At 69.0% G+C, this 53,827-nt stretch carries 56 protein-coding genes, 1 tRNA gene and 2 pseudogenes (1 of these 59 cut by a window edge); 28 read left to right on the top strand and 31 right to left on the bottom strand.

The window, feature by feature from the left end; translation table 11 throughout:
- The 9 genes from QOZ99_RS10920 to QOZ99_RS10880 form a co-directional block, all read right to left on the bottom strand.
- Window positions 1-79 carry the start of an electron transfer flavoprotein subunit alpha/FixB family protein gene (locus QOZ99_RS10920; RefSeq protein WP_306889997.1) on the bottom strand. 866 nt of this gene lie to the left of the window's left edge, so the window shows 79 of its 945 coding nt (coding positions 1-79); it begins with the start codon at window positions 77-79; its stop codon lies off the left edge, out of view.
- Between the two features lie 2 nt (window positions 80-81).
- Window positions 82-831: an electron transfer flavoprotein subunit beta/FixA family protein gene (locus QOZ99_RS10915; protein ID WP_306889996.1), complete on the bottom strand. Its 750-nt coding sequence runs from the start codon at window positions 829-831 to the stop codon at window positions 82-84.
- 233 nt (window positions 832-1,064) lie between these two features.
- Window positions 1,065-1,784, bottom strand: coding sequence for a rhomboid family intramembrane serine protease (locus QOZ99_RS10910; RefSeq protein WP_306889995.1), 720 nt, complete (start codon window positions 1,782-1,784; stop codon window positions 1,065-1,067).
- An 8-nt stretch (window positions 1,785-1,792) separates the two neighbouring features.
- Window positions 1,793-2,380: a cob(I)yrinic acid a,c-diamide adenosyltransferase gene (locus QOZ99_RS10905; RefSeq protein WP_306889994.1), complete on the bottom strand. Its 588-nt coding sequence runs from the start codon at window positions 2,378-2,380 to the stop codon at window positions 1,793-1,795.
- 24 nt (window positions 2,381-2,404) lie between these two features.
- Entirely contained in the window at window positions 2,405-2,608 is a 204-nt protein-coding gene (locus QOZ99_RS10900) for a twin transmembrane helix small protein (protein WP_183188997.1), read from the bottom strand.
- A gap of 36 nt (window positions 2,609-2,644) precedes the next feature.
- The gene (locus tag QOZ99_RS10895; RefSeq protein ID WP_306889993.1) at window positions 2,645-3,121 is read right to left on the bottom strand and encodes a TspO/MBR family protein; all 477 of its coding nucleotides are present in this window, start codon (window positions 3,119-3,121) and stop codon (window positions 2,645-2,647) included.
- Window positions 3,122-3,238: 117 nt separating this feature from the next.
- A complete protein-coding gene (locus QOZ99_RS10890) occupies window positions 3,239-4,195 on the bottom strand; it encodes a hypothetical protein (protein WP_306889992.1) in 957 nt (318 codons plus the stop codon).
- A 113-nt stretch (window positions 4,196-4,308) separates the two neighbouring features.
- A complete protein-coding gene (locus QOZ99_RS10885) occupies window positions 4,309-4,779 on the bottom strand; it encodes a baeRF12 domain-containing protein (protein WP_306889991.1) in 471 nt (156 codons plus the stop codon).
- Window positions 4,780-4,933: 154 nt separating this feature from the next.
- Entirely contained in the window at window positions 4,934-5,767 is an 834-nt protein-coding gene (locus tag QOZ99_RS10880; protein WP_306889990.1) for a YihY/virulence factor BrkB family protein, read from the bottom strand.
- A gap of 382 nt (window positions 5,768-6,149) precedes the next feature.
- Between QOZ99_RS10880 and QOZ99_RS10875 the strand changes: the two genes are divergently transcribed.
- The 4 genes from QOZ99_RS10875 (at window position 6,150) to QOZ99_RS10860 (ending at window position 9,995) form a co-directional block, all read left to right on the top strand.
- Window positions 6,150-7,391 (top strand): glutamate-5-semialdehyde dehydrogenase, encoded by a 1,242-nt coding sequence (locus QOZ99_RS10875; RefSeq protein ID WP_306890190.1) that lies wholly within the window; start codon window positions 6,150-6,152, stop codon window positions 7,389-7,391.
- A 156-nt stretch (window positions 7,392-7,547) separates the two neighbouring features.
- Window positions 7,548-7,883: a ferredoxin FdxA gene (gene fdxA / locus QOZ99_RS10870; RefSeq protein WP_306889989.1), complete on the top strand. Its 336-nt coding sequence runs from the start codon at window positions 7,548-7,550 to the stop codon at window positions 7,881-7,883.
- 395 nt (window positions 7,884-8,278) lie between these two features.
- Window positions 8,279-8,881 carry a CarD family transcriptional regulator gene (locus QOZ99_RS10865; RefSeq protein WP_183188991.1) on the top strand — a complete coding sequence of 201 codons (603 nt, stop codon included), beginning with the start codon at window positions 8,279-8,281 and terminating at the stop codon, window positions 8,879-8,881.
- A gap of 232 nt (window positions 8,882-9,113) precedes the next feature.
- Window positions 9,114-9,995 (top strand): RNA polymerase factor sigma-32, encoded by an 882-nt coding sequence (locus QOZ99_RS10860; protein ID WP_306889988.1) that lies wholly within the window; start codon window positions 9,114-9,116, stop codon window positions 9,993-9,995.
- Between the two features lie 215 nt (window positions 9,996-10,210).
- Here the strand turns inward: QOZ99_RS10860 and QOZ99_RS10855 are convergent, their stop codons facing one another.
- Together QOZ99_RS10855 and QOZ99_RS10850 are read right to left on the bottom strand one after the other, a co-directional pair.
- The gene (locus tag QOZ99_RS10855) at window positions 10,211-11,716 is read right to left on the bottom strand and encodes a M48 family metalloprotease (protein WP_370876837.1); all 1,506 of its coding nucleotides are present in this window, start codon (window positions 11,714-11,716) and stop codon (window positions 10,211-10,213) included.
- Between the two features lie 8 nt (window positions 11,717-11,724).
- The gene (locus QOZ99_RS10850) at window positions 11,725-12,666 is read right to left on the bottom strand and encodes a thermonuclease family protein (RefSeq protein ID WP_306889987.1); all 942 of its coding nucleotides are present in this window, start codon (window positions 12,664-12,666) and stop codon (window positions 11,725-11,727) included.
- Between the two features lie 155 nt (window positions 12,667-12,821).
- Here QOZ99_RS10850 and QOZ99_RS10845 point away from each other — a divergent pair.
- Together QOZ99_RS10845 and QOZ99_RS10840 are read left to right on the top strand one after the other, a co-directional pair.
- Window positions 12,822-12,898, top strand: a tRNA-Arg gene (locus QOZ99_RS10845).
- Window positions 12,899-13,104: 206 nt separating this feature from the next.
- Window positions 13,105-13,776: a DedA family protein gene (locus tag QOZ99_RS10840; protein ID WP_306889986.1), complete on the top strand. Its 672-nt coding sequence runs from the start codon at window positions 13,105-13,107 to the stop codon at window positions 13,774-13,776.
- A gap of 39 nt (window positions 13,777-13,815) precedes the next feature.
- On the opposite strand, the gene QOZ99_RS10835 is transcribed toward QOZ99_RS10840, so the two are convergent.
- The gene (locus QOZ99_RS10835) at window positions 13,816-15,060 is read right to left on the bottom strand and encodes an MFS transporter (RefSeq protein ID WP_306889985.1); all 1,245 of its coding nucleotides are present in this window, start codon (window positions 15,058-15,060) and stop codon (window positions 13,816-13,818) included.
- 81 nt (window positions 15,061-15,141) lie between these two features.
- Here QOZ99_RS10835 and QOZ99_RS10830 point away from each other — a divergent pair, with 81 nt between their 5' ends.
- Window positions 15,142-16,137: an AraC family transcriptional regulator gene (locus QOZ99_RS10830; RefSeq protein ID WP_306889984.1), complete on the top strand. Its 996-nt coding sequence runs from the start codon at window positions 15,142-15,144 to the stop codon at window positions 16,135-16,137.
- Between the two features lie 18 nt (window positions 16,138-16,155).
- Here QOZ99_RS10830 and QOZ99_RS10825 read toward each other — a convergent pair whose 3' ends face one another.
- From QOZ99_RS10825 to QOZ99_RS10805, 5 genes are all read right to left on the bottom strand, one after another.
- The gene (locus QOZ99_RS10825; RefSeq protein WP_306890188.1) at window positions 16,156-18,939 is read right to left on the bottom strand and encodes an HAD-IC family P-type ATPase; all 2,784 of its coding nucleotides are present in this window, start codon (window positions 18,937-18,939) and stop codon (window positions 16,156-16,158) included.
- Window positions 18,940-19,192: 253 nt separating this feature from the next.
- Complete coding sequence (locus QOZ99_RS10820; protein WP_306889983.1) at window positions 19,193-20,029, bottom strand: DUF2076 domain-containing protein; 837 nt, start codon at window positions 20,027-20,029, stop codon at window positions 19,193-19,195.
- Window positions 20,030-20,080: 51 nt separating this feature from the next.
- A complete protein-coding gene (locus QOZ99_RS10815; RefSeq protein WP_183188983.1) occupies window positions 20,081-20,803 on the bottom strand; it encodes a Bax inhibitor-1/YccA family protein in 723 nt (240 codons plus the stop codon).
- Window positions 20,804-20,887: 84 nt separating this feature from the next.
- Window positions 20,888-21,676, bottom strand: a complete 789-nt coding sequence (locus QOZ99_RS10810; protein ID WP_306889982.1) for an anti-sigma factor family protein — start codon at window positions 21,674-21,676, stop codon at window positions 20,888-20,890.
- Entirely contained in the window at window positions 21,660-22,271 is a 612-nt protein-coding gene (locus QOZ99_RS10805) for a sigma-70 family RNA polymerase sigma factor (protein ID WP_306889981.1), read from the bottom strand. The genes QOZ99_RS10810 and QOZ99_RS10805 overlap by 17 nt, the downstream gene beginning before the upstream one ends.
- A gap of 172 nt (window positions 22,272-22,443) precedes the next feature.
- On the opposite strand from QOZ99_RS10805, the gene QOZ99_RS10800 reads away from it, so the two are divergent.
- Window positions 22,444-23,649, top strand: coding sequence for an ROK family protein (locus tag QOZ99_RS10800; RefSeq protein ID WP_306889980.1), 1,206 nt, complete (start codon window positions 22,444-22,446; stop codon window positions 23,647-23,649).
- Here the strand turns inward: QOZ99_RS10800 and QOZ99_RS10795 are convergent.
- From QOZ99_RS10795 to QOZ99_RS10785, 3 genes are all read right to left on the bottom strand, one after another.
- On the bottom strand, window positions 23,646-24,131 hold the full coding sequence (locus QOZ99_RS10795) for a low affinity iron permease family protein (protein ID WP_306889979.1): 486 nt from the start codon (window positions 24,129-24,131) through the stop codon (window positions 23,646-23,648). The genes QOZ99_RS10800 and QOZ99_RS10795 overlap by 4 nt on opposite strands.
- 52 nt (window positions 24,132-24,183) lie before the next feature.
- A complete protein-coding gene (locus tag QOZ99_RS10790; protein WP_306889978.1) occupies window positions 24,184-24,390 on the bottom strand; it encodes a DUF3008 family protein in 207 nt (68 codons plus the stop codon).
- A 174-nt stretch (window positions 24,391-24,564) separates the two neighbouring features.
- Window positions 24,565-25,071 (bottom strand): YciE/YciF ferroxidase family protein, encoded by a 507-nt coding sequence (locus QOZ99_RS10785; RefSeq protein WP_306889977.1) that lies wholly within the window; start codon window positions 25,069-25,071, stop codon window positions 24,565-24,567.
- Window positions 25,072-25,338: 267 nt separating this feature from the next.
- Here QOZ99_RS10785 and QOZ99_RS10780 point away from each other — a divergent pair, with 267 nt between their 5' ends.
- Both QOZ99_RS10780 and QOZ99_RS10775 read left to right on the top strand, forming a co-directional pair.
- Window positions 25,339-26,541 (top strand): M20 aminoacylase family protein, encoded by a 1,203-nt coding sequence (locus tag QOZ99_RS10780; protein ID WP_306889976.1) that lies wholly within the window; start codon window positions 25,339-25,341, stop codon window positions 26,539-26,541.
- Window positions 26,542-26,555: 14 nt separating this feature from the next.
- Window positions 26,556-27,797 carry an MFS transporter gene (locus tag QOZ99_RS10775; protein WP_306889975.1) on the top strand — a complete coding sequence of 414 codons (1,242 nt, stop codon included), beginning with the start codon at window positions 26,556-26,558 and terminating at the stop codon, window positions 27,795-27,797.
- Here QOZ99_RS10775 and QOZ99_RS10770 read toward each other — a convergent pair whose 3' ends face one another.
- Both QOZ99_RS10770 and tal read right to left on the bottom strand, forming a co-directional pair.
- A complete protein-coding gene (locus QOZ99_RS10770) occupies window positions 27,798-28,556 on the bottom strand; it encodes a sulfite exporter TauE/SafE family protein (RefSeq protein WP_306889974.1) in 759 nt (252 codons plus the stop codon). It abuts the gene before it with no gap.
- Between the two features lie 39 nt (window positions 28,557-28,595).
- Entirely contained in the window at window positions 28,596-29,558 is a 963-nt protein-coding gene (gene tal / locus QOZ99_RS10765; RefSeq protein WP_306889973.1) for a transaldolase, read from the bottom strand.
- Between the two features lie 191 nt (window positions 29,559-29,749).
- On the opposite strand from tal, the gene QOZ99_RS10760 reads away from it, so the two are divergent.
- The 3 genes from QOZ99_RS10760 to QOZ99_RS10750 are packed head-to-tail and all read left to right on the top strand — an operon-like array spanning window position 29,750 to window position 31,795.
- Complete coding sequence (locus tag QOZ99_RS10760) at window positions 29,750-30,589, top strand: hypothetical protein (protein ID WP_306889972.1); 840 nt, start codon at window positions 29,750-29,752, stop codon at window positions 30,587-30,589.
- A gap of 10 nt (window positions 30,590-30,599) precedes the next feature.
- Entirely contained in the window at window positions 30,600-31,253 is a 654-nt protein-coding gene (locus tag QOZ99_RS10755; protein ID WP_306889971.1) for a chromate transporter, read from the top strand.
- The gene (locus tag QOZ99_RS10750; protein ID WP_306889970.1) at window positions 31,250-31,795 is read left to right on the top strand and encodes a chromate transporter; all 546 of its coding nucleotides are present in this window, start codon (window positions 31,250-31,252) and stop codon (window positions 31,793-31,795) included. The genes QOZ99_RS10755 and QOZ99_RS10750 overlap by 4 nt, the downstream gene beginning before the upstream one ends.
- A 19-nt stretch (window positions 31,796-31,814) precedes the next feature.
- Here QOZ99_RS10750 and QOZ99_RS10745 read toward each other — a convergent pair.
- A pseudogene (locus tag QOZ99_RS10745) lies at window positions 31,815-32,480 on the bottom strand (glutathione S-transferase family protein); the annotation flags it as partial.
- 14 nt (window positions 32,481-32,494) lie between these two features.
- A complete protein-coding gene (locus QOZ99_RS10740; protein WP_306889969.1) occupies window positions 32,495-33,190 on the bottom strand; it encodes a TIGR00266 family protein in 696 nt (231 codons plus the stop codon).
- A gap of 188 nt (window positions 33,191-33,378) precedes the next feature.
- Here QOZ99_RS10740 and QOZ99_RS10735 point away from each other — a divergent pair, with 188 nt between their 5' ends.
- Both QOZ99_RS10735 and QOZ99_RS10730 read left to right on the top strand, forming a co-directional pair.
- On the top strand, window positions 33,379-33,768 hold the full coding sequence (locus QOZ99_RS10735) for a hypothetical protein (RefSeq protein ID WP_306889968.1): 390 nt from the start codon (window positions 33,379-33,381) through the stop codon (window positions 33,766-33,768).
- Window positions 33,769-33,881: 113 nt separating this feature from the next.
- The gene (locus QOZ99_RS10730) at window positions 33,882-34,562 is read left to right on the top strand and encodes a YoaK family protein (protein ID WP_306889967.1); all 681 of its coding nucleotides are present in this window, start codon (window positions 33,882-33,884) and stop codon (window positions 34,560-34,562) included.
- A gap of 135 nt (window positions 34,563-34,697) precedes the next feature.
- Here the strand turns inward: QOZ99_RS10730 and QOZ99_RS10725 are convergent, their stop codons facing one another.
- Together QOZ99_RS10725 and QOZ99_RS10720 are read right to left on the bottom strand one after the other, a co-directional pair.
- Window positions 34,698-35,048, bottom strand: a complete 351-nt coding sequence (locus QOZ99_RS10725) for a hypothetical protein (protein WP_306889966.1) — start codon at window positions 35,046-35,048, stop codon at window positions 34,698-34,700.
- Between the two features lie 212 nt (window positions 35,049-35,260).
- Complete coding sequence (locus QOZ99_RS10720; protein WP_306889965.1) at window positions 35,261-35,860, bottom strand: DUF6101 family protein; 600 nt, start codon at window positions 35,858-35,860, stop codon at window positions 35,261-35,263.
- Between the two features lie 348 nt (window positions 35,861-36,208).
- On the opposite strand from QOZ99_RS10720, the gene QOZ99_RS10715 reads away from it, so the two are divergent.
- From QOZ99_RS10715 to lpxK, 5 genes are read left to right on the top strand one after another with little or no spacing between them, the layout of a single operon-like run.
- Window positions 36,209-36,976, top strand: a complete 768-nt coding sequence (locus QOZ99_RS10715) for a 3'(2'),5'-bisphosphate nucleotidase CysQ (protein ID WP_306890186.1) — start codon at window positions 36,209-36,211, stop codon at window positions 36,974-36,976.
- Between the two features lie 56 nt (window positions 36,977-37,032).
- Window positions 37,033-37,269, top strand: a complete 237-nt coding sequence (locus tag QOZ99_RS10710) for a DUF4170 domain-containing protein (RefSeq protein WP_306889964.1) — start codon at window positions 37,033-37,035, stop codon at window positions 37,267-37,269.
- Window positions 37,270-37,287: 18 nt separating this feature from the next.
- Window positions 37,288-38,001: a lysophospholipid acyltransferase family protein gene (locus tag QOZ99_RS10705; protein ID WP_306889963.1), complete on the top strand. Its 714-nt coding sequence runs from the start codon at window positions 37,288-37,290 to the stop codon at window positions 37,999-38,001.
- Window positions 37,994-39,289 carry a 3-deoxy-D-manno-octulosonic acid transferase gene (locus tag QOZ99_RS10700; protein WP_306889962.1) on the top strand — a complete coding sequence of 432 codons (1,296 nt, stop codon included), beginning with the start codon at window positions 37,994-37,996 and terminating at the stop codon, window positions 39,287-39,289. The genes QOZ99_RS10705 and QOZ99_RS10700 overlap by 8 nt, the downstream gene beginning before the upstream one ends.
- Window positions 39,290-39,294: 5 nt before the next feature.
- Window positions 39,295-40,299 carry a tetraacyldisaccharide 4'-kinase gene (gene lpxK, locus QOZ99_RS10695; protein WP_306889961.1) on the top strand — a complete coding sequence of 335 codons (1,005 nt, stop codon included), beginning with the start codon at window positions 39,295-39,297 and terminating at the stop codon, window positions 40,297-40,299.
- Window positions 40,300-40,332: 33 nt separating this feature from the next.
- Here lpxK and QOZ99_RS10690 read toward each other — a convergent pair whose 3' ends face one another.
- The 3 genes from QOZ99_RS10690 to QOZ99_RS10680 form a co-directional block, all read right to left on the bottom strand.
- On the bottom strand, window positions 40,333-40,557 hold the full coding sequence (locus QOZ99_RS10690; RefSeq protein ID WP_306889960.1) for a DUF2093 domain-containing protein: 225 nt from the start codon (window positions 40,555-40,557) through the stop codon (window positions 40,333-40,335).
- Between the two features lie 299 nt (window positions 40,558-40,856).
- Window positions 40,857-42,452 (bottom strand): exodeoxyribonuclease VII large subunit, encoded by a 1,596-nt coding sequence (gene xseA / locus QOZ99_RS10685; protein ID WP_306889959.1) that lies wholly within the window; start codon window positions 42,450-42,452, stop codon window positions 40,857-40,859.
- 77 nt (window positions 42,453-42,529) lie between these two features.
- The gene (locus QOZ99_RS10680; protein ID WP_306889958.1) at window positions 42,530-42,961 is read right to left on the bottom strand and encodes a GNAT family N-acetyltransferase; all 432 of its coding nucleotides are present in this window, start codon (window positions 42,959-42,961) and stop codon (window positions 42,530-42,532) included.
- A 126-nt stretch (window positions 42,962-43,087) separates the two neighbouring features.
- On the opposite strand from QOZ99_RS10680, the gene QOZ99_RS10675 reads away from it, so the two are divergent.
- From QOZ99_RS10675 to QOZ99_RS10660, 4 genes are all read left to right on the top strand, one after another.
- Complete coding sequence (locus QOZ99_RS10675) at window positions 43,088-44,032, top strand: glycine--tRNA ligase subunit alpha (protein WP_306889957.1); 945 nt, start codon at window positions 43,088-43,090, stop codon at window positions 44,030-44,032.
- A gap of 40 nt (window positions 44,033-44,072) precedes the next feature.
- Window positions 44,073-45,386, top strand: coding sequence for an MFS transporter (locus QOZ99_RS10670; protein ID WP_306889956.1), 1,314 nt, complete (start codon window positions 44,073-44,075; stop codon window positions 45,384-45,386).
- 135 nt (window positions 45,387-45,521) lie between these two features.
- Window positions 45,522-47,768, top strand: coding sequence for a glycine--tRNA ligase subunit beta (gene glyS / locus QOZ99_RS10665; RefSeq protein ID WP_306889955.1), 2,247 nt, complete (start codon window positions 45,522-45,524; stop codon window positions 47,766-47,768).
- 123 nt (window positions 47,769-47,891) lie between these two features.
- Window positions 47,892-48,050 (top strand): DUF3096 domain-containing protein, encoded by a 159-nt coding sequence (locus tag QOZ99_RS10660; RefSeq protein ID WP_183188948.1) that lies wholly within the window; start codon window positions 47,892-47,894, stop codon window positions 48,048-48,050.
- A 71-nt stretch (window positions 48,051-48,121) separates the two neighbouring features.
- On the opposite strand, the gene QOZ99_RS10655 is transcribed toward QOZ99_RS10660, so the two are convergent.
- A complete protein-coding gene (locus QOZ99_RS10655) occupies window positions 48,122-48,520 on the bottom strand; it encodes a DoxX family protein (protein WP_306889954.1) in 399 nt (132 codons plus the stop codon).
- Between the two features lie 294 nt (window positions 48,521-48,814).
- Between QOZ99_RS10655 and ppdK the strand changes: the two genes are divergently transcribed.
- The 4 genes from ppdK to QOZ99_RS10635 all read left to right on the top strand — a co-directional run bounded on the left by ppdK (window position 48,815) and on the right by QOZ99_RS10635 (window position 53,030).
- Window positions 48,815-51,493 (top strand): pyruvate, phosphate dikinase, encoded by a 2,679-nt coding sequence (gene ppdK / locus QOZ99_RS10650; RefSeq protein ID WP_306889953.1) that lies wholly within the window; start codon window positions 48,815-48,817, stop codon window positions 51,491-51,493.
- A gap of 94 nt (window positions 51,494-51,587) precedes the next feature.
- Window positions 51,588-52,142 (top strand): cysteine hydrolase family protein, encoded by a 555-nt coding sequence (locus QOZ99_RS10645; protein ID WP_306889952.1) that lies wholly within the window; start codon window positions 51,588-51,590, stop codon window positions 52,140-52,142.
- Between the two features lie 238 nt (window positions 52,143-52,380).
- Complete coding sequence (locus QOZ99_RS10640; protein WP_183188944.1) at window positions 52,381-52,590, top strand: cold-shock protein; 210 nt, start codon at window positions 52,381-52,383, stop codon at window positions 52,588-52,590.
- Between the two features lie 215 nt (window positions 52,591-52,805).
- Window positions 52,806-53,030 (top strand): hypothetical protein, encoded by a 225-nt coding sequence (locus tag QOZ99_RS10635; protein ID WP_306889951.1) that lies wholly within the window; start codon window positions 52,806-52,808, stop codon window positions 53,028-53,030.
- Window positions 53,031-53,710: 680 nt separating this feature from the next.
- On the opposite strand, the pseudogene QOZ99_RS10630 reads toward QOZ99_RS10635, so the two are convergent.
- Window positions 53,711-53,827 (bottom strand): annotated as a pseudogene (locus QOZ99_RS10630) (IS630 family transposase); the annotation flags it as partial.

Genomic DNA, 53,827 nt, shown 5'->3' with positions numbered 1-53,827 from the left:
CGCGCGCCGCGGTCAGCGCGCGGGCGGTGACGGGGTTCAGGCTCGCATCGTCATGTTCGGCAAAAAGCAGCGTCGCCATGGTCAGATCACTCCCGCCTGCTTGAGATCGCCGACCAGTTCGGCGACAGAGCCCACCTTCTTGCCGGCGGTGCGGCCGGTGGGTTCCAGCGTGGAAAGCACGTCGAGGCGGGGGGCGAGGTCGATGCCGAGATCGGCCGCCGGCTTTTCCTCGATCGGCTTCTTCTTCGCCTTCATGATGTTGGGCAGGCTGGCATAGCGCGGCTCGTTGAGACGCAGGTCGGTGGTCAGCACCGCCGGCAGCGCCAGCTCCAGCGTCTGCAGGCCGCCGTCGATCTCGCGCGTCACGTCGATCTTGCCCTCGCCCACCACCACCTTCGAGGCGAAGGTCGCCTGCGGCCAGCCGAGCAGGGCGGAGAGCATCTGCCCGGTCTGGTTGGCGTCGTCGTCGATCGCCTGCTTGCCGAGGATGACGAGGCCGGGGCCTTCCGCCTCGACGATTTTGCGCAGGATCTTGGCGACGGTGAGCGGCTCGATGCCGGCTTCCTCCGTCTTCACCCAGATGCCGCGATCGGCACCCATGGCGAGCGCGGTGCGGATGGTCTCGTCGGTCTTCACCGGCCCGATGGAGACGGCGATCACCTCGGTGGCCTTGCCGGCTTCCTTGAGCCGCAGCGCCTCCTCGATGGCGATCTCGTCGAACGGGTTCATCGACATCTTGACGTTGGCAAGCTCGACGCCCGAGCCATCCGGCCTGACGCGGATCTTGACGTTGTAGTCGACCACCCGCTTCACGGGCACAAGGATCTTCATCACCACATCTCCCGCCCGACGCGATGTCGGGGCCGTCGCGGCAGCAGCAAGTCGAGGAAGGCGATGCGATGGGGCCGGAGGGCACCGGCGGGGACTGCACGCGGCACCCGGTGAGGGCGCCGCGGTTCAGCGCCCCGCACGGACGACACGGCCCGGCATCGGCCTGCGGAAAGCGGGGGCGAAACTATGGATCGCCCAAGGGCCTGTCAACGTGGGGAAGCGCGCCGGCGCCATCAGATCGGCGGGTGTTGCTCGGGGGTGCCGTCGCGCGTCAGCACCCAGAGCGGCACGCCCTTGCGCCGCATGACGACGATGAGCACCGCACCGGTGAGCAGCCCGCCAATATGCGCCCACCAGGCGGTATCCTGATCGCCCGAGCCGATGACGCTCCACAGCTGGAAGGCGATCCACGCGCCGAGCGGCCAGATGGCGGGAATGCGCAGCGGCACGCGCAGGAACACCAGCACCCAGATGCGCACATTGGGGTGCAGCATCAGATAGGCGCCGACCAGCCCGGATATGCCCGCCGAGGCGCCCACCAGCGGCGCCGCCGAATCCGGCACCGCATAGGCATAGGCGAGCCCGCCGACCACCCCGCAGATGAGATAGAAGGCGAGGAAGCGGGCATGGCCGAGCGCATCCTCGACATTGTCGCCGAACACCCAGAGGAAGGCCATGTTGCCGGCCAGATGCATCCAGCCGCCGTGCAGGAACATGTAGGTGACGAGGGTCAGTTCGGCCGGCAGGCGGGCATATTCGGCCGGCAGCACCGCGGCATGGGTGACGACGGCCGGGATGGCGCCGAAGCCGAAGGCCGAGGCGATGTCGATCTCCGCGCGGTAGCCGTGCTGCACCAGCACGAAGATGATCACATTGGCGGCGATCAGCGCCCAGGTGACATAGGCGTGGGTGATGCCTTCCAGCGGGTTGTCGTCATTGATAGGCAGCAGCATGGCGCGCCCTACCCCTCGCGCCCGGCCGCCGGCACCCACAGGACGTCGCCGCCGCCCTCGCGGGCATTGGCGGCGCGGCTCATGACGAAGAGCAGGTCGGACAGCCGGTTGAGGTAGCGGACCGCCGCCGCCGAGACGGTCTCGCCGGGCGCCTGCGCCAGCTCGACCACCAGCCGCTCGGCACGCCGGCACACGGTGCGCGCCACATGCAGGTGCGCCGCGGCCGGCGTGCCGGCCGGGAGCACGAAGGAGCGCAGCGGCCTGAGCGGCTTGTTGAGCATGTCGATGTCGTGCTCCAGCCGATCCACCTGGCGCGCGACGATGCGCAGCGGCTCATAGCCGCGATCGACGCCGTCATCGGGGGTGGCGAGGTCGGCGCCGAGATCGAACAGGTCGTTCTGCACCCGCGCGAGCACGCCATCGATATCGGCCAGCGCGCCGGTATGCAGCCGCGCCACGCCGATGGCGGCATTGGTCTCGTCCACCGTGCCATAGGCGGCGATCCGCAGGTCGTGCTTGACGCGGCGCTCGCCGGTGCCGAGCGCGGTCGTGCCGTCGTCGCCGGTGCGGGTATAGATGCGGTTGAGCACCACCATGGCGGATGCGCGTCCCCTGCGGCCTCAGCCCCGGTTCATGAGGAAGATGGTGACGAGCACGCAGCCGAGCGCCACCGCCTGCAGCAGCACGCGCCACTGCATCAGCTTCTGCGAGCGCTGGGGCGAGCCGCCCCGCGCCATGTTGGCGAGGCCGAGCACGAGAACGACCGCGACCGCGCCGAGCGCGATGGGCAGGACCACGAATTTGGCGATGGTGACGAGATCCATCGTTTATCTCCGGCGAGCGCGGCGCGAGGCCGGCATTCAGTTCATCACGACAATGGCAGCATTCAACACGGTCGCATAGGACACCCAGACGAGATAGGGCACCAGCAGCCAGGCCGCGATACGGTCGATCCGCGCTGCCGCCCAGATCGTGGCGGCAATGGCCAGCCACAGAGCCAGGATGATCGCCAGTCCCGCCCCGATCGCCTCCATGCCGAAGAAAACGGGCGACCACACGGCGTTGAGCGCCAGCTGGACGATCCACAGCGCGATCGCCGTCCGCCGTTCGGGCGAGGGCGCGTGAAGCTGCCAGAGCCGCCACAGCGCCACCGCCATCAGCACGTAGAGCGTGGTCCAGACGATGGGGAACGCGGCGTCGGGCGGCGTGAAGGACGGCTTGGCGAGGCTCGCATACCAGGTCGGGATCTTCGGCGTGGTAGCCAGCGAGCCCAGCGCGCCGACCGCCAGGCACACGCCGACGGCGACGACGAGACGGAAGAAGGACAATGTCTTCATCGGGGCCTCCCTGCGCGATCAAGGCCGCGGCAGCGGCTGATTCGACTGCTTATAGTGGCCGAGACGTCCGGTCGGATCACCTCCGGCGCGAATTCCCCACCCCTCATGCCGTCCCCTTCATGCCGTCCCCTTCATGCCACGCGCGGCCGGCGGGCGATGGCCGAGATCGCGGAAGGCGGCAGACGCCGCGTCCAGCCGCGCGGTCCAGGCCGGGTTCGGCGCCTGCCCGCGAGTCGCGACGTCATAGGCCTGCAACAGTGCCGCGATCGACAGCGGCTCGATCAGCGCCGCCCGCAGCGCCCAGGCGCTGGCGAGGGCGACCACGATGCCGAAGCCGCCGAGCGCTCCCGGCAGCCAATAGGCGAGCCCCACCGCCGGCCCGAGCAGCAGGAGGAAGATGAGAAGGGTCAGCGCATAGTCGAACAGCGCGATCCACACCGCGTTGCGCGCCAGCGGGCCGGCATTCTGCGCGTAAAGCACCAGCCCGTCCCGCGCCGCGTCGCCGGGCGGCACGCCATCGCGGCGGATGATGTAGGCGAGGATGATCTCGTCGACCAGGCCGAGCGCCACCCGCAGCACCGCGGCGACGAACCGGTCGAGCGCCCCCGCGCCGGGTATCCAGAAGGTCAGCACGTCCATGATTCCGACAAAGGCGCGCACCGTGCCGCGGATCAGCAGATCCATGCCGAACAGCACATTCACCTCCAGAAAGCGCGCGCGGACCATCGCGGTGGCAAACCGGATCTGCGATCGCCCGTCGGGAAGCGCGGCACCGCGCAGCAGCGCGTCCATCGCCGCGACATGGCCGGCCTTGACGAGATAGACGACATACTGGCGCACCCACCACAGCACGCCGAACATCAGGCTGAGACCGCCGACACCGACGATCATCGCGCCGAACAGGCTCTCGTCGCGGCCGAACAGCCCGCCGAGGCTCCAGCCGACACCCACCCCAAGGCCGGTGCCGGCGAGGATGGCCAGCACGGACGCGGCATAGACGACGAGCCGCAGCAGCACGAAGGGCCAGGTGCGCGCCACCAGCCCGAACGCGGTTCCGATCGAGAAATCCCACATCCGCGCGCCCTCACCTCACCCGCCGCCGCCAACGACCAACGGGATATCGCCGACGACAACAGTCCGCCAGACCGCGCCACCGGGCAAGACGGGAGCCGATGCGAGGGCGCGGGTCAGCCCGTGGCCTGTCCGCCGGCGAGGTGCTGCTCGATCTCGTGCAGCGGCAGCTTCACCAGATCGCGGTCGATCTCCGCGTCCACCGCTGCGGCCAGCGCGCGACCATAGAGCGGGCGCAGCACGCCGAGCGCGCGCGGGGGCGCCACCACCACGACCGAACGCGTCTCCCCGGCGGCAACCGCCGCCTCCAGCCGATCGGCGATCATGCGCAAAAAGGCGCGCTCGGCCTCTTCGTGCCAGTCCGTCGGCTCCACCGACGAACGGGCCGGGCTGGACGACTGGTGTACCCGACCGGGCGCATCGGCGCCCTGCGCGCGGCTGGGCGGGTTGTCCTGCGCGTGCACCTCGTGCGTGCGCAGGTTGGGAAAGGCCGCGTCGCCCTCATTGACGAGAATGAGCGCCTTGTGGCCGTCGCACACGACGACCCACGCGCCGGCCTTGATCTTGATCGTGTCCGTGCGGCTCATTCACGCCTCCTCCCGCGCGCTGGCGCGGTGCTGCCCCGACCCGATCGGCCATCCCGGAGGATGCTCCGCGCAGGAGCCCGCTCTCATAGGAGCACGGCCGCCGGCAAGCCGCCTTGACGCGGGTCAACAAGCGCGGGCGCGCCGATCGGCGGGCTCAGAAGGCGCCGGAGCGGGCACGGCGAATGGCGGCGTTGAGTTCGCCGCCATACACGAAGATCGACGCCGTCGTGTAGAGGAAGATGAGCGCGATCATCACCGAGGCGAGGCCGGCATAGGTGGTGACGTAGTTGCTCGCGAACTCGGCGAGATAGCGGCCGAACGCGGCGCCGGCGGCCAGCCACAGCGCCAGCGTGACCAGAATGCCCGGCGCGACCTCGGTGAGCGTGCGCCGCCCCGCCGGCAGCCACATATGCGCGACCACCAGCGCGACGATGAGGATGGCCGAGGTCGCGGCATAGCGCAGAAAGGTGATCATCCAGCCGAAGGGCGTGAGCGCGGGCACCCAGCGTATGGCGGTGAGCCACAGCACCGGCCCGAGCACCACCAGGAAGGACAGCGCCAGCAGCCCGGCCGCCCCGACGACGACATAGCCGATGGATTCGAGCCGCAGCCAGTACCAGGATCGCTTCTCACGCACGCCATAGGCGCGGTTGAGGCCGATGCGCAGGCTCTCGATGCCGTTGGAGGAGAAGTAGATCGCCAGCACCACGCCGACGGTCAGCACGTCGGTGCGCACCTGCGTCAGCACGTTGCGAATTTCCCGGCCGATCGGCGCGGCGACCTGGCTGGGCCACGCCTCCAGCATCAATTGCACCGTCTCGTCGGCGAGGTTCTTGAAATCGAAGAACGCCGCCAGCGCGGTGACGAAGATGAGGAAGGGGAACAGCGACATCAGCGCGGACAGGGCGATATGGCTGGAAATCGCCCACCCGTCATCCTCGACGAAGCGCCAGAAGGCATCCCAGGCGATGTCGAAAGCACGCAACACGTCGCCCGGTCTCCCCTGTTCGACGTTAAAGGTGTGACCTGACATCGGACGTCACGCGAGAAATGGCAAGACGTAACGCCCCGATTCCTCGACGTCCCGATCCTCATGGCCCCGCGGAAAGGCGCGCCCCCGGATCCCCTCGGCCGGAGCCCGGCACCGCGCGAATTCGCTTTGGTGCGCCGGCGGCCGACTAGTGGTAGATAGGGCGCCCGTTTCATGACCCCCGCGTGAAGGATGCGCGGGGAAAGCCCGAGTGAACGCCATGTCCGCCGCGTCATCCGCCACCTCGTCCGCCGCCTCCCTGCGTGCCGCTTCCGCCCCCGAGACCCGTCTCGGCGTGCCGGCCCCGCAGCCGGAACCGGCGAATGATGTGCCGGCGCTGATGCTGGAGATCGGCCGCCGCGCGCGGGCCGCCGCCCGCACCCTGGCGCTCGCCTCGGCCGAGGCCAAGCGCGCCGGGCTTAAGGCGGCCGCCCAGGCCATCCGCGCCCAGGCCTCCGCCATTCTCGCCGCCAACGCGCAGGACGTGGCGGCGGCGCAGGCTTCCGGCATGAGCGCCTCCATGCTGGACCGGCTGACGCTCAGCGCGGCCCGCCTGGACGCGACCGCGCGCGGCGTCGAGGAGATCGCCGATCTGCCCGATCCGGTCGGCACGGTGATCGACAGCTGGGAGCGGCCCAACGGGCTGAGGATGGAGCGCGTGCGCACCCCGCTCGGCGTGGTCGGCGTCATCTATGAGAGCCGGCCCAACGTGACGGCGGATGCCGGCAGCCTCTGCCTCAAGGCCGGCAACGCGGTGATCCTGCGTGGCGGCTCGGACAGTTTCCAGTCGAGCCGCGCCATCCACGCCGCCATGGCCGAGGGCATTGCCAGCGCCGGACTGCCGGCCGACGCCATCCAGCTGGTGCCGACCCGCGACCGCGCGGCGGTGGGCGAAATGCTGGGGGGCCTCGCGGGCGCGATCGACGTCATCGTGCCGCGCGGCGGTAAAAGCCTTGTCGCCCGCGTGCAGAGCGAGGCGCGCGTGCCGGTCTTCGCCCATCTCGAAGGGCTGGTGCACATCTATGTCGACAAGGCGGCGGACCCCGCCAAGGCGCTGGCCGTGGTGAGGAACGCCAAGCTGCGCCGCACCAGCGTGTGCGGGGCGGCCGAGACGCTGCTGGTGGACAGCGCCGGCGCGGGTACGCTGCTGGCCCCGCTCGTGACCATGCTGCTCGACGAGGGCTGCGAGGTGCGCGGCGATGCGGCGACGCAGGCGGTGGATCCGCGCGTGCGGCCGGCCAGCGAGGGCGACTGGCGCACCGAATATCTCGACGCCATCATCTCGGTGAAGCTGGTGGACGGTCTCCATGCCGCGATCGACCATATCGAGACCTATGGTTCGCACCACACCGACGCCATCCTGACCGAAGATGCCGTGGTGGCGGAAACCTTCCTCAGCGAGGTCGATTCCGCGATCGTGGTTCACAATGCCTCGACCCAGTTCGCCGATGGCGGCGAATTCGGCTTCGGCGGCGAGATCGGCATCGCCACCGGGCGCATGCACGCGCGCGGGCCGGTGGGCGCCGAGCAGTTGACCTCGTTCAAATACCGGGTGCGGGGCACCGGCCAGATCCGCCCCTGACCCTCCTCCGGCAGGGCTGGCACAGCCCGGCAGGCCATGAGCCCGCTGGGAGCCCGCCGGCTGTCGCCATGCGTTCATGTTCCTTGCGCCGTTTGAGACGGTGCGCTAGGGGAGGGCCGCGGGCCAATCTACACGCCCGGCGCGGAGACCGGATGAATGACCTACGTCGTCACGGAGAATTGCATCAAGTGCAAGTACACCGACTGCGTCTCGGTGTGCCCTGTCGACTGTTTCTACGAGGGTGAGAACTTCCTCGTCATCCATCCGGACGAATGCATCGACTGCGGCGTGTGCGAGCCGGAATGCCCGGCCGAGGCGATCAAACCCGATACCGAACCCGGCCTCGACAAGTGGCTGACGATCAACGCCGACTATGCCAAGGCCTGGCCCAACATCACCGACCGCAAGGACCCGCTGCCTGACGCCAAGGAATGGGACGGTGTAGCCGACAAGCTACAGTATCTCTCGGCCGAACCGGGTAAGCAGGGCTAGCTCCGGACTGCCGACCCGATGACGGGCCGGACATGGTCGACGCGCCGACACGACGCCGTGGCAGGGACCGCGGCCGCAGCCACGCGCGCGCTGCAGCGCAGCAGTATTTTGATTTCGGCATAAATTGTGTTATAAGCTTACCCGTGCAGTCGAATGGGTTTGCCATGGTGCAACGCTCCCAGGCCGGAGCGCCCCTCCCGGAATTGATGTCGGGTCTTTGTCCAATGCGCAACCGCGTATCGGGCTCCCCTGAGTTTTCCGTCGACGGCTGAGCGTACGGCTCCGGCATCCGCTGGAGCCGCGGTGTTTCTTGACCCCGCGGGGCAACTCGCGAGGCGACGGCGTGCCAGGGTGGTACTCCGCCGGAAGAACCGAGACCCAGGAGCAGATACAGCATGACGTCGACGAAGAAGCCGTCCAACAACATCCGCCAGGGTTTCAAGACGGGCGAGCATATCGTTTATCCGTCCCACGGTGTCGGACGCATCATGGCGATCGAGGAACAGGAAGTCGCCGGCTTCAAGCTTGAACTTTTCGTCATTCATTTCGAAAAGGACAAGATGACGCTGCGCGTGCCCGTGCCGAAGATCGTGACCGTCGGCATGCGCAAGCTTTCCGATCCGATCGTGCTCAAGAAGGCGCTGGAGACCCTCAAGGGCCGCGCCCGCGTGAAGCGCACGATGTGGAGCCGCCGCGCTCAGGAATATGAGGCCAAGATCAATTCCGGCGATCTCGTCGCCATCGCCGAAGTGGTGCGCGACCTCTATCGTTCCGATGCGCAGCCCGAGCAGTCCTATAGCGAGCGCCAGCTCTATGAGGCCGCGCTCGACCGCATGGCCCGCGAGCTGGCCGCCGTCGAGAACATGACCGAGACCGAGGCGATCAAGGCTATCGAGCAGAACCTGCTCAAGGGCCCGCGTCGCCTGGGCAAGGGAGAGGTCGAGGCCGAGGCCGAAGTCGAGCATACCGACGACGAAGCCGAGGAAGCCGCCGCCTGAGGCGCCGCTTCTCCCTTCGACACCGCGATGAAAGCCCGGCTCCGTGCCGGGCTTTTCTTTTTTGGCCCCCCCTTCTTGCCCCCTTCTTGTCCCGTGTCGTCCGCGCGCGCGCGGAAATCCCAGCCGGCAAGCGGGGCCCGCATTCCCGGCTCGAATCCTTTCGGGAACCATCCTTTGCCCGGTCGCGTTGACACGTTGTCCAGCCGCCGTCTGAACGAGCAAAGAGATGCGCATGAGCGACAGGGCCGAGCGTCACATTGTCCTGGTGCGGGACGCGATGAAGGCGCCCCTGCTGGGGCGCGAGGAGGAATACGGGCTCGCCCGCCGCTGGACCGAGCAGCGCGACGAGCACGCGATGCACCAGCTGGTGCATGCGCATATGCGCCTCGCCATCGCCATCGCCCGCCGCTTCCGCAGCTATGGCCTGCCCATGTCGGACCTTGTGCAGGAGGCCAATATCGGCCTGCTGGAAGCCGCCGCGCGGTTCCAGACCGCCCATGACGTGCGCTTCTCCACCTATGCCACCTGGTGGATCCGCGCGGCGATTCAGGATTACGTGCTGCGCAACTGGTCGATCGTGCGCGGGGGAACCTCCTCCGGCCAGAAGGCGCTGTTCTTCAACCTGCGCCGCATGCGGACCCGGCTCGAGCGCGCCGGCGGCGCCACACCGCCCCCGCGCGAGGCGATGCACGGCGCCATCGCCCGTAGCCTCGGCGTGAACCCGGTCGAGGTGGCGCGCATGGATGCCCGGCTCAGCGGGCCCGACCTGTCGCTCAACGCCCCGCTTCAGGCCGGCGAGGAAGATGGAGGCGCCCGGCTCGACCAGCTCGCCGCCGCCGATCCGCTGCCCGACGAGCAGGCCTCGATGGAAATCGACGGCGAGCGGCGGCGGCGCTGGCTGTGGCGCGCGCTGGCGGCGCTGAACGAGCGCGAGATCCGCATCATCAAGGCCCGCCGCCTGAACGAGGAGAGCGAGACGCTGGAAACGCTCGGCGCACGGCTCGGCATCTCCAAGGAGCGGGTGCGGCAGATCGAAAGCCGGGCGCTGGAAAAGCTGCGCGTCGCGCTGACGCAAGGCCCCGACGTGCCGCGCGGCGCCTTCGGGCCGATCTGAAGCTCTCGTTTCAACAAGCCGGGCGTTTTCGAATCGCGAAAGGCGGCCCAGCCCAGAGCCTGCCACGCCCATGGCCAGCGTTCGCCCCGCCGCGGCCAAGGAACAGCGGGGATCGAGCATCGCAGCCGCCGCGCGTCGCCCGGCGCGAGATCCCGGATCCGCCCGCGGCCGCCCGCAATGTCGAACGGACCGCCAGGTTCAGCTTTCGGCCGGTCCTATTCCGCGATGATCTTGTATTGCTCGCCATAGGCCAGCTTGTCGCCGCGCTGCAGTCCGTTGAGGATGAGGAACCGCTCCATCTGCCGGTCCTGCACGTCCATCTTCGCCGCCAGCTTCTCCGGCGTATCGGTGAGCCCGGCCGTGACGATGCGGATACGCAGCGGCTTCACGTTGTCCGCCTCCTCGATGGAGACGCGGCGGAAGGTTTCCGCCGCCTCGCGGAAGCCGGCGTCGAGTTCCGGCGTCAGCTCGCGCGCCGCGAAGATAAGCCGGTACACATCGCTGCCGAAGCGGATGGCGAACATGCGGAACGACCATTGCTCGCCGCGCGCCACGGCGGTGGCGGCGGGAAAGCCGTTGAGCACCAGGCTCTCCACCGAGGATACCTCGACCCCGTCGATCCAGCCGGAGGAGAGATATTGCGCCAGCGACTGGTCGCCGCCGACCCGCACGGCATCGAGCCGCAGCGCCTCGCGACCGGTGGTGCTGGCGCCGAGCACCGCCTGCGAGGTGTTCTCCAGCGCGAAGCCTTCCGGTGCGGTGAAGGTGAAGCCGAGCTTGGGATGGAAGAACCGCCGCCCGCGGATGAAGCCTTCCTTGGGATCGTCGCCGTAGACGAGGCCGTCAATCGCCGCGAGATATTGCGCCCGGTCGCGCTCGCCCGGCTTCTTGGGCGAGGCATATTCGCGCGCATTGGCCATGACGATGGAAATACGCTCGGGCGTCGCCGGGTGCGTGGCGAGGAAATCCGCCTGCTCGCCGCTGGCGCTCTGGTTCATCGAGCTGGACTTCAGGTTGGCCTGCTGGCCCATGGTGGTGAGGAAGCGCTCCGCGCCATAGGGATCGAAGCCGGCGCGGGCGCTGATGCCGACGCCGATCGCATCCGCCTCCAGTTCCTGCCCGCGCGAGAAGCTGGCGAGCGAAATGCGGCTCTTGGCCAGCGCCAGCGCGCCGAGGTCGGAATCGTTCACCACATCGGAGATCACGCGGCTGACCAGCACCGCCTGCTTCATCTGGTCCTCGCGGGTGGCCGCGTGGTTGGCGATGACATGGGCCATTTCATGCGCCAGGACCGAGGCCAGCTCGGAATTGTCGGAGGCCAGCGACAGCAGGCCGCGCGTCACATAGAGCGAGCCATTGGGCAGCGCGAAAGCGTTGATGGCCGGCGAATTGAGGATGGTGACGCGGTATTTCTGGTCCGGCCGCTCCGACGCCGCCACCAGCCGGGTGACGATCTGCTGGATCTGCGCCTGCAGCTTGGGGTCGTTATAGGCGCCGCCATAGGACGTGACGAGACGCTCGTGCTCCTTGCGCTGGGCCGGCGTCATGGCCTCCTCGGCGGCGGGCGCGGGCGTGCTCGCCTTCAATTCCGCCGTGGAGGGCTCCTGCATGCCGGCGCAGGCGGCGAGCAGGAGCCCGGCCGCGAGCAGGCAGGCAAACGCGCCCAGCCGCCGCCACACCGACGCCGTACCCCTGGACAGACCGCCTGCCCTGCTATGCACCGGTGTCCTCACCAGTTCCCCGCCTGCCCTTGTCCCATCCTGCCGTCGATGAACTCGATCTGCTCGATCCACCGCACGTCGATTGCCGGTCCGTCCGCCTCGAACACCACGCCGCGCACCGCCACCGCGCGCCCCGCCAGCGCCTCCAGCGACAGGCCGGCGCGCTCCAGAGCCACGCGCACCGGTTTTTCCAGCCTGACGGTGGTGTCTTGCCGCCAAACCGGGCCGAAATTGAGGTAGTCCACCCGCCGGCCGTTTCCAACCGAAAGCACACGTCCTGCAAGGATTGTGAACCGCCCGGCCTTCGCTGTCACGGTCTTCTCGTCGCGCGCGGGCAGCGGCAGCCCCGCCCAGAGGCCGCGCTTCGCCCGCCGGGCCGGCGCCTCCGCCGCCCGCAGTTCGTTCATGCAGCCGAGAAACCCCGCCTCCGGCCGCGCCAGCGCCAGCCCCTGCCGCAGCAGCGCGACCTGAACGGTGGCGTCGGCGCCGTCCTCCTCACGGGGCGCCGCCAGCCGCAGCAGGGCGCGCCGACGACCGTAGCGGTCGGTGGCGGCCGGCCCGGCCAGCGTCACCTCGCGCCCGCCCAGCTGCGCCGCCAGCGACGCGCGGCGGGCTGCCAGCGCCGCCTCGCCGTCCTCGACGGCAAGGCCCGCCAGCGCGACGACCGTGCCATCGGCCAGCACGATATCGCCGAAGCGGTCGATGGCCGTGACGGCGACCGGCGCGCCGAACGCGGCCGGACAGGACGCCGCCTCACCCTTCGCCGCCCGCGCCGGCGCGCCGAGCATGAGGACAGCCGCGAGGAAGGTGGCGAGGACGCCCGCGAGGCCGGCGCGCGCGGATGGCAGACCACGCCGCGACGTCGCGGCATCGCGCCGCCAGCGCCTCGCGGGCGGGCGCTCGTGCGCCTCGCTGGCGCGCGGGCCGGCAGCGGCTTGCCATGGTGACATCGGCACTCCATTCGCATCCAGCCGCCCGGGCCGGTTGCCCATGCTAATCCACGCGGATGGACGGCGATATCCGCCGTCGCGGTGGCCGCAGCCCCTTCCCGGTGCGGCCGCCCTCTTGATCCGGAACGCCGATTGAGGTCATGTACCGGCGGTCACTCCCGGTAGCTCAGCAGGATAGAGCACAGGTTTCCTAAACCTGGGGTCAGGGGTTCGATTCCCTTCCGGGAGGCCACCCGCCCGGCAGGCGCCGGGGGCCCGCTCATATCGTCGCAGGGGGCGAATAACCGCCATCACGGTGGATTTCGTGCATTCCCCTGGGGAATGCCTGTCTTGCGGCTGCCATGTTCCTGTCCAACATGAGGGACCGAACTTCCGGTGTGTCCCCCGGCCATTGCCGCCGGTGCGGCGGGCGGCGCGGCATTCCAACGGCAGAGGACAATGGAAAGCATCAGCGCGTATCTGGCTCAGCTCATGCAGAGCCACGACTATCTCGTGCCCGTCGTGGTCGGCATCATCGCCTTCGGCGAATCGCTCGTCCTGCTCGGCCTGGTCATTCCGGCCACCGCGCTGATGCTGGCGATCGGCGGGCTGATCGGCTCCGGCATGGTGGAGCCGATCCCGGTCATTGCCGGCGCCATCGTCGGCGCCGTGGCGGGCGACATCGTGTCCTACTGGTTCGGTCGCTGGGTGGGGCCGCGCGTGGTGCATCGCTGGCCGCTGATCGGCTATCGCTCGCAGGTGGCGCAGGCGCGGCTGTTCTTCCGCCGCTTCGGCTTCGCGTCCATCTTCGTCGGCCGTTTCTTCGGCCCGGTGCGCGCCACCATGCCGATGGTGGCCGGCATGATGCGTATGAACCAGCGCCGTTTCCAGTTCGCCAACGTCTCCTCGGCGGTGGTGTGGGCGCCGGTGATGCTGGCGCCCGGCTGGCTCGCCGCCGAGAGCGCCTCGCTCATCGGCGCCCACAGCGAAGGCTCGTGGCTGATGTGGATGGGCGGACTGACCCTGGTGATGCTGCTGGCCACGGGCGTGGTGCTCAAGCTCGTCCAGTCGCGCATCATGCGGCGCCCGCGCACGCCGCGGCGCGCCGTGCAGCCGGCCGCGCGCTCCTGACGCGCCCGGCCCCATCCGCGCCGGGCGTGCGAGGAGGCGTCACGCCCCCTGCCGCAGGCGCGGACGCACGCCGGCGAGGATGATCATAACCGAGACCAGCAGGATGAGGCTGGCGGCACCGAACACGCCGGTCGCGCCTGCCCGATCGAAGATCATCCCGCCCCCCGCCGCGCCGACCGAGATGGCGAACTGCACCGCCGCGACCAGCAGGCCGCCGGCGCTTTCCGCCTGATCGGGCACGGTGCGGGTCAGCCAGGTGGACCACGCCACCGGCACGATGCCGAAGGCGAAGCCCCACAGTGCCACCATCAGCGCATCCCCCGCCGGGTTGTTGGCCAGCGTGACCAGCCCCAGCCCGAGCACCCCCATCAGCACGGGGGCGCAGACCAGCGAGAAGCCGAGGCTGCGCTGCAAAAGCCGCCCCGCCACCAGCGTGCCGACGAAATTGGCCACGCCGAAGCCGAGCAGGATGCCCGACACCGCGCTGATACCCACGCCCGTCACCGTTTCCAGGAAGGGGCGGATATAGGTGAAGACGGCGAAATGGCCGGAGAAAACCAGCATCGCGGCCAACATGCCGATGCCGATGCCCGGCCGGCGCAGCACGTCGACCAGCGTGCGCAGGCTGGCCGAACCACTCGGCGCCATGCGCGGCAGCGTCGCCACCTGTGCAATCAGCGTCGCCACCGCCAGCACCGCGGCGATGAGAAACACCGCCCGCCAGCCGAACAGATGGCCGAGATAGCTGCCCACCGGCGCGGCGAAGATGGTGGCCGCCGAGACGCCGCTGAAGATGATCGACAGCGCGCGCGGCACCATCTCCTCCGGCACCAGGCGCATGGCGAGCGCAGCCGACATCGCCCAGAACCCGCCCAGCGCGATGCCCAGCAGCACGCGGCCAACCAGCAGCGAACCGAGGTCGGGGGCGAAGGCGACGATCAGGTTGGAGACGATCAGCAGCACGGTGAAGACCAGCAGCACGACGCGCCGGTCGATGCGTCGCGTCACCGTGGCGACGAGCAGGCTGGCCACCAGCGCGACGATGGCGGTCGCCGTCACGGCCTGCCCGGCCGTGCCCTCGCTGATGCGCAGGTCCGCCGCCATCGGCGTCAGCAGGCTGGCGGGGAGAAACTCGGCGGTCACGAGGCCGAACACGCCCAGCGTCATCGAGCCGACCGCCGCCCAGGCGGGGGCGGCGGCGGCGGGCGGGGCGAGGGCGGAGATGCTGTCGGGGTCGAGCCCGGCGGCGGAAGCCTCCTCGGGCCAGGGCAGAGTGTCGCTCATCGAAATTTCCTTCGAAGCGGGAGCATGGTTGCCGCAGTCCTAGGCTGGAAATGCCGGACGATATATGCCAATAACTCTCATATGATTGATCGTTCGTCCGGAACAGCGGGACTGGGCGACCCGGCCGGTGGGGCGCTCGATCTGGTCAGCGACATGCTGATGGGCATGCGCCTGATCGGTATCGACTATCGCCGCATCGAACTGGCACCGCCGTTCGGCCTGCGCTTCGGGCAGGAGGAAGGCCGCGCGCAGTTCCACTTCATCGCGCGCGGTCCGGTTTTCCTGCGCCGTCCGGCCGGAGGCCTCGACGCGATGCAGACCGGGGATGCCGTGCTGCTGCCGCGCGGCGGCCTGCACGACCTGCTCTCGGCGCCCGACCTGCCCTGCCGCGATGTGCGCAGCTGCGCGGTACAGCCGATCTGTGACAGCGTCGGCGACATCACCGCCCCCGAGGGCTGCCCCTCCACCCACGCACTGATCTTCAGCGGCTCGATGGAATTCGATCTCGGCAGCATGAGCCCGCTGGTCAGCCTCATGCCCGAGCAGATGTTCGTCGGCACGCTGCTGGCACGCTATCCCGAAATCCTGCCGATGCTGGAGGCGATGGAACGCGAGACGCGCGGCGACCGGGCCGGCTTTGCCGGCATCCTGGCGCGCCTAGCCGACGTGGTCTCGGCCTTCATCGTTCGCGCCTGGGTGGAATGCGGCTGCGGCGATGCCAGCGGCTGGGTGGCGGCGCTGCGCGACCCGCGCCTCGGCCGCGTCATCGCCGCCCTGCACCGCGATCCCGGCCGCGACTGGACGGTGGCGGAACTGGCGGCGCAGATGGGCGCCTCACGTTCGGTCTTCGCCGAGCGTTTCCTCGCCGTCACCGGCATGACGCCGCTACGCTACCTCACCGATCTGCGCATGCGGCTGGCCGCGCAATGGATCCGCCACGACCGGGTACCGATCGACATAGCCGCGCACCGGCTCGGCTATGGCTCGCAGGCGGCCTTCAGCCGCGCCTTCAAGCGCATCACCGGCCACGCCCCCGGCGCCATGCGCGCCGCGCGGGGGGAATCAAAGGCCGGGTAGGCGTCCCGCGCCCGGTCGTCACATGTCCTCGGTGGCAAAGAGGCGCAGCCGCCGCAGCAGCGCCTTCTCCGCCTCCAGCACGCCCATCAGCGCCACGCCGGCGCCGAGGATGAACAGCCCGTCGACAAGGCCGACGGGACGGGTGTCGAAGATGATCTGCATGGCCGGCAGATAGGTGAAGGCGACCTGTCCCAACGTCACGGCGGCAATGGCCATGAGCACCGCCGGCGTGCCCAGCGCGCCGCGCCATGTGACCGAAGTCATGTGCAGGAAGCGCACGTTGAACAGGTAGAAGATCTCCATCACCACGATGGTGTTGACCACGATGGTGCGCGCCATCGCCTCGTCATGCCCGCGCGCGACGGCCAGCGCCTGCATGGCGAAGGTCACGGCCATGAACAGCAGCGAGACCAGCACGACGCGCCAGAGCATGAAGGGCGTCATGAGCCCGGCATCGGCGGCACGCGGCGGGCGGCGCATGACGCCGGGTTCGGTCGGCTCGAAGGCCAGCGCGAGCCCCAGCGTGGCGGAGAGCAGAAGGTTCATCCAGAGGATCTGCGCCGGCGAGACCGGCAGGGCGACGCCGAGCAGGATGGCGATGATGACCGCCAGCACCTCGCCGCCATTGGTCGGCAGCGTCCAGGCGATCATCTTGCGGATATTGTCGTAGACCGTGCGGCCTTCCTGCACCGCGGCGACGATGGTGGCGAAATTGTCGTCCACCAGCACCACCTCCGCCGCCTGCTTGGCCGCCTCGGTGCCCTTCCTGCCCATGGCGATCCCGACATCGGCCTGCCGCAGCGCCGGCGCGTCATTCACCCCGTCGCCGGTCATCGCCACCACCGCGCCGCTGGATTGCAGCGCGCGCACGATGCGCAGCTTGTTTTCCGGGCTGGTGCGGGCGAACACGGCGGTGTCGCGGGCCATGGCAATGAGCGCCGCGTCGGAGGCGCCATCGACCTGCGCGCCGGTGACGACCGCCGGGTCCGGCGCGATGCCCAGCTGGCGGGCGATCGCCTTCGCGGTGGCGCCGTGATCGCCGGTGATCATCTTCACGCCGATGCCGGCGGTGCGGCACTCGGCGATCGCCGCCACCGCCTCGGGGCGCGGCGGATCGATGAAGCCGGCAAGGCCGAGGAAGACGGCGCGGGGCGACGCGCCGGGCCCGGTCAGGGCTTCGGCCGTCAGCCGCGCCGGCGCGGTCTCGAAGCGCCTCATCGCAAAGCCGAGCACGCGCTCGCCCTGCCGCGCGGCGCTCTCGATGGCCGCGTCCCAGCGCGCCATGTCCGGCGCGTCGCACATGGCCAGCACCGCCTCCGGTGCGCCCTTGATGAAGGCGACGCATGCGCCTTGCGGCCCCTGTGCCAGCACCGCCATGAAACGGTGGGCGGCATCGAAGGGAATCTCGTCGCGCCGCAGCCAATGGGCACGCTCCACCTCCGGTTTGACACCGGCCTTCATCGCCAGCGCCACCAGCGCGCCCTCCATCGGGTCGCCCTCGGCGTTCCAGTGCCCCGCACTGGCGGACAGATGGGCGTCATTGCACAGCAGGCCGCAGCGCAGCAGCGCCTCGGCAGCCGCCGCCGGATCGCCCTCGGCCTCGGATGCCGCCGGCCAGGAAAGGTCGCCCTCCGGCCCATAGCCGGCGCCGGACACCTCGATCTCGCCCGTGTCCGGCCCGGCCGTGGGCAGGAACAGGCGGCGCACCGTCATCTCGTTGCGGGTGAGCGTGCCGGTCTTGTCCGAGCAGATGATCGAGGTCGCGCCCAGCGTTTCCACCGCCGGCAGGCGCCGGATGATGGCATGGCGCACCGCCATGCGGCGCACGCCGATGGCCAGCGTGATGGTGATCACCGCCGGCAGGCCTTCGGGCACCACGCCGACGGCGAGCGCCACCACCGCCATCAGCGCTTCGCTCCAGCCATAGCCGCGCACCGCGACCGCGAACAGGAACAGCCCCGCCCCGGCGATCAGCACCGCCCAGGTGAAGCGGTGGGCGAAGGCGTCGATCTGCCGGAGCAGCGGCGTCGCCAGCGGCTCCACCCCGGCAATCAGCGTGCCGATGCGGCCGATCTCGGTATGGCGGCCGGTGGAAACGACGATGCCCGCCCCCTGCCCGGCCGCGACCGTGGTGCCGGAGAACGCCATGGAGTGCCGGTCGCCCAGCGCGGCGTCGCGCGGGGCGGGATCCTCGCGCTTGGAGACGGCGAGGGATTCGCCGGTCAGGACCGATTCGTCGATCCGCATGCCGCGCGCCCGCACCAGCCGCGTATCGGCCGGCACCCGGTCGCCCGCCTCCAGGATGACGAGGTCGCCCGGCACCAGATCGCGCGCCGCGACGCTGACGCGCCGGTTGCCGCGCAACGCGCTGGCCTGCGGCGAGATCATGTTGCCGATCGCCTTCAGCGCCTGCTCGGCCCTGCCCTCCTGCACGAAGCCGACAATGGCGTTGACCAGCACGACCGCGACGATCACCCCGGCATCGACATGGTGGCCGAGCAGCAGCGCGGCGAACGCACCCGCGAGCAGGAAGTAGATCAGCGCATTGTTGAACTGGGCGAGGAAGCGCAGCAGCGGATGGCGGCCCGGCGGCTCGGGCAGGGCGTTGGCGCCGTGCCGCTGCAACCGGGCCTGCGCCTCCGCCGGGCTGAGCCCCTGGGGGGACGCATCGAGATGGCCGGCCACCGCCTCATGCGGCAGGGCGTGCCAGTCGGGCGGGCGGGCCGGGTGTGGGGCAGGCGGGGTGCGCGGGGCGGACCGGGACGGCGCGGAGGAGCCGGGAGGCGGGGCGGCGTCGATCATCGTTCCGGTGGCGCTCTCGGGTTCGGCAGGGAGGAGACGCGGTGCCACGCACGCTACCGGCTCGCGGGCCCGCGGCAACCGGAATTTCCCTTACGATATCACGCCAAAGCCGGAAGCGTGGCGCCGGCGGTCCGCCATGAGATCGGGGCCGACCCGGAGGCCGGCCCCGCGGAGATGGAGAGATGGCGTCTTCTCGCGCCTGAAACAGCGCGCACGGATGCGCGATCTGCCCGTTTACGCGGGCCAGGCTGGCTCAGAGCTGGTCGTCACCGCCGAACCAGTCGCCGCCATCGAACCAGCCGCCATCGTCGCCCGAGGACGTGTCGCCCGAGGACGGGTCGTCATTGGCGGCGCTGTCGTCGGCGCGCGGGTCGGCATCGCTGGCGGGGGTCTTCTCCTCGCTGACGGGCGCGGCCTGCGCGGTGTGCCCGCCGAACAGGCCGCCAAGGGCGTTGCCGAGCATCACGCCGCCGGCGACGCCGAGCGCCGTCTGCGCGGCGCCAGCCAGAAAGCCGCCACCGCCGAATCCGCCACCGCCGCCGAATCCCGACCGGCCGAAACCACCGGGCTGGCCCTGCGGCCCGCCGGGCGGCTGCTGGGCATATTGCGGAGCGCCATAAGCCCCGCCCTGCGGCCCGCCGGACTGCCAGACCGAGGAGGCATCCGGCGGTACGGCGCCCGACGGCTGGGAACCCGCCGCCGGCGCGCCGAAGGACGCGCCCGCGCGCGGAACCGAGGGCACGGAACCCGTCCGCGCCGGCGCTTCGCCGGAGCCGAACAGGCCGCCGAAGATCCCGCCGCCGCCGGCCGGGCGCTGGGCCGCCTGCCGGGCCGCTTCCTGCGCCTCCTGGGCGTCCCTCGCCGCCTGCTGCGCCTGGCGCTCCAGGTCCTCGATACGCGCCTGCGCCTGCTTCAGCGCATAGTCCTGCATCACGATGGTCTGCGCCATCAGATAGGGCGCAGCCGGCTGCGCGGCGATGCGGCGGGCAATGTAGCCCTCCGCGTCGCCATCGCGCGGGCCCGTGCGGCTCTCGACCTCGCCGAGCTTGGCAAAGAGGCCATCAATGGCCTGACGGTCCTGGTCGTTCATGTCGAAATCCCTCCTGTCGGGGATATCACTGCGGATACAGCGTCGCCCGCATCACTCCCGCTCGCCGGTGAGGTTCAGCAGCAGCTGGAAGATGTTCACGAAGTTCAGATAGAGGGAGAATGCGCCGAAAACAGCGAGCTTCTGTTGCGATTCCGCATCAAAATTTTCCGCGTACTGTTCCTTGATGGACTGCGTGTCCCAGGCGGTCAGGCCGACGAAGACCAGGATGCCGACCACCGAGACGATGAACTGCAGCATGGTCGAGCCGAGGAAGATGTTCACCACGCTGGCGATGACGACGCCGATCAGGCCCATCATCAGGAAGGAGCCGAACTGCGACAGGTCGCGCTTGGTCGTGTAGCCGTACAGGCTCGTCGCGCCGAACATGGTGGCGGCGATGAAGAAGGTGCGGGCGATCGAGGTGCCGGTGAACACGAGGAAGATGGAGGCCATGGAAAGCCCCATCACGCCGCAGAACGCCCAGAACATCATCTGCGCCGCGCCCGCCGACATCGACTGCATGCGGAACGAGAACAGCAGCACGAAGGCGAGCGGGGCGAGCATCACCACCCATTTGAGCGGGGTGGAGAAGATCGGTACGTAGAGCGCCGGCGTGGTGCCGACGAAGAAGGCCACGGCGCCGGTCAGGACGAGGCCGATCGCCATGTAATTATAGACGCGCAGCATGTGGCGGCGCAGGCCTTCGTCAAAGACGGCCTGATCGACGCCGCGAGCGCCTGTCTGCCACTGGAAGCCGGAATTCGGCATGTTCATGTCGGTCTCCTCTTAGGGGATCTGAGCACAAGGGGATGTCAGCCGCGTGGCGCCTGGCGAATGGGCGCCCCGCGGCACGAAAGGCTAGTAGAGCGAGCGCGCCAGCCCGGCGGCGGCGCGGTCGAGTTCGCGCGCGTCGCCATGGGCCACGAGCGCATAGGCCACCTCGCCCACCTGCCAGTAGGCGGCATTGAGCCCGTCCTTCGGCACGCTGGTCGCCGGCACCACGTCGAAACTGCCCGGACGGACGGCGAACAGCGACACCGCGCCGAAATCCCTGGTCTTCACCGACATTTCGACGCTGGGGCCGAAAGCCGAGGGGAAGATCTGCACATCCGCCACCTGCCAGTCCTCCGGCAGGGAGGGCATGATGATGGCGGTCGCGGCGCGGATATCCGCCGGTTGGTAGCCGGCGGGACCGACCGGGGCGCCCAGCCCGGCGCGCAGCTCCGCCGTGCGGTGGGCGCGCACCGCTTCCTCCAGATAGGCCGGCGGCAGGTCCGAGGCGACGACGCGGCTGACCCCGAGCGGACCGAACTGGGCATGGGCGAGCCAGCCGGCGCCCAGCAGCAGCGCCACCGAGGCGGCGATGCGCACCGGGCGCATCCAGCTCTCGCGCGAGAGCGCGCGCTCCAGCCGGCGCGCCGCCTCCACCGTCGCCACCCGCGCCGGGGCGTTCATCACCGAGCGCGGGGCATCGGCCAGCGCGAGGCGCAGCTCGTCGCGGATGCGCAGATCCGCCATCACCCGCGAGGCTTCCGTGGGGTTGGCGCTGAGATGGGCCTCGACATCGATACGCCGCTCCACGGGGAGCGCGTCGTCGACATAGGCCTGCAGGTCGTCGTCGGAGACGGGATCAACGGGTCGGGTCATCCGGACCTCCTACGATGCGAAGATGAGAAGCGGACGGGGCCGCGAGGCGGGCGGCGCGGGCCTCGGCCGTGCCTTCGTCGAGCGCGCGCAGCGCCGCCCGGGCGCGCGCAAGCCGGGACATCAGCGTGCCCTGCGGAATGCCGAGCGCGGCGGCGGCCTCGGCATAGCCGAGCCCCTCGATGCTCACGAGATGCAGCGCGGCGCGCTGTTCCTCCGGCAGGCCCATGAAGGCCTCGCGCACCTGCGACAGGCGCAGGTGATGCTCCTGCGCGGGCGGCATGACGGCCTCGGCCAGTTCCACCGCCTGCGCCTCGCGGCGCTGCTCGGCATGGCGCGAGCGGCGCCGGTCGACGAACACATTGTGCAGGATGGAGAGCAGCCAGCCGCGCAGCCGGTTGCCGGAGGCGCCGCCGCCGGCCCGGCCGGGCACGGTCCGCTCGTCCTGGAAGGTGCCGCGGCGCTCATAGGCACGCACCAGCGCATCATGCACCAGATCTTCCGCGTCGCCGTCGTCGCCGCGCGTCAGCGCGCGCGCATAGCGCCGCAGGACGGGCAGCTCGGCCGGCACGTCGAAGGTGGAACTTTCGCGCTTCATGACCCGTATACGGAGCCGCTCGACACTCTATTCCCCCGCGTCCGCCGATTTTCCATCGCCGCTCCGCGACCCGGCGGCGCGCCGCCATCCGGGAAGGCCACGCAGGAGGGAACGCACGGGCGGCCTCCGTCGTTTCTACCAACCCGACGCATGAACAGCGAGCCCGGCACACATGGCCTCCTCCCGCCCGCAGACCGACGCCGACCGCAGATCGCGAAACGAGCCCGCCGCGCCCGCCGTCACAGTGCACGGCGCGCCGGTGCTGGCGGCCGTGAGCGTCGACGCCTGCAACAGCCAGATCCGCGAGGAGGACGGCTTCGTCGGCGACCGCGCCCGCCGCGCCGCCTTCTTCGATATACTCGACCGCTGGCGCAACCTCGCCCGCCGTCCCGCCAAGGCGCTGGGCGACACGCCGACCGCGGACCTTTCGAAGACGCTGCTGGACGAACTGCTCGTCGAGGGCAAGCCGCACGAACAGGCGCTGATCTTCAGTGCCGTGGAGGACTATGCCAGCGAACTCATCGTCGTCATCCGCCGCCTGCTGCGCACCCGGGAATGGCGCGACACCCAGCGCATCGTGGTGGGCGGCGGGCTGAAAGGGGGGCGCTTCGCCGAGATCGCCATCGCCCGCGCCGAACTGATCGCCCGCGCCGACGGCATCGAGATCGAACTGGTGCCCATCCGCGCCGAGCCCGACGAGGCGGGGCTGATCGGTGCCGTCCATCTCGCGCCGAGCTGGATGTTCGCCAGCTTCGACCACATTCTCGCGGTGGATATCGGCGGCACCAATATTCGCGCCGGCATCGTCAAGCTCAACCTCGACAAGGCGGAGGACCTCTCCAAGGCGCGCGTCGCCGCAATGGAGCTGTGGCGTCACGCGGAGGAAAAGCTGACCCGCGACGCGGCGGTCGACCGGCTGGCCGGCATGCTGGGCACGCTCATTGAGCAGGCCGAGGCGCAGGGCTTCAACCTCGCCCCCTTCATCGGCATCGGCTGCCCCGGCGCGATCGCCCCGGACGGCGCCATCGAGACCGGCGCGCAGAACCTGCCGGGCAACTGGGAGAGCCGCCGTTTCAACCTGCCGACCGCGCTATGGGAGGCGATCCCGGCCATTGGCGGGCGCGAGACGACGCTGGTCATGCATAATGACGCGGTGGTTCAGGGCCTGAGCGAGGTGCCCTTCATGGGCGATGTCGAGCGCTGGGGCGTCATCACCATCGGCACCGGCCTTGGCAATGCGCGCTTCACCAACCGCTCCCACCCCAATGCCGAGGAGACCGCGGCGCGGGAGCGCCATGACGACAAGCGGAAGGCTGGGAAAGACAAGAGCGGCAAGGAAGCGGGCAAGAAAGACAAGGGCGAGAAGGACAAGGGCTAACGGCCCTCCCGCGCGCGGCGGGCGAGTTCCTCGTATTCGGAACGGATCGTCTCGATCGCGCTCTCATCCAACTCTTCGAGATCGAGCAGAATCCGCCGGGCGCTCGTGCCGCTGGCGATCAGTTCGTCGAGCTTGATGTGCAGGGCGGCGGTGTCGCGGTTCTGGCTGTTCTGGATCACGAACACCATCAGGAAGGTGATGATGGTGGTCGAGGTGTTGATCACCAGTTGCCAGGTATCGCCGAAGCCGAACAGGGGCCCGCTGGCGCCCCACAGCACGATCAGGCCCAGAGCGCCGATGAAGGTCGTCGGCTTGCCCGCCTGCGTCGACACCCATTGCGAGAAGCGGGTGAAGAAGGAGCGTTTGGGTCGTCCGCCGCCGGACGCGGAGGGCTCGCCGGAGGGGTCTCCGGAGGTCTCGCCGGAGGGCTTGGAAAGGGATTTGCGAGACGATGTTGAAGCCGGCTTGCGTGTCGTCGCCATGGGACCCCCCGCTATGCGGAGCTTCAACGTGGCGCGGCCGGCTTCGTTCCGGTCAATGACGGCTCCCGCCGCCCTTGGCGGAGACGCGCTCGGGCTTGCCCTTGCGCGGCGTGGCGGCAAGCTCGGCCAGTTCGTCGACGCTCATGGATCGCGCCATCTGCTTCGAGGCGCCCTTGAGCGCGCTCGATGCCGTCTCGCCACGCTTGGCGGCGAGCGCCGCTCCGGCGGCTTTCTGCTGGGCTTTCGATTTCGCGGGCATGTCGACCTTCCCAGGCAATGGAACGTGTCGCGTGAGGCGCGCCTCGCTCACGACGAGGCGTACCGCCAAGGCTCCGCAGCCCCTCCGATGAGCGGGGGCTCACCGGAAAGGCTGCAGGCCGGCGCCGGCGGAGGGGGAGACCTCGCCACCGGCACCGGCCACCCGCCGGCCAGCCTATTCGGCGGCCTGCAGATTGATCTTGGATTCCGCCAGCTTGGTCAGCTTGGCATCGGCCTTCCTCTCCTCGGCGAGGTTCTCCTCCAGCACGCGCGCGCAGTCGGCGCGGTCGAGCTGCTTGGCCCAGGCGGCGAGCGTGCCGTAGCGGGTGATCTCGTAATGCTCCACCGCCTGGGCGGCTGCGATCAGCGCGGCGTCGAGCACTTCGGGATCGGCCACCTCGCCGGCGACCTCGTCGGCCTCCTCGAGAATGCCGTCAATGGCCGGGCACTTGGTGGTCTTGGCCTTGGCGCCGTAGAGTTCGAACACCTTCTCCACACGCTTGATATGATTCTCGGTCTCGCCGAGATGATGCTTGAAATCGGCCTTGAGCTGCTTGTTGCTCGCCTTCTCGATCATAGTCGGCAGAGCCTTGGAGATTTTTTTCTCCGCGTAATAGATGTCCTGCAGCGTATGCAGGAAGAGGTCGTCGAAGGTTTTGATGTCTTTCGAGAACACTGACATGGTAATTTCCTCCTGATGGAGCGTGCGGCATGTACGTAATGTCTAGATCAGGGGCCTTATCTGCCGTCGCGGCGCGGCCCACGGAAGGTAGAACACCCACCAGCGGACAACGTTCCTTCGCCTTTCCCGCGAAATAGAGGCGCAGCACGTCCTTACCGCTACCTTTGTGTTACCCGATGCGGCGCCTCTTTCGGCGCCCCTTGCCTCGGAGCGGCGCGGGTGCCTATACAGCGCGCGAGTTCCAGCGCAGCGTCAGGCGGGCCGCACATGCAGCATGAAACCGACGACGACATCGCCCCCGGCATCCTGCCCGCCCTCGCGCAGGCGGCGGAGGAATTCACCTCCTGGCGACGCACGCTGCACGCCATGCCCGAGACGGCTTTCGAGGAACAGCGCACCAGCGCCTATGTGGCCGCCCGGCTCGCGAGCTTCGGCCTGCCCATCCATCGCGGCCTCGCCGGCACCGGGCTGGTGGCGACGCTGCAGGGCGCGCGCGGCGCGGGGCCAGCCATCGGGCTGCGCGCCGACATGGACGCGCTCGACATTCACGAGGCCACCAACCTGCCCTGGCGCTCCGACACCCCCGGCAAGATGCACGCCTGCGGCCATGACGGGCACATGACCATGCTGCTCGCCGCCGCCCGACATCTGAGCGCGGACCCCGATTTCGCCGGCACGGTGCATTTCATCTTCCAGCCGGCCGAGGAGAACGAGGGCGGCGCGCGGGTCATGGTCGAGCAGGGCCTGTTCGACCTGTTCCCGATGCAGGCGGTCTATGGCCTGCATAACTGGCCGAACGCGCCGTTCGGCACCTTTCTCGGCCGGCCGGGGCCGATGTTCGCCGCCTTCGACATTTTCGAGGTGAAGGTGATCGGCCGCGGCGCCCATGCCGCCATGCCCCAGCGCGGCATCGATCCGGTGCTCACGGCATCGCTGGTCGTGGCGCAGCTCCAGTCCATCGTGGCGCGCGCAGTGAGCCCGCAGGAGGCGGCGGTCGTCACCGTCACCCAGATCCATGGCGGCGACACCTGGAACGTGATCCCCGACGAGGTGGTGCTGCGCGGCACCGCGCGCACCTTCACCAAGGAGGTGCGGGACCTGGTGGAGCAGCGCTTCCGCGCGGTGGTGGAGGGCGTGTGCGCCGCACAGGGCGCCAGGGCCGAGATCCGCTACGAGCGGCGCTATCCCGCGCTGGTCAATCACGGCGCCGAATTCGCCCACGCGCTCGATGCCGCCCGCCTCACCGCCGGTGCCGGCGCCGGGGCGGTGGTGGCGGATTTCGAGCCGATCATGGCGGCGGAGGATTTCGCCTATATGCTGGAGAAGGCGCCGGGCGCCTATCTGTGCCTCGCCAGCGGGCCCGGCGCCAACCTGCACAATGCGCATTACGACTTCAACGACGCGCTGCTTCCGGTCGGAGCCAGCTACTGGGTCAATCTGGTGCATTCCCTGCTGCGACCCGCGGCCTGAGCCGAGGGCCGATCATGGGCGTCTCCTCCCCCGCAGCGCCCGAGCCGCTGCCCGGCGCGCGCGGCCTGTTCCTGTCCGGGCTCGGCATCGGGCAGGTCTGCTCGTGGGGCACGCTCTATTACAGCTTCCCGCTGATCGCGCAGGCGATGAGCACGGATCTCGGCTGGTCGAAGGCCCAGCTCTATGGCGCCGCCACGCTCGGCCTCGCGCTGGCCGGGCTCGCCGCCTATCCCGTGGGCGTGTGGATCGACCGGGGCTATGGCCGCGCGATTATGGCCGGCGGCTCGCTGCTGGCCGGGCTGCTCTTCGTGCTGTGGTCGCGGGCCGACAGCATGGTGCTGTTCTATCTCGCCGCCGCCGGAATCGGCGCGATGCAGGCGGCCACGCTGTATGATCCCGCCTTCGCGGTGGTGGCGCGGCGAACCGGGCCGATGCGGGCGCGTGGGGGCATCACCACGCTCACCATGTGGGGCGGCTTCGCCTCCACACTGTTCATTCCGCTGATCCAGCTGCTCATCGAGGGCATCGGCTGGCGCGAGACGCTGCTGGTGATGGCGGCGATCAACATCGCGATCTGCGGCACGGCGAATTTCGTCGCCATCGACCCCTCCCGCGATCTCGCCCGCCCGCCTGCCAGTGCGGCGCCGGACGAGGGACGGCGCTCGGCGGTGGGCGAGGCGCTGCGCCAGCCCGTGTTCTGGGCGCTGGCCGTCGCCTTCACCGCCTATGCCGCGATGTTCTCCGGCTTCACCTTCCATCTCTACCCGCTGCTGATCGAGCGCGGCTTCGACACCCACGCCGTGGTGGGCGCCATCGCCATTATCGGGCCGGCGCAGGTCGCCGGGCGGATCGCCATCACCGTGCTGGCGCCGCGCGCGCCGGTGCGGGTGATCGGCTCGCTGATCGTCGCGGTGTTTCCGCTCGCCTTCCTCGCGCTGGAACTGATGCCGCCCGCCTTCGCCGCCGTGGCGCTGTTCGCGCTCGCCTTCGGCGCGGTCAACGGCATCATCACCATCGTGCGCGGCCTGATCGTGCCGGAACTGCTGACCCGGCGCGCCTATGGCGCGGTCAACGGCGCGCTGGCCTTCCCCGCGCTGATCGCCCGCGCGGCGGCCCCCGCCGGCCTCGCCGTGCTGTGGACCGCCACGGGCGGCTACGACGCCGTGCTGACGGCGATCATCGCCGCCTCGCTGGTGGTAGCCGCCGGGTTCTGGACCGCCGCCGCCATCGGCCGGCCGGTGACGGACGAGGCGTGATCAGAGCCCGAGCAGGGTGAACAGCCCGCCCTGCAGCAGCTTCAGCGAGAGCAGGAACAGGGCGATGACGATGAGCCGGTAGAACAGCGCCTCCGGCAGGCGGCGCGTCACCTGCACGCCGACGAAGGTGGCGCCGATCGCCACCGGCATGAGCAGGGCGGTGGCCTTCAGATTGGCGGGGTTGAGCTGGCCGAGCGCCCAGTAGGGCACCAGCTTGATCGCGTTGATGGCGGCAAAGGCGATGGTCGTGGTGCCGGCATAGACCATTTTCGGCAGCTTCAGCGGCAGCGCGTACATCTGGTAGGGCGGCGCCCCGCCATGGGTGACGAAGCTGGTGAAGCCCGAGACGGCGCCCCAGAACAGGCCGCGCGGCACATCCGCCGGCCGCGCCACCGCGCCCGCCGTGCCGAACCAGCGCACCAGGCAGAAGGCGATGCCGATCACCCCGATGATCACCTCGACCATGGCGTCGGTGACGAAGGAGGCGGTCGCCCAGCCGATGCCGACGCCGAGCGCGGCGGCGGGAATGATGATGGCGAGCACGCGCGCGGAAAATTCGCGCCGGTAGGCCCACACGCCGAACATGTCGCTGACGACATAGACCGGCAGGAGCAGGCCGGCGGCGGCGATGGGGGGCATGACGAGCGACATGATCGGCACGGCGAGCGTGCCGATCATGGGGACACCGCCCTTGCCCATGCCGACGCAGAAGGCGGCGAGGCCGGCAGCCAGCACGAAGGCGAGTTCGGGAGAGGTCATCAAAGCCAGGCATGTGAGGAGGGCGGGCGCCCTCCTCTATCAGGCCGCCTGCGCGCCTTCCAGCCGCCGGGCGACGAGCCCGCGCAGGGTGCGCAGGTCCTTCACGAACAGGCGAATGCCTTCGGAGAGCTTCTCCGTCGCCATCTGGTCCTCGTTGAGAGCGAAGCGGAACGCCTTCTCGTCAAGCTCGATCCGGGCCGGTGCCTCGGCGACATTGGACGCGTCGAGCTTGCGCTCCAGCACGCCCTCGTCGGCGGCGAGCTGGTCGAGCAGAGCCGGGCCGATGGTGAGCCGGTCGCAGCCCGCCAGCGCCTCGATCTCGCCGGTATTGCGGAAGGACGCGCCCATCACGACGGTCGAGATGCCGTATTTCTTGTAATAGGCATAGATCTGCCGCACCGAGGTGACGCCCGGATCGGTCTCGGCGGTGAACGGCCCCTCGCCCGCCTTGACATGCCAGTCGAGAATGCGCCCGACGAAGGGCGAGATGAGGAAGGCGCCCGCATCGGCCGCCGCCACCGCCTGGGTGAGCGAGAACAGCAGCGTGAGGTTGCAGTCGATGCCTTCCTTCTGCAGCACCTCGGCGGCGCGGATGCCCTCCCAGGTGGACGCCACCTTGATGAGGATGCGCTCGCGGCCGACGCCGCGCGCCTCATAGGCGTTGATGAAGGCGCGGGCCTTGTCCAGCGTCGCGGCGGTGTCGAAGGACAGGTCGGCGTCGACCTCGGTGGAGACGCGGCCGGGCACGATCTTGGAAAGCTCGGCACCGAAATTCAGCGCCAGCCGGTCACAGGTGGCATGGACCGCGCCACCGCCCTGCGCGCGGCCCCAGTCGATCGCCTCGTCGACGAGATGGGCATAGGCGGGCATCTCGGCCGCCTTGAGCAGCAGGGTCGGATTGGTGGTACAATCCTGCGGCTTGAGCCGCCGGACGGTTTCAATGTCGCCGGTATCGGAGACGACGACGGTCATGGAACGCAGTTGGTCGAGCTTGGACGGCATGGTGCGGCCTCTCTTCTTGCGGACATCCCGGCCCCAGACCCCGCCGACGGGACGCTTCCGCGGCGCCGGCATCCTGTGCCGTCACGCCGCGACCGCCCGCCTCGGCCTCAAGCGTGAAGATGCCCTTGTGGCGATTTCGCAGTAAGCGTAAACCCTAATACAGCCTCGTGACAGGTGCCTTCGAGACATCCATGGACGATATTCACTATCGTGAGTACAAGATCCTGCTCCGCCCGGAGCGGTTCTTCGATCCCCATCAGTTCGAGGTCTTCTGGCACAAGCTGTGCCTGATCGCCCCTGAATTCAAGGTGGGCGTCACCACCGCGAAGGACGGCTTCAAGCGCCAGGTCCGCGAGGTGCTGTTCTACGACACGCCCGACAGCGACCTCTATCGCAACGCCTTCATTCTGCGCAAACGCACCTTCTATACGGATGGCTGGCCCGAGCACGAGCACGAGCTGACCTTCAAGTTCCGTCATCCCGATCTGGACGCAGCCTCGGCCATCGACGTGACGCCGCATCTGAGCGGCTCGGCCAACATCAAGTTCAAGGAAGAACTGCTGCCGCTGAAGGACAGCCTCGGGGGCATGCGCTCGCTCTACTCGCATAATTGCGTGCTACTGACCCCCGGCCTGGTGCTGGACGAGGGGCTGGAGCGGATTTCCACCGTGTTCCCGGTGCTGCGCGAGCATTGCCCGGCGCATGCGGACGAGAAGGTCTCGCTGGTGAACAACCTGCCCGTCGAGGAGGTGCAGGTGAATGTCGGCTCCTTCGATTTCGGCCACGAATTCGTCGCCAAGGCCACCATCGCGGTATGGCGTGACCGCGCGACCGAGACCTCGATCATCGGCGAGTTCGCCTTCCAGGCGAAGTTCGACCGCTACGACACGGTGCACGCCAAGGCCCGCGCGCGCTCGGAGGAATTCTTCAAGGCGATCCAGACCCGCGCGCCCGAATGGGTGAAGCTCGGCGCCACCAAGACGGCGCTGGTGTACAATTTCGGCAAGCAGTTCGTCTCCAGCCACGAATGAACCGCGCATCATGAGATCGACCGCGGATGAAGCGGGCGGGCCCGCCAAGGGAGCCGGCGAGGCGGCCGGCGAGGCGGCCTATGTCCTTCCGCGCGGCGTGCCGCTGTGGGAAATCTTCCTCACCTTTCTGGTCATCGGCGCCACCAGCTTTGGCGGCGGCGTGGTGGCCTATCTCAGGGCCGGCCTGGTCATTCGCAAGCGCTGGCTCGACGAGGAGCACTTCATGTCGGCGCTGGAGATTTCCCAGGCGCTGCCGGGCCTCAACGCCACCAACATGAGCATCATCGTCGGCGACCGGCTGCGCGGCGTGGCGGGCGCGGTGGTCGCCTTTCTCGGTGTCACCCTGCCGGGTGCCAGCCTCGTGATGATCCTGGGCGTGCTCTACGCCTCCAATGCCAGCAACCCCTATGTGAACGCGACGCTGGTGGGGGTCGGCGCGGCGGCGGTCGGCATGCTCACGGCGGTGACGCTGCAGATCGGCCGCAAGCAGTTCGGCGGGCTGATCGACGCCGCCATCATCCTGATCACCATTGCGATGGTGAGCTTCCTGCACATCTCGCTGCTCTGGGTGCTGCTCACCGTCGGGCCGGCGGCCGTGCTGATCTACCGGCCCCGCCGCGACGACGGCGCCGCCCCCTCCGACCCCGCAGGCCCCCGCGCATGAGCGAGAATCTTTCCGTCCTCGGCGTCTTCTCGCTGCTGTCCGTGCTGGCGGTGGGCGGCGGCGCGGCGGTGCTGCCGGAGACCAAGATGCTGGTGGTGGACACCCATCACTGGCTGACCGACGACCAGTTCCGCGACATATACGGCCTCGGCCAGGTGGTGCCCGGACCGAACATGCTGATGGTGCTGGTGATCGGCTATCATGTCACCGGCTATCTCGGCGCCCTTCTCGCCTATCTCGGCTTCTTCGTGCCCTCGGGCGTCATCTCGTGGGGCGCCTCACGGGTGTGGGACCATTTCGAAGGCTCGCCATGGCGGCGCTCGCTGCAGCTCGGCATGGCGCCGATGGTGATCGGCCTGATGGCGGCCGGCGCCATTTCCATCGCCCGCACCGCGATCGACGGCTCGCTTACCGTCGCCATCGCCATCGGCGCGTTCATCGGGGTGTATTTCATCAAGAAGGTGAACCCGGCCTTCTTCGTGCTCGGCGGCGGGGTGGTCGGCCTCCTCCTGCTGAGCCGCACCGGCGCCGGCATGCCGTGAGGCCCGCCGCCGGCTCATCGGGCCGGGTCGCCTCCATCGATCGACGCACGGCCATGCGGGACCACCACGCGGCCAGCCGCTCATATTCGGCGAGCATCGCCCGCCCCTCCGGCGCCTGCACGAAATAATCGATCATCGCCGCGAGATAGAGATCGGCCAGCGACAGCGCGGCACCCGCGAGCCAGACATTCCCGCCCATGAGATCGTACATCGCCGCGAGGCAGGTCCGCGCGCGCGGAAGGGCGGCGGCAATCCGTGCCTCATTGGCGGCAACGCCCTCCGCCGGCCGCGCCACGCGCTCCACATAGATTCCCCAGACAAGGCTGGGATAGGCATAGGCATCGGCGATGCTGAGGATCTGGTTGCAGCGGGCGCGCTGGCGCAGGTCCACCGGCTGGAGCGACGGGCCGTCAAAGGCCTCGTCGACATAGCGGACAATGGCCGCGGTCTCGTAGAGGGTGAAATCGCCGTGTTCGAAGGCCGGGATGCGGCCGAAGGGCTGCCGGTCGAGATAGCCGGGCGGCACCCCTTCGGCGGCGAAGACATCGACGGGGACCAGTTCATGCTCGATCCCCTTTTCCGCCAGCGCCAGCCGCGCGATGCGGACATAGACGCTGTAGGCCGCGCCGAACACGCGCGGGCGGGCGGCGGGAGGGCTCGCGGCCTCTCCCTCCGCTGTCGTCATCCCTGCCCCAATCGTCATCCCTGCCTCGGCGGCAGATAGGGGCTGATCGTGTGGGCGAGGCCGGGGGCCGTCAGCGTCTGCAGCCACACCTTGCCGGGCCCGGACAGCTTCACCAGGAACAGCCCGTCACCACCGAACAGCGCATTCCTGATGCCGCGCAGGGCGGTGAGTTCGAAGGACACGCTCTCCTCGAAGAAGCCGACATGGCCGGGATGCACCAGCAGGAACTGGCCGGGCTGGAGATCATAGGTCACGATCTCGCCGCCCACCTCGATCCACGCCTTGGCGCTGCCCGAGAGCTTCTGCAGGATGAAGCCCTCGCCGCCGAACACCGCTCCGCCCAGCGATTGCTGGAACGCACTCGCCACCTCGATGCCCGGCGTGCCGCAGACGAAGCCGTGGCGGTGCACGAGATAGCCGCGCCCGGGGCTCACCTCGACCTCGACGATGCTGCCCGGCAGCTTGGCGGCGAAGGCGACATTGCCCGGGCCGCGCTGGGCCGCGAACTCGGTCATGAACAGCCCGCCGCCCGAGACGGCGCGGCTCACCAGCCCGAACAGGCCGCCTCCCCCCGCGCCCGAGGTCGAGGTCGTCAGCGTCACGTCGCCCGACATCCAGGAGAGCTGGTCAGGCACGCCGACAACCGATTCTCCCGGCTCCAGACCGATCTCCAGGACGGGAAGCACGGTGCCGATGATCTTCGAGCGCATGAGTGTCTCCTGAAACGGCCGGGGCAGGCATGTGGCATGGAGCGGCGAATGCGAAAGCTTAGGGCAAGGGAGACGCTACAATCCAGTCTGCCGCCGAAATATTTCCATTGCCGCAGGGGCTTAGGCATAGCGTCGGGTTTGGCGCGTGATATCGTGGGGTGTCAGGTTAAATCGCTCGGGAGTGATCCATGCCCCAGTTCGCCGTGACTTGCGAAACGTCTCGTGCCGATACGTCGCCCACCCGTGCATCCGCCCCTCGCGCATCCGGTCTGCGCAAAAGTCTGCGCAAGTCCCTGTTCGCCGCCGCGCTGGCGCTCGCCGCGCTTGGTGTGACGGGCATGGCCGGTACGCCGGCCCAGGCCGGTGTCGCCGGTCCGGTGCTCGGCACCGCCCTGCCCGCCGCCGCCCCGCTCACCGAGAACGTGCGGTGGGTCTGCGGTCCGTGGCGCTGCGCCTGGCGGCCCAACTATACCAACTGGTACGTGCCGCCCTATGCCCGCGCCTGGGGCCCGCCGGTGCGGCCGGACTGCTTCTGGCGGCGCAACTGGGGCGGGGCGTGGGTTCACGTCTGCCCCTGAGCCCGCGCGTGCCATCGTCGAACCTGTGAAGGGCGCCGCGAGGCGCCCTTATCTTCTCCCGCCATCCCCCGCGCCACGGACACGTGTCCGGATTTTTGCCCGGATTTTTGCCCATGTCCAAGCCCGTCAGCATCCGCCCGTTCATCTTCGCCACCTTCGCGACGCTGATCGCCGGCTTCGTCGACGCGGTCGGCTATACCCAGCTCGGCGGGCTCTACGTGTCGTTCATGAGCGGCAACAGCACGCGGCTCGGCATCCAGATCGCCGGGGCGGACTGGGCCCATGTCGCCTTCACGATCGGCGTCATCGGAAGTTTCATCCTCGGCGCCTTTCTGGGCGCCGTGGTCTGCGACGCCGTCGGCGACTGGAAGCTGGTGGCGGTGCTCTCCACCGAGGTGGCGTTGTTCGCGCTGGCGACGGTGCTGACGCTCGCGGGCGTCGGCTTCCTTGCCCTGCTGCCGATCGCCACCGCCATGGGCATGCAGAACAACGTGCATCAGGTGATCGCCGGCGCCGATATCGGCAAGAGCTTCGTCACCGGCGCGCTGGTCAGCTGCGGGCAGGCGCTGGCGCGCAGGATGGCCGGCAAGGAGGGCCCGAAGGAGGCTTCGCTCTACGCGTTCTCGTGGGTCACTTTCGTCAGCGGCGCCGCGCTCGGGGCGGTCATGCTGCATGGGGTGGGCCTCAGCCCGGCGGTTGGCGGCGCCTGCCTGCTGCTGGCGGCGCTGGCGCTGACCGCCTACGCCTTTCACGACCACATCATCCAGCCGTTCGCCGCACAAGGGGGCGATTGAGCCCCACTGCCCCCGCGCGCGGCGGCTCCCACCCGCCAAGGGCCGGCCTTCACCGGTGCCGTCACATAGCGTGCTTCCCGAGACGGGCGCGTTTGTCCGCGCACGAATGCGGGCGCCCGCTCCGGGCGTCCGGCGCTACTGAAGACCGATCGCGTCGCGCGCGGCGGCAACGTATTTCTGGCAGCCATCCTCGTCGCCAGCCGCGGCCGCGGTGCGGGCGCGTTCCAGCGCTTCCAGCGCCTTCTCGGGCGCCACGCCGTCGCCAAGCTCGGCTTCCTCCTTGGCGATGCCCTCCGGAGAGGGATCATGGCTGAGCAGCGCGCCTTCGCTCTCCGGCGCTGTCGGCGAGAGCGCCGCGATGTCGGCAATCACGCGATCCAGGGCCGCCTGGGTATCCTTGACCGCCTGTTCGCAGGGCCCGGCCATGGCGGCCGGTGCCGCGCCAAGCAGGAAAAGGGTCAGGGTGATGGACAGCGTGTGCTTCATGGTGCCTCTCTGGACACGGGCGGTCGCGGGGAAATCAGGGATAACGCCAAGTCGGTCTGGAACGCCAAGTCAATATCGAACGCCAAGTCGGTATCGAATGCCACGTCAGTCTAGCAGGAAGCGCCGCCTCGTTTCGAGCCCGGCGCGTCGAGCATGACGTTTGCAGCATGACGTTTGCACCATGACATTGCGAGCACAACCTGCCGGCCGGCTCATTCGCGGGCGATCAGTTCGCGCTCGCCGCGATGCACGGCCAGCCCGGCCACGGGCCGGCCCGGGGCGCGACGGCGGAAAACGGTCGGGCGGCGGTGCTTCAAAGCGCCGCGGCGGCGGCGCCGCGCGCCGCTGGTGCCGACCGACAGCCGCCCGATCATCGCATAGGCCGGGTGGCGCGTGCCGTCCTCCTCCGTCACCAGCATGGGCAGGCCGAGATCGGCGGTCCAGCGCCGCCATTCGGCGACCACGTCGTCGATATGCGGGGCGGAATAGAGCGTCACGCACAGGCCGGGATCGGCATGCACCAGCACGATGGCGACACCCTCGCCCTCGCCCTCCGGATCGAGCAGGGCCACCGCGAGGCCCTCATAGGCGGAGAGGTCCAGCCGGAGCTTCATCGGCACACCCGCCACGCGACGGCGCAGCACCAGGTGGTCGCGGTGCAGCTCGATCAGCCGCACGCCGTTATCGGCGCCCGGATCGAGCGACTGGAAGGCGATGGGCCACTCCCCGGCGCCGGACGGACGCTCCAGCGCAACAAAGGGATAGGCCGGACGTGGTTCGGTCGGGCACGCGGAGCGCGCCTCCGCTCTCATCTGACGCATCATGTTCATCCCTGCCGGTTTTCAGGCTCTGACGGCCCCGGTCACTGGGCGAACCCTAGGCGCGGCCCTCCCCCCGCCCGCTTAAGGGACATGGTTGACGATTCTCGGCGGGCGGATCCCGGCGAGCTTTCCGCTGCCATGCTTGACGAAACCTTGTCACCGGGCGGCTCTCCGACGATATGCCCCATTGCCGCCACCAGCCTCAGCGCTTATGCCCCGGCCATGACCGACAGTTCCGCCCCCTCCCCCGCCGATCGCCGCGCGCCCTTCGCCGAGCCGCAGCACCTGCCCCACACGCCGACGCCCGATCCGCTCGCCGATCCGCTCGCCGAGCCGGCCATGGCGGCGCAGCACCTCGCGGAAGCCGTGGTGGCGGCCGGCGCGGTGGCGGTGGAGATGTTTCGCGCGGGCGTCAAATCCTGGTCGAAGCACAATGATTCGCCGGTCACCGAAGCGGACATCGCCGTCGACCGGATGCTGCGCGAGCGCCTCGGCCGGCTCTCCCCCACCTATGGCTGGCTGTCCGAGGAGACGGTGGACGAGCCCTCGCGGCTGGCGCGACGGCGGGTGTGGATCGTCGACCCGATCGACGGGACGCGCGCCTACATGGCCGGCGGGTCCGACTGGTGCGTCGAGGCGGCGCTGGTGGAGGACGGGCGGCCGATCGCCGGCGCGCTGTTCGCCCCCCTCACCGAGGAATTGTTCATCGCCGTGCGCGGGGGTGGGGCGACGCGCAACGGCCAGCCGATCCGGGCCTCGCAGGCCGGCACGGTATCGGGCGCGCTGGCCGACGGCCCTGCCCCCTGGCTCAACCATATTGACGGGCGGATCGCCCCGCTTGCGCCGCTGCGCCGGGTCACGCGCATCCGCTCGCTGGCCTTGCGCATCGCGCGGGTGGCCACCGGCGAGCTGGATGCCGCCTTCGCTTCCCCTAACGGACACGACTGGGATCTTGCCGCCGCCGACCTTTTGGTGCACGAAGCGGGTGGACGCCTGACGACGCTCGACGGCTTGGCTCTCGCCTATAATGCACCGGTTCCGCGGCACGGGGCACTGGTCTCGGCGGGGCCCCGGCTGTACCCGTCCCTTCTGGACGCGGCGCGCTGACGGCGGAGGCGCAGGGCGAGCCACGCGGATCGCAAACAACGGCAGCAATCGAGACCATGACGAACCCCCAGCTCCTTCACCTTGTCTTCGGCGGCGAACTCGAAAAGCTCGACGGCGTGACCTTCAAGGATCTCGACAAGCTCGACCTGGTCGGGATCTTCCCGAACTATGCGACCGCCCACGCCGCCTGGAAGGCGAAGGCGCAGCAGACCGTCGACAACGCCCAGATGCGCTATTTCGTCGTTCACCTGCATCGGCTGCTGGACCCGGAAGCCAGCACCCCTGCCAGCTGACGCGCCGGCATCAGACATATGTGGCGTAAGCTGCGCTCCTCGCAGGTAGTGCGAACCGTGCTCGGGCGCGGCATGGCGTCCTATCTGCGTTTCGTCTGGCGAACCCAAGATGTGGTGATGGAGCCCTTCGACCTGTACGCGCGCGCCGACGTGCAGGTGCCGATGATCCTCACCTTCTGGCATGGCCAGCATTTCCTCACCCCGTTCCTGATCAAGCCGTACCACAAGGCGCGCGTGATGATTTCGCGCAGTGCCGACGCGGATGTGAACGCCATCGCCGCCGAGGCGCTCGGCATCGGCACGGTGCGCGGCTCGGGCGCGCAGGGCCGCGATTTCCGCACCAAAGGGGGCCTGAACGCGACGGTGGAGATGCTGCGTCACCTCTCCGAGGGCACCAATGTCGCGATGACCGCCGACGTTCCGAAGATCTCCCGCATCGCCGGCCTCGGCGTCGTCACGCTCGCCAAGCATTCCGGCCGGCCGATCTATCCGGTGGCGATCGCGACCTCGAACCGCATCCTCGCCCGCAGCTGGGACCGCGCCGCCATCCACCTGCCCTTCGGCCGCGCCGCCGTCGTGGCCGGCGACGGGGTGCGCGTGCCGTTCGATGCGGGCACCGAGGAACTGGAGATCCATCGCCGCGAGGTGCAGCGCCAGCTCGAAGCCGCCACGGCCCGCGCCGAGGAACTGGTCGGCCGTCCCGCCGCGCCCGGTGGCCACACGCATGGCTAGGGCGCCGACCACCCTGCTCGTACGCCTCTACCGTTTCGCGACCTGGCTGGCGACGCCGTTCATCGGGCTGCTGCTGTGGCGCCGGCTGAAGCGCGGCAAGGAGGAGCGGGGGCGCATGCGCGAACGCTACGGGCGGGCGAGCGCGGCGCGCCCGAAGGGACCGCTCATCTGGCTGCACGGGGCGAGCGTCGGCGAGATGCTGGCGGTGCTGCCGCTGATCGACCGGCTGCGCGGGCGCGGCTTCAAGGTGCTGCTCACCTCCGGTACCGTGACCTCGGCCCGGCTCGCCGCCACGCGGCTGCCGCCGGATGTGGTGCACCAGTTCGTGCCGCTGGATTCACCCCTGTTCGTGCGCCGCTTCCTCAAGCACTGGCGGCCGGACCTGGTGCTGCTGGTCGAATCCGAGCTGTGGCCCAACCTCATCCTGGAGGTGAATGCCCGCCGCATTCCGCTGGTGCTGGTCAATGCGCGCATGTCGCCGAAATCCTTCGCCAGCTGGCAGAGGGTCGGGTCGAGCGCCGGCGCCCTTCTCGGCCGGGTGGATCTGTGCCTTGCCCAGGCGCCCGACGACGGCGCCCGGCTGAAGCAGCTGGGGGCGCCCCGCGTGGTCGTCACCGGCAACCTGAAATTCGATTCCCCGCCGCCGCCGGTCGACATCATCGCCTTCGACAGGCTGCGCTATGCCACGGCCGGGCGCACCGCGCTGGTCGCCGCCTCCACCCATCCGGGCGAGGAGGAAATCGTCATCGAGGCGCATCGGCAGCTCGCCGAACGCGTGCCGGGCCTCATCACCGTCATCGCCCCGCGCCATCCCGAGCGCGGGCCCGAGGTGGCGCGGCTCGCCAATGAGGCGGGTTGCCCGGCGGTGCTGCGCAGCGACGGCTACCTGCCGGACCGGGGCACCGCCATCTACATCGCCGACACGATCGGCGAGCTCGGCCTGTTCTACCGGCTGGGCCGGGTGGCGCTGCTCGGCGGCTCGCTGGCGCGCAAGGGCGGGCAGAACCCGATCGAGCCGATCAAGCTCGACCTCGCCATCCTGCACGGGCCGCACACCACAAATTTCGACGATCTCTACCGCGCGCTGGACGCCGGCGAGGGCGCCGCGATGGTGAGCGACGCGCCCTCGCTGGCCGCCGCAAGCTTCACGCTGTTGACGGATGGCGCGGCGCGTCAGCACATGGTGGAGGCCGCGCAGGCGACCATCGAGAGCTTCGGCGGCGCCCTGGACCGGTCCCTCGCCGCCATCGATCCCTATCTGGTGCAGATCCGACTGGAGAGGCGCTGAGGAACATGCACGCGCCCGACTTCTGGTGGCGACGCGAGCCGAGCACGACGGCGCGGCTGCTGGCGCCGCTCGGCGCCGCGCTGGGCGCGGTGACCCTGGCGCGCCTGAAGGCGGCGGGCTCGGAGGTCGGCATTCCCGTCATCTGCATCGGCAACCCGACCGTGGGCGGCGCCGGCAAGACGCCGACGGTGATCCATCTCGCCCGTCGCCTGATCGCCGCCAAGCACCGTCCCTGCGTGCTCACGCGGGGCTATGGCGGGCGCGAGCGTGGCCCGGTGCAGGTGGACCCGCTGCTGCACCAGGCGCGCGATGTCGGCGACGAGCCGCTGCTGATCGCGCGCGTGGCGCCGACCTATGTGGCGCGCGACCGCCTCGCCGGCGCCCAGTTCGCCGCCCAGGACGGCGCCGATGTCGTCGTGATGGATGACGGGTTCCAGAACCCGGCGCTGGCCAAGGCGCTGTCCATCCTCGTGGTCGATGCCGGGGTCGGGGTCGGCAATGGCCTGTGCGTGCCCGCCGGCCCGCTGCGCGCCCCGCTCGGCCCCCAGCTGGAGCACGCACAGGCGCTGCTCGTGGTCGGCGAGGGCGCGCCCGGCGAGCGGGTGGCGCGCGACGGCTATGGCGCGGGCGTGGTGGTGCTGCGCGGGCGGCTCGCCCCGGATGCCCAGGCGGTGGCCCGGCTGTTCGGCCGGCGCGTGCTGGCCTATGCGGGCATCGGCCGGCCAGCCAAGTTCTTCGAGACGCTGCGCGCGCTCGGCGTGCTGCCCATCCTCACCCGCCCCTTTCCCGACCACCACGTGTACACGCTGGCCGAGGTGGCCGGCCTGCTGGCCGAGGCCAGGTCCCACGACCTCACGCTGGTGACAACGGAGAAGGACGCGGTCCGGCTCGCCGGCACGGAGGTGGGGGAAAAGCTGCTCGACGCGTCGGAGGTGCTGCCGGTGCGCCTTGCGCTCGAACCGCAGAGCGTCAAGGCGCTCGACCACATGCTGTCCGGCATCCTCGGCTGAACCGGCCCGACGCGCCGGCGCCCGGCGCGGCCGTCAGCCCGGGCGCACGCGGTCCGGGTGCATCCGGGCGAGCACGGCCTGCGGGCTCGCATAGGCTTCCTGCAGATCGACGCTCCAGTAGCGCAGTTCGTCGAGCGGAATCGGCTGGCCGGTCACCGCGCAGCGTACGAATGTGCCCGGACGCACGACCCGGAAGTCGCCATCGAGATAACGCACCTCGGCTTCACCCGAGGCGGAGAAACGCTCGAAGCGGTTCATGATGCCGCTCCTCCTTGTTGGTTGACGGGGCACACCATAGAGAGACCAGGGCCTGTCGGGCAAGCGCCCTGCGCAGGCGAGACGCAGGCCCGGAGACGCGGACCCGGAGATGCAGACCCGGAAACGCAACCGCTCTGCATCATTGAAAGAGAACACGCCACCCGATCCGACTGCGCGGCCATCCGATCGGCGCGTTCGCCAGAGCTTTTCCGGTGAATTCCGGTTCACCGGAAAAGCTCCAGATTCTTGGTTTGACGCATTTTCTTCACGCGAACCGGAATCCACGTCGCTGGAAAATGCTAGCTCTCGAACAAGGTGGGCTGCGCGTCCTTGTCCGGCAAGGCCTTGGCCTTGCGGGCGCCCGCCCGGGCCGCGCGCGGACGGCCGGATGACGACGGCGCCGGCGAGCCGGGCGCGGCAGGCGGCGGCTCCCCCGAGGCGCCCGCCGGACCGGCCGTGGCGGCGAGGCGACCGTCGTGGAATTCGATCTCCAGCGCCTGCCCGGCGGCGATCTGGCGGGCGGCGTGGATCGGCTCGCCCGCGGCATCGCGCACCAGCGCATAGCCCCGCGCGAGCACGCCCTTGTAGGACAGCGCCTGCATCAGCTGTTCCAGCGCCTTCAGCCGGCGGCGGCGCTCCGCCCCCGCCCGGTTGAAGCTCGGCAGCAGGCGGGCATGCGCGCCCTCCAGCCGCTCGCGCGAGCGCGCATGGCGTTCGCGATGCGCGCTCGCATTGGCGCGCAGCGCGCTGGCGAGCCGGCTGGCGAACAGGCCGAACCGCTCGCGTCGCCGCTCGATGACAGCGGCGAGCCGCTCGGGGCCGAGCCGCCCCTCAAGCCGGGTGAGGCGCAGGCGATGCGCCCCCGCATTGGCCTTGAGCGCGCGCGGCAGACGCTGGCCGGCGACATCGAGGCGCTGGCGCGGCACCGCGAGCAGCGTATCCGCGCCCGGCAGCAGGCGCCCCAGCGCGCGCAGTTCGGCCCGGCGCCGCTCCGTGCCGCGCGCCAGCGCCCCGCCGAGCCGGGCCTTGAGGCTGCCGATCTCGGCGAGAAGCTCGCCGCGCACCGGCACCGCCATTTCGGCGGCGGCGGTGGGGGTGGGCGCGCGCACGTCCGCGGCGAAGTCGATCAGCGTCACGTCGGTCTCGTGGCCGACCGCGGCGATCAATGGAATGGCGCTCTCGGCCGCTGCCCGCACCACGCTCTCCTCGGAGAAGCCGAGCAGATCCTCCAGCGAGCCGCCGCCGCGCGCGACGATGAGCACGTCCGGACGCGGAATCGGGCCGCCGGGCGCGATGGCGTTGAAGCCGCGAATGGCCGCCGCCACCTCGGCCCCGCTGGTGTCGCCCTGCACCCGCACCGGCCACACCAGCACATGGCGCGGGAAGCGATCCGACAGGCGGTGCAGGATGTCGCGGATCACCGCCCCGGTCGGCGAGGTGACGACGCCGATGACGCGCGGAAGGAAAGGCGGGCGGCGCTTGCGCGCGCCATCGAACAGGCCCTCGCTGGCGAGCCGGCGCTTTCTTTCCTCCAGCATCGCCATGATGGCGCCGGCGCCGGCGAATTCGATCTGCTCGATGACGATCTGGTAGGAGGACTTACCGGGAAAGGTAGTGATGCGCCCGATGGCGACCACTTCCAGCCCTTCCTCGGGCTTCAGCCTGAGCCGGCCGAACACGCCCTTCCACACCACGGCATCGATGCGGGCATTGGCGTCCTTCAGGCTGAAATAGGCGTGGCCCGAGGAATGCGGCCCGCGATAGCCGGAGATTTCCCCGCGCACCCGCACATGGCCGAAGGATTCCTCCACCGTGCGCTTGAGCGCGCCGGAGAGTTCCGAGACGGACCAGTCGGGGGCGTTGGAGGCGGGCGATTCGGGGGCAAGGTCGGGCATGGGGGAGTGATAGTCGGATTTTTCCCACTCGGAAACCGAGCCGCCCTTGCTCGCCCCCGCCGGTCATGCCTCCCCGATCAGGCCACCGGACGCTGGGGGCCGCGGGCGCAGGCGGTGTAATAGGCCGGGCGCGGCACGATGCCGTGGCGCTCAAGCAGCCCGACGGCCAGCGGCCCGGCATCGGCATAGAGCGCTGTGTGGGGGAAGGCGGACAGGCAGGAACGGATGAGCGCGGCGCCGATTCCCCTGCGCCGCAGGTCGGCCACCACGGCCACTTCCACGAGATAGGTGACGAGCACCCCATCCGTCAGCGCCCGCGCATAGCCGGCGAAGCGGCCGTCGACCTCGGCGATGGCGATCCAGCCGGAGCCGGCGAGAGCCTTGCGCGCCTGCTCCTCGCCCTCGAATTCGGCCGATCCCCACCCGATCTCCGCCCAAAGCCGGGCAAGGCCGGCGATGTCGTCGGGGCCGATGGCGTGGCGGATACGAAGGGGAGAATCAGCTTCCATAGGGAAAGGCTACCGCTTCCCCTCCGGCTGTCCAGCGCATGGCGCCGGACGCGAGACCCACCTTGATCCCCGCCCTTGCCCGGCCTAGGTTGCGCGCGTTTTCCCGCCAACCGCCGGCCGCCTCCCATGATCGATCCCGCCCTGCCGCCCCATATGCGCCCCGACAAATCGTTCCAGGGGCTCATCCTCGCGCTTCATGCCTTCTGGGCGGACAAGGGCTGCGTGGTTCTCCAGCCGTATGACATGGAGGTCGGTGCCGGCACCTTCCATCCCGCCACCACGCTGCGCGCGCTCGGGCCGCTGCCGTGGAAGGCCGCCTATGTGCAGCCCTCGCGGCGGCCCAAGGATGGGCGCTACGGCAAGAACCCCAACCGTCTGCAGCATTATTACCAGTACCAGGTGATCCTGAAGCCCTCGCCGGCCAATCTGCAGGAGCTGTATCTCGGCTCGCTGGCGGCGATCGGCATCGATCTCAACCTCCATGACGTGCGCTTCGTCGAGGATGACTGGGAGAGCCCGACCCTGGGCGCCTGGGGGCTGGGCTGGGAGTGCTGGTGCGACGGCATGGAAGTCTCGCAGTTCACCTATTTCCAGCAGGTGGCCGGCTTCGAGTGCTCGCCGGTGGCGGGTGAGCTGACCTACGGGCTGGAACGTCTCGCCATGTATGTGCAGGGGGTCGAGAACGTCTACGACCTCAATTTCAACGGCCGCGAGGGGACGGAGAAAGTCACCTATGGCGACGTGTTCCTGCAGGCCGAGGAGGAATATTCCCGGCACAATTTCGAACATGCCGACACCGACATGCTGTTCGAGCAGTTCAGGATGGCCGAGAGCGCGGCATCGAAATATCTCGAAGCCGGCTGGGAAGACGACGCCAAGAGCCGCCATCTCATGGCGCAGCCGGCCTATGACCAGTGCATCAAGGCCAGCCACGTGTTCAACCTGCTGGACGCGCGCGGGGTGATTTCCGTCACCGAGCGGCAAAGCTACATTCTGCGCGTGCGCGAGCTTGCCAAGGCCTGTGGGGCGGCCTGGCTCAAGACCGCGGCGGGCGGCACACCGGCCGCCTGACCTCATCCCATTCATCCGTGCCCCCCATGGGGACTGCGCCGTGTCCGTGACCAGCCTTGACGATGCAGGCTACCGAGATACCGGACCGGCGACCCGGCGCGCGGCGCCGGGGGCGCTTCTGGCCGGGGCGCTGGGCAACGCGCTGGAATGGTACGACTTCGCCGCCTATGGCTTCCTGGCGGCGATCTTCGCGAAGAACTTCTTTCCCGCCAGCGATGCCTTTGTCGGGCTGATCGCCGCCTTCGGCATCTTCGCCGCCTCCTTCCTCATGCGGCCGATCGGCGGCGTGCTGTTCGGCCATATCGGCGACAATTACGGGCGGCGGCCGGCGCTGTTCCTCTCCGCCGCCATGATGACGGCGTCAACGGTCGCCATCGGCCTGTTGCCGACCTATGCCACGATCGGCGCGCTGGCTCCCGTGCTGCTGCTGCTGCTGCGCCTGCTGCAGGGGCTGTCGATCGGCGGGGAATACACCACATCCGCCATCTTCCTCGCCGAGAACGCCGCGCCCGGCCGGCGCGGGCTGATCGCCTCCTTCGCCGGCTGCGGGGCCTCGGGCGGCACGCTGCTGGGGTCAATGGTGGGCGCCGTCACCGCCATGATGATGTCGACCGACGACCTCATCGCCTGGGGCTGGCGCATCCCGTTCCTGCTCGGCATCGTGCTGGGCGGCTTCACGCTCTATCTGCGCAACGCGGCGATCGAGCACGCCCCGCCCCGGCCGGGGCGGGCCAAGGGCGCGAAGGTCGAGCTGCCGCTGAGGATGGCGCTGCGCAGCGACGGCGCCGACATGCTGCGCGCGGCGGCGCTGAACCTCACGCTCGGCGCCGGCTTCTACTTGCTGTTCGTCTACCTCACCACCTATATGCAGCAGGTGGACGGGCTGACGCAGCGGCTCTCGCTGCAGATCAACACGATTTCCATGATCGCCGTGCTGGTGCTGGCGCCGCTCTTCGCGGCGCTGTCGGACCGGGTGGGCCGCAAGCCGGTGATCCTCGCCGGCCTTGCCGGCATGGTGCTGTTTTCCTGGCCGCTGTTCCGCCTGCTGGAGAGCGGGGCGCAGGGCGCGCTGCTCGGCCAGCTCGGCTTTGCCGTGCTCACCGCCTGCTATGCCGGGCCCATACCCGCCACGCTGGTGGAAATGTTCCGCCCCGGCGCGCGCTGCACGGCGCTCTCGCTCAGCTACAATGTCGCGCTCGGCCTTGCCGGCGGCACGGCGCCGATGGTCGCGGTCTATCTCGTCAACCGCGAGGCCTTCGACATGGGCCCGGCGGTCTATCTGATCGGCATTTCGCTGGTGTCGCTCGCGGCGGCGCTGACGCTGAAGGAGCGGAGCGGGGCGTCGCTGACCTGATCTCCGGGCGCCCCCGCCCGGCCCGCTGCCGAAATCCGCACTCCCGCCGCGCGCCGCGACGTGCTAGGGCCTCACCCGACCTCCATCCCCGCCGGCACCGCGCGTGCCGGCGCCGACAGCGTATCGAACCGCCCCATGCCCGATCTCCTGCTCGAACTGTTTTCGGAAGAAATCCCCGCCCGCATGCAGGCGGCCGCCGCGGACGCGCTGAAGAAGCTCGTCACCGATGCGCTGGTCGAGCGAGGTCTGGTCTATGAGGGCGCCAAGGCCTTCGTGACGCCGCGCCGGCTCGCGCTCGCGGTGCACGGCCTGCCGGCGCACCAGCCGGATGTGCATGAGGAGCGCAAGGGCCCGCGCGTCGGCGCGCCGGAGGCCGCCATTCAGGGCTTCCTCAAGGCGGCGGGGCTCGCCTCCCTCGATCAGGCGACCATCGAGACCGACCCGAAAAAGGGCTCCTTCTATGTCGCGCGCATCCACAAGCACGGGCGCACCACGCCGGAAGTGATCGCCGAGATCGTGCCGCAGATCGTGCGCGCCTTCCCGTGGCCGAAATCGATGCGCTGGGGCAAGGCCTCGGTCCATCCCGCCGCGCTGCGCTGGGTGCGGCCGCTGCAATCGATCCTGTGCACCTTCGGGCCGGAGACCGAGGAGCCCGAAGTGGTGCGCTTCGAGATTGACGGGCTGGAATCGGGCGATACCACGCGCGGCCACCGCTTCCTCAGCGCCGGCACGATCCGCGTGCGCCGGCTGGAGGACTGGATGGCCAAGCTGGAAGCCGCCTTCGTGGTGGTGGACCGCGAGCGGCGCAAGGACATCATCCTCAACGACGCCAAGGACCTCGCGCTCGCCCAGGGGCTGGAACTGGTCGAGGATGCCGGCCTGCTGGAGGAAATCGCCGGGCTGGTGGAATGGCCGGTCGTGCTGATGGGCGGCTTCGAGGAGGAATTCCTCGACGTGCCGGACGAGGTGATCCGCGCCACCATCCGCGCCAACCAGAAGTGCTTCGTGCTCCGGAACCCCGCCACCGGGCGGCTGGCCAACCGCTTCGTGCTGGTGTCGAATCTCGCAGCCAGCGATGGCGGCACGGCGATCATCGCCGGCAATGAGCGCGTCATCCGCGCCCGCCTGTCCGACGCCAAGTTCTTCTGGGAGACGGACCAGCGCACCAACGCGACGGTGCCGCTCGACGTACGGCTGGAGCGGTTCCGGAACGTCACCTTCCACGAGAAGCTGGGTTCGCAATATGAGCGCATCCAGCGCATCGCCGCGCTGGCGGAAACGCTGGCGCCGCTGGTCGGGGCCGATCCGGCGCTGACCAAGCAGGCGGCGCGCTATGCCAAGAGCGACCTGCGTACCGAAGTTGTCGGCGAATTCCCCGAAGTGCAGGGCCTGATGGGGCGTTATTACGCGCGGCTCGAAGGCATGCCCGAGGAAATCGCCGCGGCGGCGGAAGAGCATTACAAGCCGCAGGGCCCGACGGATTATGTGCCGACCGCGCCGGTCTCGGTCGCCGTGGCGCTGGCCGACAAGCTCGACACGCTGGTCGGCTTCTGGGCCATCGACGAGAAGCCGACCGGCAGCAAGGACCCCTATGCGCTGCGCCGCGCGGCGCTAGGCGTGGTGCGGCTGGTGCTGGAGAACGGGCTGACGCTTGATCTTCGGAGCGTAATTCTGAAACCGCTGCGTCGCACGCGGTTAGCTATTAATATCGCCATTCAAAATCACCTCCAGACTCGTCAAGCTTCAGAGAATGAGGAAAGCACAGGAAAACTTATATTTCTTGCGAAACACGCAACGGAATTGGGAAATAGATTCCGCTTCAACGCACCTCCGCAGTCAGACGAACATGAGATCATTTCCGACCTCCTTTCCTTCCTCGCCGACCGCCTCAAGGTTCACCTCCGCGAACAAGGCGCCCGCCACGACCTCGTCGATGCCGTCTTCGCGCTCCCCGGCCAGGACGATCTGCTGCTGGTGGTGAAGCGCGTCGAGGCGCTCGGCCGGTTCCTCGCCACCGAGGACGGCCGGACGCTGCTGGCCGGCACCAAGCGCGCGGCCAATATCCTGCGCATCGAGGAGAAGAAGGACGGCGTCTCCTATGAAGGCGGCGTCGACATGGTGCTGCTGCACGAGCCGGAGGAGCGGGCGCTGGGCGAGGCCATCGCCGCGCTCGGCCCGCAGATCAAGCAGGCGCTGGACCGCGAGGATTTCGAGGCCGCCATGGCGTTGATCGCCAGCTTGCGTGGGCCGGTCGATGCCTTTTTCGACAAGGTGACGGTGAACGCCGAAGACCCGGCCCTGCGCCAGAACCGGCTGCGCCTGCTGGCCGATATCCGCGCGATTACCCGCGCCATCGCCGATTTCGATCGCATCGAGGGCTGAGCCCCTCGCCGGCGGCCGGGGCGGGCGGTATCCTGCACCCGTTGGGTGGCGCGACAGGCCCGTCCGGCACGGAACCATCCGCGCCGGGGCGGCTTATGTCGTTACCACCCCGGGGAGACTCTCATGGAAATCAACATCGTCGCCATCCAGCCGCTCGTCGCGCTGATCGCCGGCATCCTCATTCTGGTGATGCCGCGCCTGCTCAACTTCATCGTGGCGATCTATCTCATCTTCATCGGCGTCACCGGCCTGCTCGGCCACGGCTTCAAGCTGCCGTTCTGATCCTGCCCGCACGGAATAGGGCCGATGCCCGGGGCGAACCCAGGCATCGGCTTGTCTCATCGCGGGAGCGGTCAGGCCTTCTCGCCGCCGCGCAGCGCGTCGACGCTCCACGGGCCGGGGCCGGCAAAGACGAGATAGAAGAACACGAAGCAATACAGCGCCGCGAGCTCGCCGCCATTGTTGATGGGGAAGAAATCGCGCGGCGCGTGCACCAGGAAATAGGCCACCGCGGTCATGCCCGAGAGGATGAACGCGGTCGCGCGCGAGAACAGCCCGATCAGCAGCAGCAGCCCGCCGACCAGTTCGATGACGCCGGCCGCGCCCGCCATGGTGAAGATGCTGACCCCCGACATCTGCGTCGCGGGAAAGCCGAGGATCTTGGTGGTGCCGTGCTGCATGACCAGCAGCGCGGAGGCGACGCGCAGCAGGCTGAGAACATGCGGCGCGAGACGATTCAAAACAGCATTCATGATGAGCCCTGTACGCGAGGTGGTTTCCAAGCCCGGCGAAACTGACCGATTGCCGGTTTGGTCACAATCCATCGATGTGGTCACATTCCGGTGCGCGGCACAAAGCCATGCCGCACTGCAAATGATGGATTGAATGAGGGACCTCAAACCGCTAGATCATCCAGTGGGAAAACGAGCGGCAAAACTGTCTCACTCCGCCCGAACCCATTGTAGGTGCTTTATTTTTAATCTCGTCTGAATTTCCATCAAGGCGATGAGGGCGCGTTCGCGCTTGAAAGCAACGGGGCTCCCCACATGACGAAATGGGTCTACACCTTCGGCGACGGCACGGCGGAAGGTGCGGCGGAACTGCGCAACCTGCTCGGCGGCAAGGGCGCGAACCTCGCGGAAATGTCGAATCTGGGCCTGCCGGTACCGCCCGGCTTCACCATCTCGACCGAGGTCTGCACGTATTATTACGCCAACGGAAACAAGTATCCGGCCGAACTGCAGGCCGATGTCGACGCCGCGCTGGCCCATATCGGCGCGCTGGCCGACCGCACCTTCGGCGACCCCGCCAACCCGCTTCTCGTCTCCGTGCGCTCCGGCGCCCGCGCCTCCATGCCCGGCATGATGGACACGGTGCTGAATCTCGGGCTGAACGACACCACGGTCGAGGCGGTCGCCGCCTCCTCCGGCGATGCGCGCTTCGCCTATGACAGCTACCGCCGCTTCATCCAGATGTATTCCAACGTGGTGCTCGATTTCCCGCACCACCATTTCGAGGAAGTGCTGGACGGCTTCAAGGCCGACCAGGGCTATACGCTCGACACCGACCTCAGCGCCGATGACTGGAAGGAAATCGTCAAGCGCTACAAGGCGCTTGTGGTGCACGAGCTGGGCCGCCCGTTCCCGCAGGACCCGGCCGACCAGCTGTGGGGCGCCATCGGCGCCGTGTTCGGCTCGTGGATGAACCAGCGCGCCATCGTCTATCGCCGCCTCCACGCCATCCCCGAGAGCTGGGGTACGGCGGTGAACGTGCAGGCCATGGTGTTCGGCAATATGGGCGAGACCTCCGCCACCGGCGTCGCCTTCACCCGCAACCCGTCCACCGGCGAGAACGCGCTCTATGGCGAGTTCCTGATCAACGCCCAGGGCGAGGACGTGGTGGCGGGCATCCGCACGCCGCAGAACATCACCGAAGTCGCGCGCATCGAGGCCGGTTCCGACAAGCCGTCCATGGAGAAGGCGCTGCCGGAGGTGTTCACCGAGTTCCAGCGCATTGCCGGCGTGCTGGAACAGCACTATCGCGACATGCAGGACCTCGAATTCACCGTCGAGCGCGGCAAATTGTGGATGCTGCAGACCCGCTCGGGCAAGCGCACCGCCAAGGCCTCGCTGCGCATCGCGGTCGAACTGGCCAATGACGGCGTGATCACCCGCGAGGAGGCCATCGCCCGCGTCGATCCCGCCTCGCTCGACCAGCTGCTGCACCCGATGCTCGACCCCAAGGCCGACAAGAAGGTCATCGGCACCGGCCTTCCCGCCTCGCCGGGCGCCGCCTCGGGCGAGATCGTGTTCTCCGCCGATGACGCGGAACTGCTCAAGACACAGGGCCGCAAGGTCATCCTGGTGCGCATCGAGACCTCGCCGGAAGACATTCACGGCATGCACGCGGCGCAGGGCATCCTCACCACGCGCGGCGGCATGACCTCGCACGCCGCCGTCGTGGCGCGCGGCATGGGCAAGCCCTGCGTCTGCGGCGCCGGCACCATCCGCGTCGACTATGCCGCCGGCACGCTCACCTCCGGCGGCGTGACGCTGAAGCGCGGCGACATCCTCACCATCGATGGCGCCACCGGCCAGGTGATCGCCGGCGCGGTGCCCACGCTGCAGCCCGAGCTTTCCGGCGAGTTCGGCACGCTCATGGGCTGGGCCGACGGCGTGCGGCGCCTGAAGGTGCGCGCCAATGCGGAGACCCCGCTGGATGCCCGCACCGCCCGCGATTTCGGCGCCGAAGGCATCGGCCTCTCGCGCACCGAGCACATGTTCTTCGAGGGCGACCGCATCCGCGCCGTGCGCGAGATGATCCTGGCCGATGACGAGAAGGGCCGGCGCACCGCGCTGGCCAAGCTGCTCACCGCCCAGCGCTCGGACTTCCAGGAACTGTTCGAGATCATGGACGGGCTGCCGGTCACGATCCGCCTGCTCGACCCGCCGCTGCACGAATTCCTTCCCCACACCGACGCGGAAATCGCCGAAGTGGCGGAAGGCCTCGGCGTCAGCGCCGCCAAGCTCGCCGCCCGCAAGCGCGAGTTCGACGAGTTCAACCCGATGCTCGGCTTCCGCGGCTGCCGTCTGGCCATCGCCTTCCCCGAAATCGCCGAAATGCAGGCCCGCGCCATCTTCGAAGCGGCGGTGGCGGCGCAGAAGACCACCGGCAAGCCGGTGGTACCGGAGGTGATGGTGCCGCTCATCACCGGCAAGAAGGAGTTCGACCTGGTGAAGGAGGTCATCGACGCCGCCGCCGCCAAGGTGGAGGCCGAGACCGGCACCAAGCTGGACTATCAGGTCGGCACCATGATCGAGCTGCCGCGCGCCGCGCTGAAGGCGGGCGAGATCGCCGAGACGGCGGAGTTCTTCTCCTACGGCACCAACGACCTGACCCAGACCACCTACGGCATCTCGCGCGACGATGCCGGCACGTTCCTGGGCACCTACATCAACAAGGGCATTTTCGAGATCGACCCGTTCGTCTCGATCGATGTCGATGGCGTGGGCGAACTGGTGAAGATCGCCACCGAGCGCGGCCGCGCGGTGCGCCCGGACATCAAGCTCGGCATTTGCGGCGAGCATGGCGGCGATCCGGCCTCGGTCGCGTTCTGCGAGGAAGTGGGGCTCGACTATGTATCGTGCTCGCCCTTCCGCGTGCCGATCGCCCGCCTTGCCGCCGCGCAGGCGGCGCTGAAGACGCAGGCCGCCAGCCAGGCGTGAGTCCGCCAGGCCCGCCAGCGGATCATGACACGAGCACGGCCGGGGTTCGCCCCGGCCGTTTTCGTTTATGCTGACCGTACCGGAGGACGCCCGCATGCTGCCGCCCAACGCCGCGCTCATCCTCATCGATCTGCAGACAGCCATCGACGATCCACGCTGGGCGGCACAGGGGCCGCGCAACAATCCCGGCGCGGAAGCGGTCATCGCCCGCCTGCTGGCCGTCTGGCGGGAGGCCGGACGGCCGATCTTCCACATCCGCCACGAATCCACCGACCCCACCTCGACCTACGCGCCAGGTGGCGCCGGCAGCGCCTTCAAGCCGGAAGCCATGCCGCTCCCCGGCGAGGCGGTGATCGCCAAGCAGGCGCACAGCGCCTTCATCGGCACCGAGCTTGAGCCCCTCCTGCGCGCGGCGGGGATCGGCACCCTGGTGGTCGCCGGCGTCATCACCAATAATTCCGTCGAGGCGACGGTGCGGATGGCGGCCGATCTCGGCTTCCGGGTGATTCTGATCGAGGACGGCTGCTTCACCTTCGCGCGCCGCGACCATGCCGGACGATGGCGCAGCGCCGACGAGGTGCACGCGCTGTCGCTGGCCAACATGCATGGCGAATACGGCACGGTGCTTCGCGCTGGCGACCTGATCTAGCGAGCGGGCATCGTCTTCGCCGATCGCTTTTCCGCCACGAGGACGTGTGCGGAAAAATAACATTCCTGCAGGGTTGCAATATCACCAGCGAATCTATAAGTTATCCACATCGATCTTGCACGTTGAGCTTTGTTTGCGCGTTTCGCGCGGTGGCGAACTTCCTCTCAAATCGATGACGGCGTGACGATCACCCTCGGGTGACCGAACGATTTTCTATATCGAGTGAAGGGAATTCATCATGACGACAGGCACCGTGAAGTGGTTCAACGGCCAGAAGGGCTATGGATTCATTCAGCCGGACGCCGGCGGGTCGGACATTTTCGTCCACATCTCCGCCGTTCAGCGGGCAGGCTGGAGCGAATTGCGCGACGGGCAGAAGATCTCCTACGAGATCGAAGCCGACAGCCGCACCGGCAAGCAGACGGCCGGCCAACTTCAGGACGTGTGATTCGTGCCGGCGTTGCGTGACCACGGATGTACTGGCACGCAGCGCTGAGCCACCGGGCACGATCGCGGCCGGATCCTTCGGATCCGCGCCGGATGATCCTGCCCAGCGCGCGCAATGAAGAGCCTTGGCCAATCGGGCATCCGCCCGATTGCGACGAGGCTCCAGGGAAGGCCGGGATCAGCCCCGGCCTTTTTCATGTGAAGGAGATTAGGACGATGGCCAAGACCACCCACGACGATCTCTTCAAGCCCAACCTCACCAAGACCGAGAGCAAGGCCGAGACGGTCGCGCGTGTCGCGCGCAGCCTGATCAACCAGGAAACCGTCCGGCGCGACGCCAAGACCGCCCGCCTGCGTGAAGCCCGCCTCGCCCGCGACGCCGCCCTCCCGCTCCCCCCGGCCAAGCCGGCCCGCGCCACCAGCGCGCGCGGCGGGAAGTAGGGGTTCCGACTTGGGTCGCTGAGGGTTGGCGTCCCGAGCGATACGGGTTGTGCGGTCAGGAATGGCGGGCTCGACGGCGTCCTGCCCACCTTTCCACGTAAAGATCGCCTACCAAGCTCCCAGTATTAAAAGCGCAAACACGCCAGTCAGGCGTAAGAGCCTTCTTGGAAACTCTTCTATCACCGTCATCCCGGAATGGCCGCAGGCCATATCCGGGATCGTGACCGCATCCTGGTTGACGCCGCCGGCTCTCAGCCTCCGGCTGCGGCCGGGCCGGCTGTCTTCGAGAGTATTTCCGAGACATCCTCTAATCTATCAGTATTATTAAAATTCGGTGCAATTCCTAGTTTCAGATATTTAAATGGAATCACCCATTTTCTGGTTCTGGCAGACTGCAAAATTCCTCTATTGTCACCTCAATGAACACATCGAGCAAAAAATTAGGCGATTATCCCCTTGAGACAAGTGCCCCCCTTCACGTAAGGGACTCGCCTAGACCGCTGGATTCGCGGTAGCGTTCGGTATGTCGCTGCCGCAACTTATAGACGCCACAAAGCTTATTCCTGTTTCTGTCGCTTGGACGCTGCCAGGCCCGTCCCTTGATGAAGGCGGGTATACTCGGTTCCATGTCCCGTTGGACGTGGACGGCATTACCGAGAGTGGTTTGGTCCTAGAGCGTTTCATGTTTTGATTGAAGCGTATCCGGCATTTTTGAGATAGTTGGCGCACTCGGTTGGGTCGATGGCGTGGACGAGTTCGCCGACATGGCGCCAGGTGTCTTCGATGGTTCGCTTCTG

Source organism: Ancylobacter amanitiformis (assembly GCF_030814815.1).
In the GTDB taxonomy this organism is placed as follows: Bacteria; Pseudomonadota; Alphaproteobacteria; order Rhizobiales; family Xanthobacteraceae; genus Ancylobacter; species Ancylobacter amanitiformis.
Note: the sequence above shows the minus strand (reverse complement) of the source record. Positions and strands in the feature narration are given on the sequence as shown.

Excerpts from the sequence above, each read along its gene's own strand:
- QOZ99_RS10915 (WP_306889996.1), bottom strand. The coding sequence starts at position 831 with ATGAAGATCCTTGTGCCCGTGAAGCGGGTGGTCGACTACAACGTCAAG.
- QOZ99_RS10910 (WP_306889995.1), bottom strand. The coding sequence starts at position 1,784 with ATGCTGCTGCCTATCAATGACGACAACCCGCTGGAAGGCATCACCCAC.
- QOZ99_RS10905 (WP_306889994.1), bottom strand. The coding sequence starts at position 2,380 with ATGGTGGTGCTCAACCGCATCTATACCCGCACCGGCGACGACGGCACG.
- QOZ99_RS10900 (WP_183188997.1), bottom strand. The coding sequence starts at position 2,608 with ATGGATCTCGTCACCATCGCCAAATTCGTGGTCCTGCCCATCGCGCTC.
- QOZ99_RS10895 (WP_306889993.1), bottom strand. The coding sequence starts at position 3,121 with ATGAAGACATTGTCCTTCTTCCGTCTCGTCGTCGCCGTCGGCGTGTGC.
- QOZ99_RS10890 (WP_306889992.1), bottom strand. The coding sequence starts at position 4,195 with ATGTGGGATTTCTCGATCGGAACCGCGTTCGGGCTGGTGGCGCGCACC.
- QOZ99_RS10885 (WP_306889991.1), bottom strand. The coding sequence starts at position 4,779 with ATGAGCCGCACGGACACGATCAAGATCAAGGCCGGCGCGTGGGTCGTC.
- QOZ99_RS10875 (WP_306890190.1), top strand. The coding sequence starts at position 6,150 with ATGCTGGAGATCGGCCGCCGCGCGCGGGCCGCCGCCCGCACCCTGGCG.
- fdxA (WP_306889989.1), top strand. The coding sequence starts at position 7,548 with ATGACCTACGTCGTCACGGAGAATTGCATCAAGTGCAAGTACACCGAC.
- QOZ99_RS10865 (WP_183188991.1), top strand. The coding sequence starts at position 8,279 with ATGACGTCGACGAAGAAGCCGTCCAACAACATCCGCCAGGGTTTCAAG.
- QOZ99_RS10860 (WP_306889988.1), top strand. The coding sequence starts at position 9,114 with ATGAGCGACAGGGCCGAGCGTCACATTGTCCTGGTGCGGGACGCGATG.
- QOZ99_RS10850 (WP_306889987.1), bottom strand. The coding sequence starts at position 12,666 with ATGTCACCATGGCAAGCCGCTGCCGGCCCGCGCGCCAGCGAGGCGCAC.
- QOZ99_RS10840 (WP_306889986.1), top strand. The coding sequence starts at position 13,105 with ATGGAAAGCATCAGCGCGTATCTGGCTCAGCTCATGCAGAGCCACGAC.
- QOZ99_RS10835 (WP_306889985.1), bottom strand. The coding sequence starts at position 15,060 with ATGAGCGACACTCTGCCCTGGCCCGAGGAGGCTTCCGCCGCCGGGCTC.
- QOZ99_RS10830 (WP_306889984.1), top strand. The coding sequence starts at position 15,142 with ATGATTGATCGTTCGTCCGGAACAGCGGGACTGGGCGACCCGGCCGGT.
- QOZ99_RS10825 (WP_306890188.1), bottom strand. The coding sequence starts at position 18,939 with ATGATCGACGCCGCCCCGCCTCCCGGCTCCTCCGCGCCGTCCCGGTCC.
- QOZ99_RS10820 (WP_306889983.1), bottom strand. The coding sequence starts at position 20,029 with ATGAACGACCAGGACCGTCAGGCCATTGATGGCCTCTTTGCCAAGCTC.
- QOZ99_RS10815 (WP_183188983.1), bottom strand. The coding sequence starts at position 20,803 with ATGAACATGCCGAATTCCGGCTTCCAGTGGCAGACAGGCGCTCGCGGC.
- QOZ99_RS10810 (WP_306889982.1), bottom strand. The coding sequence starts at position 21,676 with ATGACCCGACCCGTTGATCCCGTCTCCGACGACGACCTGCAGGCCTAT.
- QOZ99_RS10805 (WP_306889981.1), bottom strand. The coding sequence starts at position 22,271 with ATGAAGCGCGAAAGTTCCACCTTCGACGTGCCGGCCGAGCTGCCCGTC.
- QOZ99_RS10800 (WP_306889980.1), top strand. The coding sequence starts at position 22,444 with ATGGCCTCCTCCCGCCCGCAGACCGACGCCGACCGCAGATCGCGAAAC.
- QOZ99_RS10795 (WP_306889979.1), bottom strand. The coding sequence starts at position 24,131 with ATGGCGACGACACGCAAGCCGGCTTCAACATCGTCTCGCAAATCCCTT.
- QOZ99_RS10790 (WP_306889978.1), bottom strand. The coding sequence starts at position 24,390 with ATGCCCGCGAAATCGAAAGCCCAGCAGAAAGCCGCCGGAGCGGCGCTC.
- QOZ99_RS10785 (WP_306889977.1), bottom strand. The coding sequence starts at position 25,071 with ATGTCAGTGTTCTCGAAAGACATCAAAACCTTCGACGACCTCTTCCTG.
- QOZ99_RS10780 (WP_306889976.1), top strand. The coding sequence starts at position 25,339 with ATGCAGCATGAAACCGACGACGACATCGCCCCCGGCATCCTGCCCGCC.
- QOZ99_RS10775 (WP_306889975.1), top strand. The coding sequence starts at position 26,556 with ATGGGCGTCTCCTCCCCCGCAGCGCCCGAGCCGCTGCCCGGCGCGCGC.
- QOZ99_RS10770 (WP_306889974.1), bottom strand. The coding sequence starts at position 28,556 with ATGACCTCTCCCGAACTCGCCTTCGTGCTGGCTGCCGGCCTCGCCGCC.
- tal (WP_306889973.1), bottom strand. The coding sequence starts at position 29,558 with ATGCCGTCCAAGCTCGACCAACTGCGTTCCATGACCGTCGTCGTCTCC.
- QOZ99_RS10760 (WP_306889972.1), top strand. The coding sequence starts at position 29,750 with ATGGACGATATTCACTATCGTGAGTACAAGATCCTGCTCCGCCCGGAG.
- QOZ99_RS10755 (WP_306889971.1), top strand. The coding sequence starts at position 30,600 with ATGAGATCGACCGCGGATGAAGCGGGCGGGCCCGCCAAGGGAGCCGGC.
- QOZ99_RS10750 (WP_306889970.1), top strand. The coding sequence starts at position 31,250 with ATGAGCGAGAATCTTTCCGTCCTCGGCGTCTTCTCGCTGCTGTCCGTG.
- QOZ99_RS10740 (WP_306889969.1), bottom strand. The coding sequence starts at position 33,190 with ATGCGCTCGAAGATCATCGGCACCGTGCTTCCCGTCCTGGAGATCGGT.
- QOZ99_RS10735 (WP_306889968.1), top strand. The coding sequence starts at position 33,379 with ATGCCCCAGTTCGCCGTGACTTGCGAAACGTCTCGTGCCGATACGTCG.
- QOZ99_RS10730 (WP_306889967.1), top strand. The coding sequence starts at position 33,882 with ATGTCCAAGCCCGTCAGCATCCGCCCGTTCATCTTCGCCACCTTCGCG.
- QOZ99_RS10725 (WP_306889966.1), bottom strand. The coding sequence starts at position 35,048 with ATGAAGCACACGCTGTCCATCACCCTGACCCTTTTCCTGCTTGGCGCG.
- QOZ99_RS10720 (WP_306889965.1), bottom strand. The coding sequence starts at position 35,860 with ATGAGAGCGGAGGCGCGCTCCGCGTGCCCGACCGAACCACGTCCGGCC.
- QOZ99_RS10715 (WP_306890186.1), top strand. The coding sequence starts at position 36,209 with ATGGCGGCGCAGCACCTCGCGGAAGCCGTGGTGGCGGCCGGCGCGGTG.
- QOZ99_RS10710 (WP_306889964.1), top strand. The coding sequence starts at position 37,033 with ATGACGAACCCCCAGCTCCTTCACCTTGTCTTCGGCGGCGAACTCGAA.
- QOZ99_RS10705 (WP_306889963.1), top strand. The coding sequence starts at position 37,288 with ATGTGGCGTAAGCTGCGCTCCTCGCAGGTAGTGCGAACCGTGCTCGGG.
- QOZ99_RS10700 (WP_306889962.1), top strand. The coding sequence starts at position 37,994 with ATGGCTAGGGCGCCGACCACCCTGCTCGTACGCCTCTACCGTTTCGCG.
- lpxK (WP_306889961.1), top strand. The coding sequence starts at position 39,295 with ATGCACGCGCCCGACTTCTGGTGGCGACGCGAGCCGAGCACGACGGCG.
- QOZ99_RS10690 (WP_306889960.1), bottom strand. The coding sequence starts at position 40,557 with ATGAACCGCTTCGAGCGTTTCTCCGCCTCGGGTGAAGCCGAGGTGCGT.
- xseA (WP_306889959.1), bottom strand. The coding sequence starts at position 42,452 with ATGCCCGACCTTGCCCCCGAATCGCCCGCCTCCAACGCCCCCGACTGG.
- QOZ99_RS10680 (WP_306889958.1), bottom strand. The coding sequence starts at position 42,961 with ATGGAAGCTGATTCTCCCCTTCGTATCCGCCACGCCATCGGCCCCGAC.
- QOZ99_RS10675 (WP_306889957.1), top strand. The coding sequence starts at position 43,088 with ATGATCGATCCCGCCCTGCCGCCCCATATGCGCCCCGACAAATCGTTC.
- glyS (WP_306889955.1), top strand. The coding sequence starts at position 45,522 with ATGCCCGATCTCCTGCTCGAACTGTTTTCGGAAGAAATCCCCGCCCGC.
- QOZ99_RS10660 (WP_183188948.1), top strand. The coding sequence starts at position 47,892 with ATGGAAATCAACATCGTCGCCATCCAGCCGCTCGTCGCGCTGATCGCC.
- QOZ99_RS10655 (WP_306889954.1), bottom strand. The coding sequence starts at position 48,520 with ATGAATGCTGTTTTGAATCGTCTCGCGCCGCATGTTCTCAGCCTGCTG.
- ppdK (WP_306889953.1), top strand. The coding sequence starts at position 48,815 with ATGACGAAATGGGTCTACACCTTCGGCGACGGCACGGCGGAAGGTGCG.
- QOZ99_RS10645 (WP_306889952.1), top strand. The coding sequence starts at position 51,588 with ATGCTGCCGCCCAACGCCGCGCTCATCCTCATCGATCTGCAGACAGCC.
- QOZ99_RS10640 (WP_183188944.1), top strand. The coding sequence starts at position 52,381 with ATGACGACAGGCACCGTGAAGTGGTTCAACGGCCAGAAGGGCTATGGA.
- QOZ99_RS10635 (WP_306889951.1), top strand. The coding sequence starts at position 52,806 with ATGGCCAAGACCACCCACGACGATCTCTTCAAGCCCAACCTCACCAAG.